38 protein-coding genes (1 of these 38 only partly in view) are annotated in these 57,671 nt (G+C 39.9%); 20 read left to right on the top strand and 18 right to left on the bottom strand.

What is annotated here, in order from left to right; all coding sequences use genetic code 11:
- The 4 genes from ADICYQ_RS04035 to ADICYQ_RS04050 form a co-directional block, all read right to left on the bottom strand.
- Positions 1–914: the start of a histidine kinase dimerization/phospho-acceptor domain-containing protein gene (locus tag ADICYQ_RS04035; protein WP_020890481.1), read on the bottom strand. The gene continues 1,054 nt to the left of window position 1, outside the view; only the first 914 of its 1,968 coding nucleotides appear in the window; its start codon is at positions 912–914; the stop codon falls past the left edge of the window.
- 225 nt (positions 915–1,139) lie between these two features.
- Entirely contained in the window at positions 1,140–2,150 is a 1,011-nt protein-coding gene (locus tag ADICYQ_RS04040; protein WP_020890482.1) for a PDC sensor domain-containing protein, read from the bottom strand.
- Between the two features lie 26 nt (positions 2,151–2,176).
- The gene (locus tag ADICYQ_RS04045) at positions 2,177–2,416 is read right to left on the bottom strand and encodes a hypothetical protein (RefSeq protein ID WP_020890483.1); all 240 of its coding nucleotides are present in this window, start codon (positions 2,414–2,416) and stop codon (positions 2,177–2,179) included.
- Positions 2,413–2,829, bottom strand: a complete 417-nt coding sequence (locus ADICYQ_RS04050; RefSeq protein WP_040414410.1) for an OsmC family protein — start codon at positions 2,827–2,829, stop codon at positions 2,413–2,415. The genes ADICYQ_RS04045 and ADICYQ_RS04050 overlap by 4 nt, the downstream gene beginning before the upstream one ends.
- A gap of 751 nt (positions 2,830–3,580) precedes the next feature.
- Between ADICYQ_RS04050 and ADICYQ_RS04055 the strand changes: the two genes are divergently transcribed.
- On the top strand, positions 3,581–4,882 hold the full coding sequence (locus tag ADICYQ_RS04055; protein WP_020890485.1) for an acetyl-CoA hydrolase/transferase family protein: 1,302 nt from the start codon (positions 3,581–3,583) through the stop codon (positions 4,880–4,882).
- Positions 4,883–5,097: 215 nt separating this feature from the next.
- On the opposite strand, the gene ADICYQ_RS04060 is transcribed toward ADICYQ_RS04055, so the two are convergent.
- From ADICYQ_RS04060 to ADICYQ_RS04090, 6 genes are all read right to left on the bottom strand, one after another.
- On the bottom strand, positions 5,098–6,996 hold the full coding sequence (locus ADICYQ_RS04060; RefSeq protein WP_161625573.1) for a tetratricopeptide repeat-containing sensor histidine kinase: 1,899 nt from the start codon (positions 6,994–6,996) through the stop codon (positions 5,098–5,100).
- A 64-nt stretch (positions 6,997–7,060) separates the two neighbouring features.
- The gene (locus ADICYQ_RS04065) at positions 7,061–8,482 is read right to left on the bottom strand and encodes a phytoene desaturase family protein (RefSeq protein WP_020890488.1); all 1,422 of its coding nucleotides are present in this window, start codon (positions 8,480–8,482) and stop codon (positions 7,061–7,063) included.
- 23 nt (positions 8,483–8,505) lie between these two features.
- Entirely contained in the window at positions 8,506–9,807 is a 1,302-nt protein-coding gene (locus tag ADICYQ_RS04070; protein ID WP_020890489.1) for an aminotransferase class V-fold PLP-dependent enzyme, read from the bottom strand.
- Positions 9,808–10,176: 369 nt separating this feature from the next.
- On the bottom strand, positions 10,177–10,599 hold the full coding sequence (locus tag ADICYQ_RS04080) for an NUDIX domain-containing protein (RefSeq protein ID WP_020890491.1): 423 nt from the start codon (positions 10,597–10,599) through the stop codon (positions 10,177–10,179).
- Positions 10,600–10,601: 2 nt separating this feature from the next.
- A complete protein-coding gene (locus ADICYQ_RS04085; protein ID WP_146948006.1) occupies positions 10,602–11,558 on the bottom strand; it encodes a nitrilase family protein in 957 nt (318 codons plus the stop codon).
- A gap of 247 nt (positions 11,559–11,805) precedes the next feature.
- Positions 11,806–12,621 carry an endonuclease/exonuclease/phosphatase family protein gene (locus tag ADICYQ_RS04090; protein ID WP_020890493.1) on the bottom strand — a complete coding sequence of 272 codons (816 nt, stop codon included), beginning with the start codon at positions 12,619–12,621 and terminating at the stop codon, positions 11,806–11,808.
- Between the two features lie 490 nt (positions 12,622–13,111).
- Here ADICYQ_RS04090 and ADICYQ_RS27580 point away from each other — a divergent pair, with 490 nt between their 5' ends.
- From ADICYQ_RS27580 to ADICYQ_RS04125, 7 genes are all read left to right on the top strand, one after another.
- Positions 13,112–13,597 carry a GAF domain-containing protein gene (locus ADICYQ_RS27580; protein ID WP_020890494.1) on the top strand — a complete coding sequence of 162 codons (486 nt, stop codon included), beginning with the start codon at positions 13,112–13,114 and terminating at the stop codon, positions 13,595–13,597.
- A gap of 71 nt (positions 13,598–13,668) precedes the next feature.
- Complete coding sequence (locus tag ADICYQ_RS04100; protein ID WP_020890495.1) at positions 13,669–14,586, top strand: PAS domain-containing protein; 918 nt, start codon at positions 13,669–13,671, stop codon at positions 14,584–14,586.
- On the top strand, positions 14,577–17,114 hold the full coding sequence (locus ADICYQ_RS04105; RefSeq protein ID WP_020890496.1) for a PAS domain-containing hybrid sensor histidine kinase/response regulator: 2,538 nt from the start codon (positions 14,577–14,579) through the stop codon (positions 17,112–17,114). The genes ADICYQ_RS04100 and ADICYQ_RS04105 overlap by 10 nt, the downstream gene beginning before the upstream one ends.
- 135 nt (positions 17,115–17,249) lie before the next feature.
- Positions 17,250–18,176 carry a ribose-phosphate pyrophosphokinase gene (locus ADICYQ_RS04110; protein ID WP_020890497.1) on the top strand — a complete coding sequence of 309 codons (927 nt, stop codon included), beginning with the start codon at positions 17,250–17,252 and terminating at the stop codon, positions 18,174–18,176.
- Positions 18,177–18,205: 29 nt separating this feature from the next.
- Positions 18,206–18,796: a 50S ribosomal protein L25/general stress protein Ctc gene (locus tag ADICYQ_RS04115; protein ID WP_020890498.1), complete on the top strand. Its 591-nt coding sequence runs from the start codon at positions 18,206–18,208 to the stop codon at positions 18,794–18,796.
- A 295-nt stretch (positions 18,797–19,091) separates the two neighbouring features.
- Entirely contained in the window at positions 19,092–19,652 is a 561-nt protein-coding gene (gene pth, locus ADICYQ_RS04120; RefSeq protein WP_020890499.1) for an aminoacyl-tRNA hydrolase, read from the top strand.
- A 4-nt stretch (positions 19,653–19,656) separates the two neighbouring features.
- Positions 19,657–19,950, top strand: a complete 294-nt coding sequence (locus ADICYQ_RS04125) for a thiamine-binding protein (RefSeq protein ID WP_020890500.1) — start codon at positions 19,657–19,659, stop codon at positions 19,948–19,950.
- Between the two features lie 65 nt (positions 19,951–20,015).
- Here ADICYQ_RS04125 and ADICYQ_RS04130 read toward each other — a convergent pair whose 3' ends face one another.
- Positions 20,016–20,438, bottom strand: coding sequence for a Dabb family protein (locus ADICYQ_RS04130; protein WP_040414459.1), 423 nt, complete (start codon positions 20,436–20,438; stop codon positions 20,016–20,018).
- 470 nt (positions 20,439–20,908) lie between these two features.
- Between ADICYQ_RS04130 and ADICYQ_RS04135 the strand changes: the two genes are divergently transcribed.
- A complete protein-coding gene (locus ADICYQ_RS04135; RefSeq protein ID WP_020890503.1) occupies positions 20,909–21,316 on the top strand; it encodes a response regulator transcription factor in 408 nt (135 codons plus the stop codon).
- Positions 21,317–21,471: 155 nt separating this feature from the next.
- On the opposite strand, the gene ADICYQ_RS04140 is transcribed toward ADICYQ_RS04135, so the two are convergent.
- Both ADICYQ_RS04140 and ADICYQ_RS29530 read right to left on the bottom strand, forming a co-directional pair.
- Entirely contained in the window at positions 21,472–23,868 is a 2,397-nt protein-coding gene (locus ADICYQ_RS04140) for a serine hydrolase domain-containing protein (RefSeq protein WP_020890504.1), read from the bottom strand.
- Positions 23,865–24,560 (bottom strand): glycoside hydrolase family 3 N-terminal domain-containing protein, encoded by a 696-nt coding sequence (locus tag ADICYQ_RS29530; RefSeq protein ID WP_020890505.1) that lies wholly within the window; start codon positions 24,558–24,560, stop codon positions 23,865–23,867. Before ADICYQ_RS29530 ends, ADICYQ_RS04140 begins: the two co-directional genes overlap by 4 nt.
- Positions 24,561–24,622: 62 nt before the next feature.
- Here ADICYQ_RS29530 and ADICYQ_RS04145 point away from each other — a divergent pair, with 62 nt between their 5' ends.
- Positions 24,623–26,071 (top strand): sodium:solute symporter, encoded by a 1,449-nt coding sequence (locus ADICYQ_RS04145; RefSeq protein ID WP_020890506.1) that lies wholly within the window; start codon positions 24,623–24,625, stop codon positions 26,069–26,071.
- A 374-nt stretch (positions 26,072–26,445) separates the two neighbouring features.
- Here the strand turns inward: ADICYQ_RS04145 and ADICYQ_RS04155 are convergent, their stop codons facing one another.
- A complete protein-coding gene (locus ADICYQ_RS04155; protein WP_020890508.1) occupies positions 26,446–27,843 on the bottom strand; it encodes an arylsulfatase in 1,398 nt (465 codons plus the stop codon).
- A gap of 278 nt (positions 27,844–28,121) precedes the next feature.
- Here ADICYQ_RS04155 and ADICYQ_RS04160 point away from each other — a divergent pair, with 278 nt between their 5' ends.
- The 4 genes from ADICYQ_RS04160 (at position 28,122) to ADICYQ_RS04175 (ending at position 32,682) form a co-directional block, all read left to right on the top strand.
- A complete protein-coding gene (locus ADICYQ_RS04160) occupies positions 28,122–28,538 on the top strand; it encodes a hypothetical protein (RefSeq protein ID WP_020890509.1) in 417 nt (138 codons plus the stop codon).
- Between the two features lie 412 nt (positions 28,539–28,950).
- Entirely contained in the window at positions 28,951–29,814 is an 864-nt protein-coding gene (locus ADICYQ_RS04165; protein ID WP_040414415.1) for a DUF3857 domain-containing protein, read from the top strand.
- 134 nt (positions 29,815–29,948) lie between these two features.
- Complete coding sequence (locus tag ADICYQ_RS04170) at positions 29,949–31,469, top strand: DUF2569 domain-containing protein (RefSeq protein ID WP_020890511.1); 1,521 nt, start codon at positions 29,949–29,951, stop codon at positions 31,467–31,469.
- A gap of 340 nt (positions 31,470–31,809) precedes the next feature.
- Positions 31,810–32,682 (top strand): alpha/beta hydrolase, encoded by an 873-nt coding sequence (locus tag ADICYQ_RS04175; protein WP_020890512.1) that lies wholly within the window; start codon positions 31,810–31,812, stop codon positions 32,680–32,682.
- 365 nt (positions 32,683–33,047) lie between these two features.
- Here the strand turns inward: ADICYQ_RS04175 and ADICYQ_RS04180 are convergent, their stop codons facing one another.
- A complete protein-coding gene (locus ADICYQ_RS04180; protein WP_146948000.1) occupies positions 33,048–37,034 on the bottom strand; it encodes a hybrid sensor histidine kinase/response regulator transcription factor in 3,987 nt (1,328 codons plus the stop codon).
- 296 nt (positions 37,035–37,330) lie between these two features.
- Here ADICYQ_RS04180 and ADICYQ_RS04185 point away from each other — a divergent pair, with 296 nt between their 5' ends.
- Positions 37,331–37,966, top strand: a complete 636-nt coding sequence (locus ADICYQ_RS04185; protein WP_020890516.1) for a hypothetical protein — start codon at positions 37,331–37,333, stop codon at positions 37,964–37,966.
- 126 nt (positions 37,967–38,092) lie between these two features.
- Entirely contained in the window at positions 38,093–38,788 is a 696-nt protein-coding gene (locus tag ADICYQ_RS25745) for a hypothetical protein (RefSeq protein ID WP_146947998.1), read from the top strand.
- A 426-nt stretch (positions 38,789–39,214) separates the two neighbouring features.
- Here ADICYQ_RS25745 and ADICYQ_RS27340 read toward each other — a convergent pair whose 3' ends face one another.
- Positions 39,215–39,367 (bottom strand): hypothetical protein, encoded by a 153-nt coding sequence (locus ADICYQ_RS27340; protein ID WP_020890518.1) that lies wholly within the window; start codon positions 39,365–39,367, stop codon positions 39,215–39,217.
- A 91-nt stretch (positions 39,368–39,458) separates the two neighbouring features.
- On the opposite strand from ADICYQ_RS27340, the gene ADICYQ_RS29250 reads away from it, so the two are divergent.
- The 3 genes from ADICYQ_RS29250 to ADICYQ_RS04210 all read left to right on the top strand — a co-directional run bounded on the left by ADICYQ_RS29250 (position 39,459) and on the right by ADICYQ_RS04210 (position 53,437).
- Positions 39,459–48,704 carry a CARDB domain-containing protein gene (locus ADICYQ_RS29250; RefSeq protein ID WP_020890519.1) on the top strand — a complete coding sequence of 3,082 codons (9,246 nt, stop codon included), beginning with the start codon at positions 39,459–39,461 and terminating at the stop codon, positions 48,702–48,704.
- 886 nt (positions 48,705–49,590) lie between these two features.
- The gene (locus ADICYQ_RS28180) at positions 49,591–52,485 is read left to right on the top strand and encodes an InlB B-repeat-containing protein (protein ID WP_438830474.1); all 2,895 of its coding nucleotides are present in this window, start codon (positions 49,591–49,593) and stop codon (positions 52,483–52,485) included.
- Between the two features lie 7 nt (positions 52,486–52,492).
- Complete coding sequence (locus tag ADICYQ_RS04210) at positions 52,493–53,437, top strand: PorP/SprF family type IX secretion system membrane protein (RefSeq protein ID WP_020890521.1); 945 nt, start codon at positions 52,493–52,495, stop codon at positions 53,435–53,437.
- A gap of 177 nt (positions 53,438–53,614) precedes the next feature.
- On the opposite strand, the gene ADICYQ_RS04215 is transcribed toward ADICYQ_RS04210, so the two are convergent.
- Both ADICYQ_RS04215 and ADICYQ_RS04220 read right to left on the bottom strand, forming a co-directional pair.
- Complete coding sequence (locus ADICYQ_RS04215; protein WP_020890522.1) at positions 53,615–55,897, bottom strand: xanthine dehydrogenase family protein molybdopterin-binding subunit; 2,283 nt, start codon at positions 55,895–55,897, stop codon at positions 53,615–53,617.
- 26 nt (positions 55,898–55,923) lie between these two features.
- Positions 55,924–56,376 carry a (2Fe-2S)-binding protein gene (locus tag ADICYQ_RS04220; protein WP_020890523.1) on the bottom strand — a complete coding sequence of 151 codons (453 nt, stop codon included), beginning with the start codon at positions 56,374–56,376 and terminating at the stop codon, positions 55,924–55,926.
- Between the two features lie 392 nt (positions 56,377–56,768).
- Between ADICYQ_RS04220 and ADICYQ_RS04225 the strand changes: the two genes are divergently transcribed.
- Positions 56,769–57,575 (top strand): sulfite exporter TauE/SafE family protein, encoded by an 807-nt coding sequence (locus ADICYQ_RS04225; RefSeq protein ID WP_020890524.1) that lies wholly within the window; start codon positions 56,769–56,771, stop codon positions 57,573–57,575.
- The last annotated feature ends 96 nt before the right edge of the window (positions 57,576–57,671 follow it).

Consider the following 57,671-nt stretch of genomic DNA (forward strand, 5'->3'; position numbering starts at 1 on the left):
TCTTCGGTTCCTCCAATTATAAAATTACCAAGGTTTTGTTTTACCAATTCATTGGGATGAAAGCCCAAAACCTCTTTTACATTTTCGCTCACCTGGTAAATTATATCCTCCTTGTTTTGGTAATATATAAACCCTTTGGACTGTTGTAGCAGTATGGTTTGTTGCTTTAAAAGTTGGTTAAGATGTCGGGATTTCTGCTCCAGAAACCTATTGTTCTCACTTGTGATTTTAAAATATTTATAGATAAAAAAGATGACTATAGCCAATAAGGCAAATAATGCTAAAAATAAGTGAAAGTAATTTTCAAAGATAGCTGAATCAATGGTGGTCTTTTCCTGAGCAAAAGCAAAGGCAAAGTTTTCATTCAGGTGTATCAATTTAAAAGGGTACTGTACGAGAAGGAATTCTTTGGGCTTGGCGTTAAAAGCCCCTGAAATAAAACCTGAATAATCACCTCTGATACCTCCATTAATTTCCTCAATTATTTTCGTCTTGAAAGACTTGTCTTGAAAAAACATCTTGCCTTCCTCATTGATCTTAAAAAAACCATTATTCATGTAGACCAATTTGTAGGTATTTGATCCCAGGTAATAGTTATCTAAAAGCCGATTGAAATATTTATTAAGGTTTAGTTTAACAATAATTGTAACATCTCCTTTATCAGATGTTACTTTGAAATTACCATTTTCATGTTTAGGTTCAATAAAACTCGTTTTCAACGAATTCACATACAGTTGATTTGATTCATTCACACTAAATAGTTGTTCAATATCTCCCTTTCTTACAATGAGAGTATCAATCAAATCCATGTAGTTGTTCAACAATTTTCTTGCCCTTAGTTCATCTAATTCCTTGGAGGGACCAATTTTTTCTCTTTGTTTACTGACTTCCTGGCTATTGGCAAAAAAGATCAAATCTTCATTAAGATTGTTTAGATATCCTTGCGCTTCGTTGGCTGCAAATTCAAGTTGCTTGTTTAAAAAAAATTTCGGTTGTCAAGCTGGTTATTGGATATGGAATTATAAAAAAAGAGCGCTAAGGTAAGGGTTATCAAAATCGCCCCACACCCTAGACCTATCAACCACCAAAGCCTCTTTGGCCTGGCTGGCACTTGTACATCATCATCGTGATTGTAATTTCTATTCGTCATGAATATCTAATAAGTACCAGCCCATAACATCCATTTTCCTACTGTAGGCTTCGAATAATTTGCCCTGTAATTCAAAACTTTGATAATTAACTTTCTCTAACAAAAATTTAGAAGCCATTTTTCGAATCTCTTTACTTTTGCTCTTATACAAGTTAAAGTCTTCTTTTCGGAAACTATCTGAGTTAACTGTTTGAATATAAGTATGGTTCTTTAATGGGGGCATATTTAGGGCTTTAATGGCCTCTTCCCCTCCTGCTACTATGCTACCCTGGCCATCTATTATGATTAATTTTTTATATGAATTGTTTAAGAATCTACGCATAAGATCTGATATCGTTATATCAAAACCCAAAACACCTTTTAGCTCATCCTTGTAATATACAGGTTGAATCAATGAAAGCATCCAGCCTTTCCCCATAGGGTCAACATAAACTTCCTCCACCCAAACTGATTTCCTTGTTGGATTTCTAAGCGCATCCCCAAGGTAAAAGAAGTTAAATGACGTAAGGTCAATATAAGGATCAATAGTATTCAGATCATTGGAAGGAAATAACCTGGTGAACCTATTGGCCGAATTAAAGTAAACCTGACTTACCAAATGGCGATTATCAATAATAACCTTAAATACGCTATCCATCCGTTCTGTCAAATACACATCTTTAATGGATAAATCTTTATTTTCTGAAGAGAGAGAAACAAAAACAGTGCTTTCTTCTCTTTCTGGATTTGGGTTATAGAAAAAACCATTTTGAAGTGTTACATATTTATTTGTATTAAAGTTTTGTACTGATAATGATTTATTATACTCCTGCTCAAATAAAAAAGTTGAGAAGGCAGCTAATTTCGTAATATCATCTTCTAAAGGCATTAAATCAGCTTCAACAATTCGAATTATAGAATCTAATAATAACAAATGACTGTCAATAGGTGCGTTTACATCCGATTGACAAGAAGAAGATAACAAAAATATCAAAATCACTCCAAAAAATAAATATTTCATCTTCAAATAATTAAATTAAGACAAATTTAGAAATTTTTTGTAGCATTTTGAAGTGATTGATGCATTTCATCAAACCTTTTTTTCACTTCTTGGTAAAAATCCCCCTCCATTAAGGTATCTAAATCCTTTTCTTCAAGAACATCCATCGCTGGAACCTTGTAAGTTTGTTCTAAATTACCAGCCTCGAATTTTAGGATAAACTTATTGTTCCACTCAAACAAACTGATTCTTATTCCTTCTTTACTACTTTCTCTAACTACCCTCATAAAACCTTCTTTAACTCAGTAGAATATGAAATGTCTGATTTCAAACTTGAGGCAACTGAACAATACTTTTCTACCGCCAGCTTAACAACCTTATCAAACTCCAATTCTGTCGCATCAGGGGAAGTTAGAATAAAATGCAAGTGGATTGATTTATAGAATGCAGGTGTTCCTTCATTTCTTAATCCTTCAGCCTTTATTTCAAAATTCTTAACCAGCTTTCTTTTCTTTTTCATCATCAGGACCGCATCGACAGCCGAACATCCAGCTAATCCAGAAAGTAGCAACTCCATAGGAGATTGATTTTTCTTTTCTTCTCCATTGTACATGTCCATTTGAACTTTATTTCCTTCAGGGTTTACTGTTTCATACTCCCTGTCAGCAATCATCCGAAGTGTTATCTCTTTCTTATCCATTGTAATTGATTTGGTGATTAATAATTCATTCAATATTTAAACCCGAAATTTGCAATAAACATTCTATCATTCGATAAAATCACTTTACATCATCCTATTTTCATTCCAGCAAAAAGGGACAAAATACAGTCTCCAACAATCCATTTCTTTGGATTGTACCACTTTCCAAGAAAAACTTAAGCCAGGTTATTTGGGGTCCAATTGCAGAATTCGGAGCAAGGCAACAAAATTAAGTAACGATAAACTTATATTAAAGGATTACAACTCCAAGATTAAAAAAATAGATCCTTTAGCAAACGAATGAAATCAGAATTAATAAAAATTAACGTATGGGCACCAAAATTAGCTAAAAATAACCTTTTTTAAATTTGAGTGACTTATTCTTTTACCCATTCCTTGCAATTAAATCTATACTTTCTAAAAGCTGAGTAAAATACTTTTCGAAAAACGACAAGCTTCCTAAAAAGAATTGTAATGCTGTTTGGGTAACAGAAAATCTACTGACAACCCCATCTGTAATCTTATAGGCAAAAATCCCGTTTTTCCTTCACCATATTATTTCAATCAAATATGAAAATTAAGGCCAATTTGAGTAAAATAAGCCAAGGCCAAACATTGGCCAACCTTTTAATAAATTGTAATTTTACGTAATCAAACTAACACTTTAAAAATGATTTTCTTTTTCTAGAAAATTGTATACCTATTTAGGTTTTAAATTCTAGAAATGATTTTTTAAAACGATTTAATACCTATGAAAAACCACATAAACATTGTTAATGCTGATGATGCCGTAAAGTTTGTTAAAAGCAATCAAAGAATCTTTATTCACGGAAGTGCGGCCACCCCTACCGCATTATTGTATGCATTGGCAAAAAGGAAGCATGAGTTGAAAAATGTAGAGGTTGTCTCTATCACTACTCTAGGTGAAATGCCTTTAGCAGATAAATCATGCCATGGCAGCTTTTACCTAAACTCCTTATTCGTTTCTGAAAACATCCGAAGTGCTATCAACAGTGATCAAGGTGGTTATGTGCCTGTTTTTCTTAGTGAAATAGGTAGGCTATTTAGAAAAAACATATTGCCAATAGATGTGGCTTTCGTCCATGTCTCTCCGCCGGACCAACATGGCTATTGCTCCTTGGGTACTTCAGTGGATGTAGCCAGACCTGCAGTGGACACCTCTCGTATGGTAATAGCCCAAATCAACAAACAGATGCCAAGAACTATGGGGGATGGGCAAATCCATGTTAGTAAGATAGATGCTGCAATCCTCGTGGATGAACCACTACCAGAGGTAAACTACTCCTCTAAACTCCATGAGGCGGATTTTATGATCGGGAAATACATTGCAGAAATGATTGATGACCGTTCCACATTGCAATTGGGAATCGGAGGGATTCCAGATGCGGTATTAAAATCACTCACGAATCATAAGGACCTTGGTATCCATACAGAAATGTTCTCTGATGGAGTAATTGACTTATATGAAACCGGGGTAATTACAAATAAATACAAAGTCAAACATCCCGGAAAAATTGTCACCTCTTTTGTAATAGGCACCAAAAAACTCTATGATTGTATACATGACAATCCTGCATTTTCTTTTCACGAAGCAGCTTATGTAAATGATACTGCAGTAATAAGAAGAAACCCGAAAGTTATCTCAATCAATTCCTGCGTAGAAATTGATCTAACGGGACAAGTTTGCGCAGATTCTATCGGGAGTTATCAATATTCTGGCGTTGGTGGACAAATGGATTTCATCAGAGGAGCAGCACTATCTGATGATGGTAAACCTATTATGGCCTTGCGTGCCACTACCAATAAAGGACAATCTAAAATTGTCCCTTTCTTAAAACAAGGTGCAGGTGTGGTCACTACTAGAGCGCATGTTCATTACGTGGTTACAGAATATGGTGTTGCTTACCTTTATGGTAAAAACCTCTGCCAAAGGGCACATGAATTGAAGAAGATTGCTGCTCCCGAGCATCAAGAAGAATTGGATCGAGCTATTTTTGAAAGATTTGGCAATTTTATTTATCCTTTGGGATAAACCAAAGCCATTTGAAAAGAGGATTCAAAACAACCAGAAAACATGGGTATAGTCCCTATTTCTCAAAATAGAATCATTAATGTTTTTCTAATCTTGAAGCAGATTCATAACGGAGAAAAGGGCCAATGGCTTTTTAAGGTCATGAGAATTCTCCTTCAAACCCTTTCAAAAATTTAATTCACTTTAAATCCCCATGTGGCTTGATAACCATTTCACTACCGCTTAAAGTATAAAATAAAGTGAGTCCCAAGTCCGGGCTCACTTTCCATTTTCAACTTCCCACCATTTAGATCAAGAAATTGCTTCACAAGCAGTATACCTAAACCAGTCCCTTTCTCATTGGCTGTACCTGCCATGGACGGGATTCTTGCGTAATCCCCGCTATTGATCAAATCGTGATAGTTCTCATCGACCCCGACACCTGAGTCTTCAATATGGCAAATCACAAATCTCTCATTCGCTTCGTAGTATACTTTTATAGTACCATATTCAGGGGTGAATTTTATGGCATTCCCTATTAAATTTTGAAGAATAATTTTTAACTGAACCCGATCTATTTCTATCTGGAGGCTTTGATTTTCGCTATGTTCCGTATTTATAAACTTTGTTTTAGTTTGAAAATTGTACCCCAACAACACCTCAGTAACCACATCTGAAAGAGCAACTTCAGATGGATTCGATTCCAATCCATCCATCTGCCTGTTTGCCCATTCCAAAAGATCATTTAGCATCGTCTCAGCATTTTGAATCTGTGTTGTCAGGTGGTCATAAGCTTCGTTTTCATCTTCTTTGGTAAAATACCCTTTACCTCTCATTTCTAAAAGTTGCTTTATTGAGGTAATGGGAGATCTCAGATCATGGGATATAACACTTAAAAGCTTCGTCTTTACAGCGTTTATTTCGATTAAATTTTTGTTTTGTTGATCAATGAGGCTTTTTTGTTTCTCAATCGCCCTATTCTTCTTCTTCAAGGAACCATTAAACTGTTCCTTCAATTTTATATTTTTGCGGTAAAAGTAAATGGTAAACCCAAGGAACAATATAAGAAGCGTAAGAAAAATAAAGAGTCTGTTGTTCTGTTTTATTGTTGTTTGGTCCTTATCGCTCTCCGCTCTTAATTTTTCATTTTCTACTTGAGTTAATTTCAACTGGAGCCTTGCAATTTGTCTGCTTTTTTCTTTATCATAAAGACTGTCCCTGTAGGATTGACTTAGTTCCAAATAATAGTGTGCCTTATCGAATAGCTTCTCTTCTTTGTAAATAACACTTAGGAGCTCGGTGATTTTTTGCAAATCCCAATTTGCTCCGTGAAACTTAGCCGTACTATAAGCTTCCTTTCCGAGCGCCAATGCTTCTTCGGTGTGACCTGTTTCAAACTTCAATTGCGCCAAGCCAGTCAGCGCAAAGGTCTTTTCCCAATTGGTAAGTGAGAGACTATCTTGCAAAACGTTATTATACTTGGACAGGGCATTCTCATAATCCCCCAATTCATAATAAACCTTGGCCATTCGATTATTGACCATTAAATTTAAACCCTGCTTTGGGTAATTTGTCAAAAAATTAAGCGCTGTATTTAGCTGTACCATTGATTGATCAAGGTCTCCTTGTTCATTGTGGAGAATGCCCAAATTAAAGTGGTTTTTCGCCAGCTTCACACTGTCGTTTGTTGTGGCATTTATTAGTATACACGCTTCAAATAAATCTTTGGCCACAACAAACTCCCTTTCCACCATCAAAACGAGTGCTCTCCCATTCATCGCATATTCTTTCTCAGGGATGGAGTTAACTTTGATTGCGTATTCATACGCTTCCAAAAAGTCTCTAAGCGCGAGTTCATAATCACCTGATATATAGTGAACAGTCCCTTCCTGGTTATTAATACGAGCCATTAATTTGGGATCATCAAGGTCCTTAGCCAACTCCCTTGCCATTTTAACATGGGCGATTGCAATCTCCTTTTGATCATATTGAACCGACATCGATTCATGCAATAAGGAGTCAATGGTTTTTAAATCTGCCCCCAATAGCTCCTGAACTGGCAAAAGACCAATAGCAAAAAAAAATACTATTTTTAAATAAAGCATGACTTTACAACTGCTTAAGGAACTTTTCACAAAACCTGATTCAAAAATTAAAAAGTTTAATCTCTTAAAGATAAACAAATCGCTAAAAAAACAATTAAAATAAATCCTTAATTGCCTGCTTCCCAGCATAGACTCCACACATCCCATGCACTCCTCCACCAGGTGGTGTTGAAGAAGAACAGATGTAAACACCTTTTGCAGAAGTCCTGTAAGGAGATGCCCTCAACGCAGGACGTGTAAATATTTGAGTAAGGTCCTGAACCCCGGCATTGATATCCCCACCGATATAATTTGGATTATAGGCTTCAAAATCTTGCGCACTCATAGAAGTTGAAGCCAATATCAAATCTTTAAATCCTGGCGCATACTTTTCTATCTGTTCGACGATGGTGGCTGTGATATCGATATTGCTTCCCGCAGGTACATGACAGTATGCCCACAAAGTGTGTTTACCTTCCGGGGCACGAGTTGGATCCACAATGGATTGTTGGGCCACTAATACATAGGGATTATCAGGGTATTCGCCTTTCCAAATGAGACTTTCAGCTTTTTTTATTTCCTCAAAGCTCCCGCCAAGATGAACCGTTCCAGCTTTTCTTGCTTTTCCTGAAAGCCAGGGTACCGGGCCAGAAAGGGCTAAATCAACCTTAAATACACCCACTCCATACTTGTACCTACCCAGTTGCCATTTATACAATTTAGAAAACTTATTACCTGCTATTTTTAGCAAATTCCTGGGGCTGACATCAAACAATATTGCTTTAGCTTGGGGTAACTCATTAATATCGTTAACCATCCAGCCTGATTTAAATGCACCGCCATTGGCCACAAAATACCCAAGAAGTGCATTGGCCAGGGATTGGGAACCACCTTTTGCGACAGGCCAGCCTGCGACATGACCTGAAGCCATTAATACCATCCCAATAGCAGAAGTAGCCCAATTGCTCAAAGGTTGTATGCTATGTGCCGCCATCCCTCCCAACAATGCCTTGCCCTGGGGAGTCTTAAATGATTTGGCCAACCAGCTAGCCGGTTGTAAGGCATTAATACCAAAAGCAGCCAATTTCACTGGACTTTTGGGCATTTTAAGAGGGCCAAGAAAATCATCCGTCAAATCTTCCCAATTGGAAACCAGGGGCCCGATAAGTTTTTTGTAGCGGTTACCATCAACCCCCAACGAATCTGCTGTTTCCTCCAAAGAGGAATAAAGGGCTACTGAATCATTCTCCAAAAGCGGATGAGCGGCCAGCACCTCCGGATGCATATAGGTCAACCCAAAATCAGCAAGAGGAAGTGATTTGAAAAAAGGTGTGGATAAAACCAAAGGGTGAATAGCAGAACAAATATCATGGTGAAACCCTGGCAGCGTTACTTCATTGGTACGCATTCCTCCTCCAACCTGATCCTTGCCTTCTATCAGCAGTACTTTCAACCCTTCATGAAGCAACACAATAGCCGCAGCCAAGCCGTTTGGGCCTGAACCAACGACTATTGCGTCATAAGATTTTTCCACCATTAATTTAAATTATTTTTAGGGCTTTATTTTGATGCCAATTCACCAAGTGCTTTCACTAACCTGTCCAATTCAGCTGGTTTAGTATAGACATGAGGGGAAACACGTACACAATCTATGTTTTCATAACTGACAGGAGAAGTATGAATCTTATACGTTTTTAAAAGGGTACTTTCAAGCACTCTTGGCGTCATTCCGTCTATGGATACCCCTGCTATTACACAACTGAAAGCAGCTTTTAAAGAAGTATGAATGTTTACACCCGGGATTTCATTTGCCTTCTCTGCCCAATAGTTTTTCAAATACCTGGCCCGCTCTTCTTTGCGCTTTCTCCCTATTGCATTGTGAAAATTAACGGCTTCACCAATTCCCTGCTCTATTGGAAAACTCCTGGTACCTAGCGTTTCAAACTTCCTAATGTCCCCTCTTGTTGGATCCTGGTCACAGAATAAAGGCCAAACTTTAGAAATATGTTCTTTTTTCACCCACATCATACCTGTTCCTATAGGTGCCGAAAGGTATTTATGAAGACTAGTACCAAAGTAATCCGCCCCTAAATCTGGAATATCAAAATCCAGCAAGCCAAAAGAATGTGCTCCATCTACGATTACTTCAATCCCTCTTTCATGTGCCATCTGGCAGATTTTTTTAACCGGCATAATTTGTCCAACCCAGTTGATTACATGGGTAACATGAATTATTTTGGTTTTTGGCGAAATCGCTTTCCTGTACATGTCTACAATAAAATCTTCATCCTCTATTGGAAAATCGAAAGACAATTGATTGTACACTATTCCCTCTCTCAAGGCACGCTGTTTCCAGGCATTCATCATGTTTGGATAATCCTGAATACTTCCGATTACTTCATCCCCTTTATTCAGGTCTAAACCATGAATAACCGTATTAAGGGCTTCCGTTGCATTTCTATTAATTGCTATCTCCTCAGGATCGCAGCCACCCAATTGCGCCAGTTTCTCTCTTAAAGGCTCCCTGCCTTGGTCCAAAATTCTCCACATATAATAGGATGGTGCCAAATTGGACATTTTACTGTATCGGTCTACCGCATCGAGCACCAATTGAGGACTAGGGGAAACGCCTCCATTATTAAGGTTCAATAGTGGTGAAGAACTTGCTGGATAAGCCTGTTGGATAAAGGACCAATAATCCTCATTACTTGCAATTTCAGTAGGGCTTAAATCTTTATAAATATTGGCTTTTTCTTCAAAGTCTTTAGCATGAAGTTCGTTAAACAAACTTCCTGATGAAAATGCGCCGGCAAGTACAATCGATTTTTTGAAAAAATTTCTTCTGTTGGGACTATTTCTCATGTTTTTCTTTTTAATACCGGAAAGAGTTATCCTCCGGGGCATACTGAATAAAGTAAATAGGCTTCTGGGCAATTCAGGAGTGCAAAATACTATAATTAATCCAAAAATGAAGGGATTTGCTCAAACCAGGTTAATCCTATATCCTGAAATAAGATTGACCTTAGCTTTACCTTCCATTTCCTGAAAAATGATATAATCAAAAGAAAATCAGAGCAATTAGAACTTTAAACAGTGTATAAAGCCTCCCTTAGGTAAAAATAGATACTGCCTACAAAGTGGTTTCAGCAGGAATTAAATCGACTTATGTGTTTTTCTATTTATATCGCAAATGTCAATAAACATGAAATAATCCATCATTTGGAAGTCAGATCAATTGATTAATGGTTCTTTTTGAAACAATTCAGCAAAAGCGAATACATTTGGGTAAACGCTCTTTTCTGCAAATACTTCATCAGGTGAAAAAAACCGAATTTCTTTACATTCGTTTGTAGGAACAAAATCAAAATGCGCTAAACGGGTTTCATACATCGCATTTGCGATAAAAACATTATTGTGGTTTTTCACCGTAAAAAAATAAGCGGGTTGAGTGGAAATATAGCTGGTTTTCAATTTCATTTCCTCCCAAATCTCTCTCTTCAGGCCCTCCAAAGGAAACTCCCCGAAATCCAACCCTCCTCCTGGTAACTCCCAAAAACCATTGTCTTCCCTAACCAATAAAAAACGGTTTTCTTCATTGCGAATTAACGCTTTTACACTCACTCTATAAAAACATTCCGGAACCTGGTTTTCCATATTTATTTGTCTTGATTGTCCAGCCAGGCCACCTTTTGGGTGCCATCATGTTCCTGCCCTAGAATATCCCTATAAATGGCTGGTCTTCTTGCATTCCTATAGCGGTAGCCCCCAGCCAGTTTAAGCTTCTCTCTTGACAAATCAGCAATAGCTAAATCGTTGTCGAGTTTCCTACATTCAGCAATGATGTCTCCGAAAGGGTCTATGATCATTGAACAGCCATTTTTCAACTGGTCATCGTCCATTCCAATCGGGTTGGAGAAAACCACATAAATACCATTGTCATAAGCTCGAGCAGGAAGCCATTTCATAAGCCATTGCCTTCCTTTTAACCCATCAAATTCCAACCTTAATGAAGTTGGGTCTTTCTTTCTGTTGAGCCAAAGCTCAGGAGCTACAAACCCAGCACCAGGCCTTGTGGAAGGTGTGCACATGGTAACATGAGGCATAAAAATTATTTCAGCTCCCAAAAGACATGTTGCCCTTACATTCTCTACAATATTATTGTCATAACAAATCAAAATCCCACATTTCCAGCCTTTGTAGTCAAAAACACAATAGCCTGAACCTGGTTTGATATTTGGATTTATAAATGGATGCAATTTATGGTAATTGGCCTGAAGCCCATCTGCATCTACACAGACGTAAGATTTAAAAATCTGGTCTTCTTTATCCTTCTCAAACAGTCCTGCCAGTATTGTAATATTGTTCTTTTTAGCTATCTGAATGAGTCGTTGAACGCTTGGCCCTTCAGGAACCAATTCGGACAATGCCAACATTTGCTCCTTATCCAGGTTGCGCGCAAAGGAATAGCCCGTAATGGAGCACTCATGAAAAGCGATAATATCCGCACCATCTTCTGCTGCTTTTTTGCTTAATTCATCTATCATGCTAAGGTTAAAAACCTTGTCTCCACTTTTATTTTCAAATTGAGCTGAAGCTATTTTCAAATCCATAATAAACTCACATTTTTATTAATTTCATTTTTTCGGTTGAACAGATCGCCTACAATCACTTTACACATTAGAGATGGCCCTAATTACAGGATAAAATAAAGTACTTAATAGTCAATAGACCTAAAATAAGAACCACCGTAAAGGACCTATACTACCTTTCCAAACTACCCTATTCTATTCCAGAGTAAAGTAATACTATTATACCATTTTGGCCTATGCCAATGGAATTATCTTCCTAAATAACGGCTATCTAATACGTTAATATAGCAAAAACAGGTAAATGATCTGAGGCATATGTTTCTGAGATCACTTCATGATGCTTTACTTTAAACGGTTGTTTTGATTTGAAATAAATAAAATCTATCGCTCTTTTAGGGTTGATTACTGGAATGGTTGGAGGACAGCTTCCAGTGCAGGTACGTTCAAAGCCACTGTCCATTGTCTTTATAGCATCCGAGTCGGCTATAGCATTGAAGTCCCCAGCTATAATTACAGGCAATTTTTCCTTTTTGTAATATTCAATCACATCTTTAGCCTGTTGAGTGGTATTTGAACTTACACTAAAATCAAGGTGAGTAGAAGCAAACTTCACCTTTCTCTTGCCAGGTAAGGTAACTTGAATGGTCAAAACAGCTCTGGGCTCTGTCCCTTCTTCTGCTGATAAAGGATAAAAAGCCTTTTTTTCAATGGGGAATTTAGAAAGTATAGCATTGCCGTAACCACCCCCCTGATAGGGTATGGAGGGCTCAAAATAATAATTCATTCCCGTAAGCATCGCCAACTCCTTTGCCTGATTGAGATCAACTCCTGAACGTTTGGTATTCACGTCCACCTCCTGCAAGGCGACCAGGTCTGGATCAGCGTCCAGTATTACCTTAGCAATTGCCTCAATATCAATAAAATCAGGTTTTGATGGGGGATTGGCATGATGAATATTGTAGGCCATAACCTTTAAACTTCTAGCTTTTTGTGCCTGCGCCTGAACAGCAAAAAACAAAGCAAAGAAAATCGCAACTAGAAAAAGTGGGGAAATAGGCGGAAATGATCTTTTAAGGAATATTTTCATGAAATTGTGCTAAATTGGATAAAGTATATGGTTTCCCAAAGATATCATTTATTAACATTTTAAGTACTTATAAAAATCCAATATTTACCATTGACAATGTTAAATAGTCAAGTAAGCTTATGTTTTCAAATTAATCCCACACCCTTGGTTTTTAATACTTAAAATCTTTAAAACTGTAAAAAAAGTGGTAGGTAAATTTTTATTCACGATCTAAATAAAGTATTACTTTAGTGTTACTTTTCATTTTGTTAGTGTGAATAACAACATATAATCAACGAGGGTAATTTCTCTCTCGATATCAACGATTTCTTTTATTTTCAAAATTCTAGCTTTTACATAATCAAAAATGTCATATGAATGATTAATTTTGATTATCGAATAATATGATGGATTTTTCCACGCCAACACCCTGAAAATTAGAGCGTATTTCTTAGGAAATACTTGTAATTTTCTTTAAAATCACCCTTTAATTGATGGTAATTACCCCGTAATGAGCACTTCTATTTACAAAGATCCAGAAAAGGACCCTAATTGGTCGAGAGCAATAAATGCTGTTCAATTATTGAACGTCTTATCTGATATATCTTTTGACGATTTAGCAGAATTAGTTGCTGAGACTTGTCAAACACCAATAGCATTGCTAACCATACTAGATCAGGACAGGGTTTGGTTCAAATCTAAAGTAGGTTTGACAATAAGCGAAGTGACTAGAAAACAATCTGAAAACTTCCATTTCATAACCAGAGCAGGTGTTTTAGAAATACCTGATATCTCTAATGATTCCAGCAATTTAAACAGTCCGATTGAGTTAGAGGGTAAGCCTATTGCATTCTACGCAGGTTTTCCGATTCTTTCCAATGATGGCATTCCGCTTGGCGCTTTGTGTGTCATGGATTATAAGCCTCATAAACTGGAGGCTATTCAAAGAAAAGTATTAAAAGTTTTATCAGTTGAGGTAAAAAACAAATTGATTTAGGCTTAAAACACCACAAGCTTGATTCTTTTAATCAAAAAATAGGTGATGTCCTTAAAAACATAGGAGACGTTGTGTTTCTAATTGACAAAGATTTGGTTTTTAGGGATTATTTTACTGCCAACGAAGACCGTCTGAAATTCCCTCCTCATGTATTTCTTAACAAGAAAATAAGTGAGGTAGGCTTCCGTCCTGATCTGGTTGAATTGTTCGAGAAATTATTTAGAAATGCTGTAGAGACCCAACAAAAGCAGCAGAAAGAATACAACCTTGAAATTGATGGTAAGATAGAATGGTATCAGGTTAGCTTTGAGAAAATGCATTTAACGGACAATGAAGTCCTTTGCATAGTGAACAATATCAGCCTACAGAAAAACGATGAAATAAAAGCACTAGACAGGGTAAAAGAATACAAGGATTTCTTCGATAATACGCAGGGTTTAATGGTGAAACATGACCTTAAAGGAAAAATATTACACATTAATCCCTCTGGTACCAAGATTTTAGAATACACTACCGAAGAGTTATTTGACATGAATATGTCTGACTTAGCGGCAAATAAGGAGCGATATATTAATTACGAGAAAAAAATCAAATCCGATAAAGCATTCAATGGGATTACCAGGCTTACCTCTAAGTCAGGAAAGGTGATTACGTTTCAAATAAACAATGTATTATTTGAACCTTTATATGGGCAGCCTTTCGTACTATGTAATGGAATAGATATCTCTGAATCCCTAAAAGCCCATGAAGAACTTGAAGCCGCTTCAATCTCAATAAATGAAGAGCGATCGCTCCTTAGGACAATTATCGACAATATCCCGATAAACATTTATACAAAAAACACCAAGTTTGAAAAGACGCTTATCAATCAAAAGGAACTAGAATACATAGGGCTGGCGGATGAAAATGAAGTTTTAGGAAAAAAGACGAGGAATTATTTAACAAGAAAACGGCTCAAGAATCCAAAATCGAGGATGAATTGGTTATAAAAGATGGTAAATCTATCATCAATAAAGAAGTCGTTCTTGAACAACGGAATGGAATCAAGAAATTCTGCCTAATTTCTAAATTGCCTTTAAAAACAGAAACCGGCGAAGTCATAGGCATGGTTGGTATCACCAATGATATAAGTGAAAGAAAAAGAGCAGAACTGGCGTTATTAGAAAATGGTAAAAGACTTAATGCCATCATCACAAGTACCAATACGGGGACTTGGGAATGGAATATGGAAACGGACCAGATTTTAGTTAATCAAAGGTTTTGGGAAATTATTGGTTATGAAAAAGATGATGAAACCATCCTTTTTCAAAAAGATTGGAATGGATTATGCCATCCTGATGACGTAATCAAAAAAGAAAAAGCATTAGAAAATCACTTCGATAAGAAAACCGATGTTTACCAATGTGAACTCCGAGTAAAACACAAGACGGGTCATTGGGTTTGGGTATTTGAGGTCGGCAGGGTTTTTTCTTGGGATGCCAATGGCAAACCCATACTAATGTATGGCACCTATCAGGACATAAGTGCCAGAAAGGAATTTGACTCTCAGCTCAATGAAGCCAAGGAAAGTGCAGAAAATGCCAATAAAGCTAAGTCAGATTTTCTAGCCAATATGAGTCATGAAATCAGAACCCCTCTAAACGGTGTTATAGGGTTTTCTGATTTATTAATGAAAACGCCGATGTCTGAAACGCAGCTTCAATACATGAAGACGGTTTACCATTCGGCTCATTCATTGTTAGATTTGATAAATGACATTCTGGACTTCTCCAAAATTGAGGCTGGAAAAATGGAATTGTCCATTGATAAAGTTGATATTTTTGAATTAGGCACCCAGGTTGCCGACATCACCAATTACCAGGCCCACTCCAAGGGCTTGGAACTAATATTGAATCTTTCCCCTCGTTTGCCTCGATTTGTAATTGGGGACGATGTCAGATTAAGGCAGATTCTAGTGAATTTATTAACAAATGCCATAAAGTTCACTCCTAAAGGAGAAGTGGAGTTGAAAGTTGAAGTTTTGGATAAAGGAATTCGAAATAATCGACCAATGAAATTCCGTTTTTCAGTCAAGGATACGGGAATAGGCATCTCACAAGAAAATCAGCTTAAGATTTTTGATGCATTTTCTCAGGAGGATGCAAGTACTACAAGGCAATTTGGTGGTACAGGACTTGGACTCACCATTTCCAACAAGTTGCTGGGTTTGATGGGAACCAAGCTGGAGTTAAAAAGCGAACAAAATAAAGGAAGTCTATTTTACTTTGACATTGACCTTTTGTGTGAGAAAGGTGAAATGGAAAACGCTACCAATAACTATGGGCTCAAAAAAGTTTTGGTAGTTGACGACAATCAGACGAACAGGTATTTGGTTAGAGAGATCCTGGAAATCAGAAACATCACATGCCTGGAAGCGAGCAATGGATTAGAAGGGCTTAAGGTTTTAGAAAATGAATGGCCAGTAGATTTAATACTAATGGATCTTCGTATGCCTTTTTTAACCGGGGTCGAAACAATTGAGAAAATACGTTCCTTAAAAAACGAATCCATTGCAGAAGTACCAATCGTTTTACTTTCTAGCTCAAATGACAATGACTTGGAAAAGGACAAGCTTTCTGCACTTAATGTCCACCATAGATTAATTAAGCCCATTAAAAATCATCAGATGGCTCAGTTATTCAGTAGGCTCAAAAATTCAGAATTCAACGAAACTTTCAACATTCAGGATAAATCTGAAAAGAATTTAGATTTTCTCACCACCCGGAATTTCAATATCCTTATAGCTGAGGACAATCCGGTAAACATGAAGCTTTCCAAAATAATTTTATCGAAAATAAGTCCAACGATAAACATTATTGAGGCAGAAAATGGGCTTATGGCCTATGAGCATGTTATAAGGAATCAGCCAGACCTTATTCTTATGGACATTCAAATGCCCATAATGAACGGATATGAAACCGCTAAAGCAATTAGAACAATCGATCATGGTAGGGATATACCTATTATTGCTTTAACTGCCGGTACTGTTAAAGGCGAAAAAGAAAGATGTCTAGAGTCTGGAATGAACGATTACATTAGTAAACCTCTGGTTCAGGGCAAATTAACTGAAAGAATCATAAAGCTCTTAATGCCAAATGAATCCGAATCCAATGGGCAAACACCTAAAGCAACAAAAACTAATTTCATTACGAAACATTTTGATAAAATCCACCTATTAAATTTATTCGACGGAGACAAGGAAATAGGGATTGAGCTTTTGAAAATTGCCCATATAAATTTATTGGAGAATAAAGCCAAATTAGATGATGCCATCACAAATAAGAATATACCATTACTATTAGAAGTCAGTAAAAAACTTAAAAGTTCAGCTGGTACAACAGGCTTTTTTGTGCTATTGCAGCTTACGGATCAAATAGAAAAACAGGAAGACCAAGAGGAATTCTTATTTAAAACTGGCCACAAGATTCAGGATGAAATGGATTATTTAATAGAAAACGTTGATTCAATAATGCTCTAGAATGCTACTATAACTCTCTATGTGGACTAGAAAAGGAAAAATACCTTTGTTTATTTTTGACTAGAAAAGGTAACCGTCAATTTTTTATTACATTTGTTATTCCTTTGAACAAAAACCACCTAAAAAAATAATATCATGCCCGAGACCAAAATTTTCTCAGGTTCTAATACTCCACTATTGGCGCAAAGTATTGCCAAATCTTATGGTCAGGCACTTGGAGACTTAACCTTAGCTAAATTTAGTGATGGCGAAATGTCTCCCAGTTACAATGAATCAATTAGAGGTTGCAATGTCTTTTTGGTTCAATCTACCAATCCTTCAGCGGATAACTTATTAGAGTTATGTTTGATGATCGATGCTGCCAAAAGAGCGAGTGCTTATAAGGTTTGTGCTGTTATTCCGTATTTTGGATATGCGCGGCAGGATCGTAAAGACAGGCCTAGGGTTAGCATTGCTGCCAAACTTATCGCTAATATGATAACCTCAGCTGGAGCAGACCGAATAATGACATGTGACCTCCACGCTGGCCAAATACAGGGATTCTTCGATATTCCTTTGGATCATTTGAATGGATCTGCTATCTTTGTGCCCTATTTGAAAAGCTTGGATTTAGGAAATCTAATTTTCGCCTCACCGGATGTAGGTGGCGTTGGAAGAACGAGATCATATGCCAAGCATTTTGAAGTAGAAATGGTAGTCTGTGACAAGCACAGAAAACGAGCCAACGAGGTAGCATCCATGCAGTTGATTGGAGATGTGGAAGGAAAAGATGTAGTCATGATTGATGATCTTGTAGATACTGCAGGCACAATGTGCAAGGCAGCGCAAATCATCATGGACAAAGGAGCATCGTCCGTTAGGGCAATCGCTACGCATGGGGTATTGTCTGGCAAGGCTTATGATAATATTGAGAATTCTGTTCTTTCTGAATTGGTCATCACCGATACCATTCCAACAATGCAGACGTCCTCTAAAATTAAAGTGCTAACCGTAGCAGATTTATTTGCCAAGGCAATACATGCTGTCACGGGAAATACGTCTATTAGTTCCCTTTTTATATAAGAATTTAATATTTTAACTTAACATAAATTATGAAATCAATTGAGATTATAGGGTTTAAAAGAGCAAATCTCGACAGAAGATCTCTTGACGCAATCCGTAACGAAGGAAGTGTACCTTGTGTAGTTTACGGACCAGGCATTAAAGAACAAATTCATTTCACATCTCCTGCTATTTTGTTCAGGGATTTGATCTACACACCAGAAGTTCACATGGTGGATCTGAATATCGAAGGTACAATTATTAAAACCATCCTAAGAGAAGCGCAATTTCACCCAGTAAGTGAAGTATTGCTTCATGCTGATTTCTTGGCATTTAGTGATGATAAAGCCATTAAAATGGAAATACCAGTAAGACCATTCGGTTCTTCTCCAGGTATTATCAAAGGTGGTAAATTAGAAATCAAAGCCAGAACTCTTTTGGTAAAAGGTCTTGCAAATGACCTTCCAGACGAAATTCCTTTTGATATTTCCAATCTTGAATTGGGTAAATCAATAAAAGTAGGTGATTTGAGTGTTGAGAAATTTGAATTACTTAACAGTCCTAATGTAACTATCGCTACTGTTGGTATTCCAAGAGCATTGAGAGGTAAAAAAGGTGAAGATGAAGAAGGAGAAATTTAATCTCTAACTTTATTGAATTAAAATTTTAATCCTGTTCTGTTTTTCACGGAACAGGATTTTTTTATCTTCGTCTGAAAATAAGTTGATTCTAAAATTAGATTTTGCATTCCTTATACCAAGTTTCAATCTTTCGCAAGAAGTTTAGAAAACAGAAGATTAAACCGGAACCAACTTTGGTTGAATTCGGATAGAAATATTTTGATCATCATGATTGGATATCCATTGTGGAAGAAGTGTAAATGCATCCTTCTAATTAAGAACAGTATATCGACTTAAAAAAAGTCAAACTAAGCACATGAAATACCTTGTTGTAGGGTTAGGAAATATTGGCCCTGAATACGAATTGACCAGACACAATGTAGGCTTCCTAATCCTAGACAGACTGGCTGATGAAAATAAACTAAGCTGGGAAAGCGATCGACTAGCCTTCACCTCGCTGCTCAAACACAAAGGGCGTCAGATTCATTTGATAAAGCCGACAACTTACATGAACCTAAGTGGAAAAGCTGTCAACTATTGGATGAAAGTATTAAAAATCCCAAAAGAAAATGTTTTAGTGGTAGTGGATGATATTGCACTTCCATTCGGGAAATTAAGACTGAAAGCCAAAGGCTCAAGTGCTGGCCACAATGGATTGAAAAACATTGAAGAACTGACAGGTGGACAAGATTATGCCAGACTCAAATTTGGTATTGGTGATGACTATCCAAAAGGAAGACAAATAGATTATGTTTTGGGAAGGTGGTCTAGAGAAGAAATAGATACCCTACCAATTTATATGGACAAGGCCATTGAGATGATCACGGCCTTTAGCACCATAGGCCTAGAAAAAACGATGAATTTTTACAATAAATAATAAAATGACAAACATTAATCTTGGTATTCAGATTGTACCAAAAAGCAAAACCCTGGACAGCTACCAATTGGTAGACAAGGCCATTGCGGTCATTGCTGCTTCAGGTGTGAAATACGAGGTCACGCCATTCGAGACCGTTATGGAAGGACCCGAAGAAAAATTGATGGCTATAGCCAAAGAAGCGCAAGAAGCTGTATTGAATGCTGGAGCTGACGAAATATTGGTTTATTACCGGATGCAGGTCCGAAAAGGGACTGATGTAAGCATGGAAGAGAAAACACTCCCTCACAAACATTAAACCCAGGATTAAACCTTACCCTTGATAATAAAAAAGCCTTTCTCAACGAAAGGCTTTTTTTATGTTTATTTGGTCCAATAATCTACTACCGTTACATCCTTAAGATGTGGCCCCAATACACCGCCAAATTCTTTATGAGCTGGATGAGGCAAATAAATATCCCTATCGGCTTCACTTTCAAAAGTAAGGAAAAAGCAATGGGTCAAACCTTTGTTTAGCCCTTCAGGACTATTGTTGGTTCCCCATTCAAAATCTATTATTTGAGGTATTTTAGCCTGAAGGCCAATAAATGCTTCTTCTACTTTCGCAATGTCTGATGCACTTGATTCTTCTTTAAAGGAAAATAAGACAACATGTCTCAACAAAGGCTTGTCAGCGCTTACAGTTTCTTTCATTTCTTTCGGTTTTTCATTCGTCTCTTTATTCTCTCCCGGCTGGCAGGCAGCAGCCAAAATTAATATTACTGCAATTGAAAATAATCGTTTCATGGCGAGCATAAGATTTAAGTTTTAATGTCTTTTGAATTGTAAAGTAAAAGAAAAATAACAAAAATGGATGCTTGGCATCAAAATATGTTGGCATATGGACTAAATTAAAACAACATTTATTTTACTTATTGCCTACTAAAGCAAAGTAAAATTCCCGCAAGGACCAAGATTTAATGGTGCCCTTTATAAAAAACCTACACTATTAAGGCATAAATTGAATTAAATAATTTACATTTAACATGAATTATGTCGTAGAATTAATGAAAAGTGTTCTCATTAATGTGGAATTGGAGGGGTTGGACTGGGAGACAATGCAGCATTTTCGTAGCGTCGTAAATAGCTATGAGTCCGTTGATTTTGAGATGATTGCAACATCTTTCAAAATTCCTTTTTAACATATGAATTTAACAAAAGGCTTGTTGAATTAATAACCTGAATCTTTAACGGATATACCTAAAAAAATCTTTTTTATGAGTGAAATAGGGCTAACCTATATAGTGGACGATGATCCGCTATATAATTTTGGTACAAAAAAAATCATGGAAATAACTTCCTTTACTAAGCAAGCTCTATTTTTCTTAAACGGTGAAGAAGCGTGGGAAGATTTTCAGCAAAGAATTGAGAACAACGACCAAATGCCAGATGTTATTCTTACAGATATCAATATGCCTTTAATGAATGGCTGGCAACTTTTGGATAAAATTGGAAGTGTTTCCTATGACCACCCCATAAAAATCTTCGTGATTTCTTCGTCCATAAATCAGGAAGAAATGGACAAAGCCAAAAAATACGATTATGTAAGTGATTACATTGTAAAACCCCTTACTTTGGACAAAGTAAAAACACTTAAAGTAAAAATACTCGAAGGCCAATATTGATTGTCATTCTTTCTTAAGGCAGTTACTTCATAACAGGTCTATTTTTCTGCTTTGCCAGATGAATAGACCTGTTTTATTTTACAGCAACAACTTCCTCAAAATTCAATTAAATCATTTCACCTTCTAAGTGGGTAATTAAAAAGCAACACCGGCCTTTAGTGTTGTTCTCTAAGTTTTGCTTTTTCCATGGCCTTGTAAACTTCCTCCATAATATTGGTGCGAACATTTAATTTATAGATATTCCTATTTTCCCTGGTAGGATTAACCCTGTTTGAGAGAAATACATAAACGATTTCATTTTCAGGATCAATCCAGGTATAGGTACCTGTAAATCCTGAATGACCAAAACTTTTCTCAGAAGCACTAGGTGCTGCATTGCCGTTTGGATCTCCTGGTTTATTGGCCCTGTCAAACCCCATTCCTCTATAATTCCCTTCTTCGCAGAATACACACTTGGAATATTCGTGAACCACTCCAGAAGCTATCAATTGTTCTTCAGCATATAATCCATCATAAAGATAAAGATGCATCAGCTTGGCTAAGTCATTGGACGTCCCAAACAAGCCCGCATGCCCACTTACTCCTCCTAGCATGGCTGCGCCTTCATCATGGACGGTACCATGCAGGAGTTGCTTCCTAAAGGCCGAATCATACTCTGTTGGCACAATTCGATCCATTTCAAAATTTAAATAAGGGTTATACGTGAGCGTTCCAGCCCCCAAGGGCTTGTAAAGATTTTCTTCCAGGTAGGAATAAAAATCTTTCCCTGTGATCTCCTCCACCACCTTGGGCGCAAGGATAAATGACAAGTCGCTATAAACATACCCCGGCTCAGCATTTAAAGGAGAAGAAAAGATTTCCTTATAAATTTTACGGTCATACTTGCGATGAATGTATAGCTTATCTGCCACTTTGATAGGAAAGCGTCTGGAGGAATCCATCTTCATGGTATACCACTTAAAACTTCCATTCTTCCTAACGGTGGACATCCAAAAAGGAATCCAAGAACGCAATCTTGCTTGATGGGTTAAAATATCTTTGTAGACTAAATTCTCTTTGTTTGTGCCTCTGGCGGCTTTAAGGTAATGTCCCAAAGTCTGGTTTTCATCAAATTCACCTCTGCCTTTTAAATGCATAAAAGCAGCCAGAGAGGTACTGATTTTGGTAATGGATGCCAGGTCATACAAATCGTCTACCCTTACTTCTTGCAAGGAATCATAAGTATGGTATCCAAAGGCTTTGTGGTAAAAAACCTTGCCTTCTTTAGACATTAGCACTTGTCCACCAGGTATGGCCTTAATTTTGATCGCCATCTGCATCATGGAATCTATGCCATCCAAGTCTCTTGAAGCCAATCCTACACCTTCAGGTGAGGTATAGGCCATTCTAATCCCTCCCTCAAGCGTCAAACCATCTCCTCTGGAGAAAACGTTGTTTATCGTAACGGGCAATTTACCACTGACACCAATGCCTCCAAAAATCATTTGGGCCGTAAGGTCCTGTGTCAGGGAAGTCTCCTGATAGGCAGCAATGACTCCAGCAGCATTCTCCAATCCTTGAATTTTCCCCAAACTATAAACATTACCAAATACGCTGACGATAACGGTATGGCTTTCAATAAGTGACCTTAACAAGGTTTCCATCTCAGGGCTTATTCCAAAATTATTGTTCCCCTCTCGAATCCCCAACCCATGGATACCCACCAGAACCAGTTGATGGCCTGAAAGACGCTCTTTCAGAGCGTTAATGTCATCTACACTTCCCTCTTTAGGGAATATAAAATGATCCATAGGACTGTACCTATCAAGGTAATGCTGAAATTCAGTCCTTTGATTTGTCCCTATGGATAGACTTGCAATTTTTGTATTGGCAAGCCCCTTTATAGGTAGAACTTGTTCCTCATTCCTAAGAAGAGTAAGCGAAGCCTTTGTTAACTTCTCAGCTAAAAAATTAGCTTCTGAATTATTTAAATCAGCTATTAAATGATCTGTTTCAACTGGTTGCCATTTATCAAGCCCTAACCAGGCTTTGGCTTTTAGCACCTTGATCACTCTTTTGTCGATTTCCTCCTGGCTAATTTCTCCTCGCCCAAGTGCCGCTTTTATTTCTGTAATCGCTGCCGAAACATTCATGGTGTTTAACAGCATATCATTCCCTGCGACGAGTGCTTTGGCATCCACTTTACCTGGAGGATAGTATTTAGCTACGGCTTGCATGTTTAAGGCATCCGTAAAGATAAGTCCCTCATAGCCCATTTCATTTTTTAACAAATCGGTAACAATGGGTTTGGACAAACTGGAAGGGCTGTTTTCTGCACTATCCAGAACGGGTATCTCCATGTGGGCGACCATTATGCTTCCCAATCCCTGGTCCATCAATTTTTGAAAAGGATACAATTCTAAATCTTTTAGGCGCCTTTTAGAAAAGTTTAGCACAGGAAGCCCATAATGTGAATCTACCTCCGTATCGCCGTGCCCAGGAAAATGCTTGGCTGAAGCCAATAAGCCATTGTCCTGCATGCCTTTCATATAAGCCAGGGATTTGCTGGTCACATTTTCTTTTCTTCACCAAAAGAGCGAAAACCAATCACTGGATTGTTCGCATTATTATTGACATCCACCACTGGTGCAAAATTCACGGTAATCCCTGCCCTTTTGGCTTGTCGAGCTACTTCTGCTCCCATATCATAAATTAGGCTTTCATCATTCAATCCTCCTAAAGCCATTTGGTAGGGATACCTTACCGTACTGTCGAGGCGCATCTTTAAACCCCACTCCCCATCCAGGCTCACCATCAATGGCACCTTTGACAATTGCTGAAATTGATTGATCATATGGGCTTGACGCACCGGCCCTCCTTGAAAAAAGATAATTCCTCCCACTCCGTATTTCTCCACCAAGCCAGCAATGGAATCCACATGCACCTTGTCTTTGTTTGAATAGGCAGGGATCATGATCAACTGCGCAATGCGTTGCTCTGGAGTTAAGGTAGACAATACTGAATCTGCCCAATGGTCATATTTTTCAGCTAAAAAAGGTGGCCGCTGATGCTGGGCATATAGCGCAACCATGTTCATGGAAAGCAAAATTAGAATGAGCAAACCTTTTTTTGCTACTGCAAGTAAAGATTGCTTTTTAGGAGGGTTTCCTCCACCAAAAGAACTTCCGGTACTTTTTCTATTATTGGTCATACTTTCAAATGCTATCAATTTCAGTTGAAAGATACCAATTTTGTCGCTTCTCATTAAAATGATTTAAAGAAAATGCCTATCATTGGGTATAAAAATTCTATTTTAAAAAGAGAACTATGAGTCCATTGCTCGTTTTTGGTGTAATAGCAGGTTATTTTGCACTTTTATTATTAATAAGTTACCTAACTTCCTTAAAGTCTGACAGCCTGACATTTTATACCGGAAACAGGGAATCTCCCTGGTTTTTAGTGGCATTTGGAATGGTGGGTGCCTCATTGTCAGGGGTCACGTTCATTTCAGTTCCCGGAGAGGTTGGCAATACACAGTGGGCCTATTTACAATTTGTAATGGGGAATATGGTGGGCTATGCTGTTATTGGATTGGTCCTGATTCCACTTTTTTACAAACTCAACCTGATTTCTATTTATGAATACCTAAAAACCAGGTTTGGGCAGAAAGCGTATCTTTCCGGTGCTACCATTTTTCTTATTTCCCAAACCATCGGCGCTTCTTTCAGGCTTTTCCTGGCTGCCACTGTTCTACAGCTGGCCTTTTTTGATGCCTTTGGGATACCCTTCTATGCTTCGGTATTGACTACAATGGTGCTGATTTGGTTGTACACTTACAAGAGCGGGATCAAAACCATTGTATGGACCGACACCCTTCAAACGGTATTTTTGCTTTTGGCGGTCGTTATTACCATCATCGTCATAGGCCAGCACCTTGGGATAGATAGTGGTGCTTTGCTTACCATCGTCAAAGACAGCGAACTTTCTTCCATATTTGTATGGGAGGGAAATACCAGTCAGAATTTCTTTAAAATGTTTGCAGGGGGTATTTTTATTACCATTGCCATGAATGGTCTTGACCAAAATGTCATGCAAAAAAACCTGACCTGCCGCAACCAGCGGGAGGCGCAAAAAAACATCTTTTGGTTCTCTATTACCTTTTTCCTTTCCAACCTTTTATTTCTAGGTTTAGGTGTACTCCTTTATCACTATGCGGATGCAAATGGCATTGATTTACCCAAAGCCACTGATGAGTTATTCCCCTTTTTAGCGCTGAATCATTTTGGCACACTGGCAGGCGTGGTTTTCTTACTGGGAATCACTGCAGCGGCTTTCTCAAGCGCTGATTCTGCCTTGACGGCATTGACCACCTCATTCTGTATAGACATTGTCGATTTACCCGGTCGCAAAAACATCGATCAGGACAAAACCCGACGATGGATCCACATTGGTTTTACCTTCCTGGTATTTTTAACCATTGTGGCATTTAATGAGGTAAACGATAGAAGTGTGGTGAGTGCGGTATTTAAAGCTGCAGGATTCACCTATGGCCCATTGCTTGGTCTATTTGCCTTTGGGCTGACCAATAAAATGGCCGTCCGGGACAAGTTGGTGCCTTATATTTGTCTTTTAAGCCCTTTCCTCTCTTTTATACTTGACTGGAATGCTGCCACTTGGTTCAACGGCTTTCAATTTGGCTTTGAAATATTACTGGTAAATGCGGCTATCACCTACATTGGTTTACTCCTTTCAAGCAAAGGAGCTACATCAGCGTAAAAGTGTAAAGGGCAACATAAATAAGGCAAATATCATAGATAGTGTAAGTGTAACTCCAAAACCAAGCAAACGAAAAGGCAATAATATCAACCAAATAAGCGGGTACAACAATAAAACAATTAAGGCCAGGGGCCAGCATAGCACCAACAAGATGGCCCAAAGTATCATTCCGGTAAATATTCTCATGGATAAAATTGAATTTTTGAGAAGAATAAAGACCAATTAAGTGCCAAAGAACAAATATGGCCTTGAATAACTATTCAAGGCCATAAAGACAATTGTAATGCTTTTCCTGCTACGGTTCCGAACAGATTTGTGTCCGATTATGTACGAAGAATGACTTTATATTTCACTTGAAATATAAAGTCATTCTATTACCAGTCTTTTTTCCAGATTGGCCCACCTTTGTATACTTGTCCCACAGGATACCTGGGGGAAGGAATCACCATCATTTGCATTAGTTTGTCGATTTTATTCACCAGTTCAGGATGAGCATTGGCCAGGTTATGCTGTTCGGAAACATCCCCTGCAAGGTCATATATTTCTATTGGTTGGCCCTGTCCTCTTCTGATTCCTTTCCAATCTCCAATCCTAACGGCCTGGTCATACCTCTGGCGGGTATGACCAAAATCCCAATAGAGCACACGGTTATTTTCTGGAAGGGCATTCCCTTTTAAAGCCTCTACTACAGAAACACCATCGATATTTTCAGGTATAGAGGCATTGGACAAACCTGCAAAGGTAGGCATCATGTCCTGAAAGCCAATCACCTCATCTGATTGTTGACCAGCTGGAATGACCCCGGGCCAGGAGGCAATAAAAGGCACCCTAATTCCCCCCTCATACAGGTCCCGCTTGTACCCTTTCAGTTTCCCGTTGGTCTTGAATCCTTTCCAGGCATTGCTATGTCCTCCATTGTCGGAGGTAAAAATAATTAAGGTGTTTTCTCTAATCCCCAACTCATTTATGAGTTTTACGATTTTGCCCACATCCTTGTCAAGACGGTAAATCATGGCTGCGTATTTTTTGGCAGCTTCAGGCCAGTCTTTGTCCGTATAAGGATAGGTGGAAGGTACAGTTAAACCATGTTCATCTTCTTCAGGGGCTGAAAAATGGGGGACAGTATAGGCTGAATAGAAAAAGAAGGGTTTCTTACTATTCTCACGGATAAAGTTTAAAGTGGCATTCGTAAGAATATCATGGCTGTAATTGTTTCTTAAGATGGGGTTATCTGATAATAGGATTTTTCTATCGTCATGATCCAGGTAACTGGGGTAATAATAATGGGCATGGTCCTGATTTAAATATCCTGTCCAGGTATCGAATCCCATATTGGTGGCCCGGCCTTCCATTTGGGCATCCCCCAAAGACCACTTTCCTACTCCTCCTGTACTATATCCTGCATTCTTTAACACCTGGGCCAAGGTCACATCTCCTTCCTGTAAGTAACTTGGATAATGCGGCACATTGTCCCTGGCCACTGTATGCCCGTTGTGCAAGCCTGTCATAAGCACAGATCTGGAGGAGGTACAAACTGGCCCACCGGCATAAGCTTGACTAAACTTCATGCCCGCATTGGCCAAGGCATCTATATTTGGGGTTTGGATCAATTCCTGCCCATAGGCACCTAAATCTCCATATCCCAAATCATCTGCCATGATAAAAATAATATTTGGCCTATCCCCATCATTGATTTGCTGTGCGGTGACAGTTTGGAACCCTATCGATAAAATCAATAATACCAGCCCCATGGTTTTATTTAGTAAATACATCAGTTATAATTTTTTACATGGATTGTTTTATTTCCACTCCAAATACCTCATCAGGTTTCACTACTAGTTTAATGACAATATACCAATTCAGGATGGATCTTAGGGAGTAAGCTTGTCAAATTCACTCTGTCCATTTTAGAAGCATACTTTAATACCCAAAAATCCAAAATATTCCCCCTCTACAAGCATTAAATATCAAAATTAATAAAGGGTTTTTTATTCAATCTCAACAAAACCATTTATCTCTACGTCTTGGATAAAACGAAAATAAAACAGCCATGAAAAACCCATTTACGCTCTTACTTATAGCCATATTATTAATTGTTTCCTGCGTAGAAGACCCACAACTTTCTGCCTCCGATACTGGCCCTATCCCCATAGGCTCTTGGAGCAATATTTCTTACAATGAAAATGGATTGACACTGGAAAAAGTGAATGAATTGCAGGAAAACACTTATGGCTATCGTTTTCTTAGTAATGGTACTTTTATTCACCGGACCAACAGTGGCTGGTGCGGCACCCCTCCTATTGTCACAAGTGATTTTGAAGGCAGTTGGACCAAAAATGGTAATGTCATCAGCATTCAAGGTACTTTTTGGGGTGGCGAAACAGTAGCCGAATGGGAAATAACCTCCTCCGACAACAATGTTCTGACAATCGAGGTGCTGAAAAGCGAATATGAAATGGAGGAGTAAATCCCCGATAGGTTACACTTACCATCGATGACCATCACATTTCCCAAAAAATGAGCAATGATGCATGGCCTACACCGAAATGTAGGGATAGAATAATTACCCTTGATAGTAAAATCAGGCTATTTGGAGACTGAGTCATAGCATTGCTATGGAGATACGAAAATAGCAACGATTAACTGATTTGGAAGTGATTTTATCAGTTATTAGAAGGTCTATTGCCTATTTCGGGTTTAATCATGCATGGTAAATAAAACGACTTTGATCTTTGTAGAAAAATCAGCAGAAGTAAAGGTTAGAGAATGCTACTCCTACCCACCAAAATCAACCGGTTAATCAAAAAAATTGTAGTGAAGGCTTGGTTTTTATTTTGAACTATACTTATATTTCCAATATTTTTTATAAGTCATTGAAAATGAAACAGGTTTATATTATTTTTTTTGTGGGGTTCATTGTCTTTCAATCTCAGGCATTTCAGTCAGGCGTTACCAAGTCTCCTGCTCCTGAATGGACTGATTCAATCTCATTGTCCAAGCCTGGTATAGAAGAAAACTGGCCTTATTATTATTTAGACTTTGAAAGGCAGATCCATTTAACTAAACAAACTGTCTTCCATCATTATCGATACCAAGTGCTTACTGCTGATGGAATACAGGAAATGTCTGATATATCCATCGAATTTGACCCAAGCTTTCAGAAATTGGTTTTCCATAAAATCGGGATTGAACGGAACAATAAATTTTTAAATCAATTGGATTTAAATAAAATCACCTTGGCCAGCACCGAATCTGGTAAAGAAAGGCATTTGTATGATGGAAGCATGACTGCCTTATATCATTTGGATGGGGTACAAAAAGGTGATGTCATTGCCATAAGTTATTCCATTGAAGGCTTTAATCCCGTACACCTTGGCCACTTCTCATCAAATTTACACCATGGATTTACCATCCCTGTAAACCATATCAATTACCGGGTTTTTGCAAAAAACAATCAGGTAGTCTACTACAAAAATATCAACCATGAGCTGGACCCGACCATTCGGCAAGAAGAGAGTGGTAAAGTTTATAGTTGGACCAGCAGGCCTGAAAAACCGGTGGAATTGGATAATAACCTTCCTATTTGGACCCTGGATTTGCCAATGACTTCTATATCCACCCAGAAAAACTGGGCAGATGTAGTTCAATGGGCCCTGCCCCTTTTCAGGACAAGGGATACTAATTTCCGGTTGCCGGATCCCATAAAGGAATCCCTGGGGGAAAGGAAAAAACGCTGGCTCTGATTCGCTGGGTACAGGATGAAATTCGTTATCTGGGGTTAGAATCTGGCATTGGGGCCTATAAACCGCACTCGCCTGAGATAGTATATCGTCAGAAGTTTGGTGACTGCAAGGATAAATCCCTTTTACTGGTTGCCTTGTTACAAAAAGAAGGTATCACTGCTTTTCCTTTATTGGTCAATACATCCTTAAAGCACAACCTTGATAAACTCCATCCTTCCAATAGTGCTTTTGACCATTGTGTGGTTGCCATCACTATAGAGGATAAAGATTATTTTGTTGACCCTACCATTTCCAGTCAGGGAGGGGATCTGGATCATAATTATTTCCCGGATTATGGGCTTGGATTACTGATAAAGGAAAACGTTTCAGAATTGATCCCCCTTCCAAAACCGAAAAAATCTGAGATTGATATTAAGGAAAGAATTTATGTTGATAGCATTGGTGGGCAGGCCATGTTGGAAGTCAAAACGATTTACCGGGGTGGAAAAGCAGATAATATAAGGGCTGAATTTGAAAACAATCCCCTTTCATCCATACAAAAGGAATACCTTAATTTTTACACCAATCTATATCCAGGGATAGTTGAAACCGAAGACATACGGTTTTACGATGAGAATCGTTTCAACGACAATGAAGTGCTGGTGGTTGAAAATTATAAAATAGAACAATTTTGGCTACAAGATGAGGGTGAAACGTTCATTTATACCAGAATCTATCCCCTGGTCTTGGAGTCAATGATTAATTACCCTAGTTCTATAGCCCGAAATAGTCTTTATAACTTAGGGAATCCCTTCACTTTTGTACAAGAAACGCAAATAATGCTTCCTGAGCTTTGGAATGTAAATGATGATGAAAGGCAAATTGAAGGTTCCTCTTATTTATACACCAATGAAATCAAAGGCTATGGAGAGCGAATAGCAGTTAAATACACCTATGATTTAAATGAAAGCTTTATTGATGGAGAAAAGGTATCTGAATTTCTTTCCGAACATGAAAAAATAAAAAATGACCTGATGTTTAGCCTTACCTACAATCCCATGGTTACAACAGGTGAAAAGAGTAGTTTGGCAATATTTGTAGTCCTGGTATTATTGGTTTTCGGAATCTATTTTAGCATTAAAATTTATAAAGATTTTGACCCTCAACCTTGGGTATATGCAGAAAACAAAAACATTGGTGGATGGCTTGTATTGCCGGCCATCGGCATAATAATAACACCCTTTTGGATTATTATTAATTTTTTCTCGGTGGGATATTTAGACAAATCCCTTTGGTTAAATGCTTCTAATATGGGACTAACTGAAGCCGTTGCCTTTGAATTGACTAACAATGTATTACTTGTGGTATTTTCCTTATTGCTCATCCTCCTGTTTTTCACCAGAAGGACGAATACACCTATGCTAATGACCATTTTCTATGTGATCAATTTGCTGGCAATCCTGGTAGATACCATTCTTACCGAAGACACATTTAAGCTGGAAAACAGGCCGCTTATACAGGCTGTCGTGGCTGCAGTGATCTGGATACCCTATTTCAATCTATCTGAAAGGGTAAAATCAACTTTCTGTAAGACAAGAAGAAATATTGAACCGAAGTCCAATAAAAACCCAGTACCAATCACCCAAACAATCCCGCAAAAAGGAGATGTTTTATAGCCTTATTTCTACCAAATTTCATAATTTAATTGTAACCGGGAGGTTTAGGGTGGATTTTGCGCAGAGAAAGGCTTGATACAAAACGATGCATAAGTTTTAGGAATAAAGCGCATTTATATTCCCCTTTATTAATTTCCTGAATCAGGATTTAAGAATAATGATCATTGCTTTTTTAGTGAACCGGATTCCACCATTGCTATGATTTGCTATTGGTAGAATATTTTTTTTAAGGTATATTCAAGCCTCGTTATCTTCCTTGTCATTACTTAAGTAGGGTATCTGCAAACGAAACCATTTTTAAAATTGAATAGATCTTAAAAGTCAAAAATAGAAGCCTCCCATGAAAATACAACTCCAGCCAAAAAAAGTATTGTTAACACTTTGCTCCTTGTTTTTTTCTCTTGTTTTCGTAGCACAAGCACAAAATGAAGGGCTCATTCACATTTGGCCTGGCAAAGTACCGGGAGAAACAGCCCCAAAACACCCCGCAGTCATCACAGACAACCATAGTGGAGAAGTAACCAGGTTGACAGATGTCACCGATCCTACTTTAAAAGTATTCTTGCCGGATGCGAGTGTAAATAATGGAGCTGCAGTTATCGTCTGTCCAGGAGGTGGTTATAAGATTTTAGCCATCGATAAAGAAGGGCATGAGGTGGCCGAATGGTTAACCACCCTGGGCTACACAGCCTTCGTACTGGAATACCGGGTACCGGAAAAACAGGATGGCGCCTTGAATGACATACAGCGAGCCATCAGAATCGTTAGAAGTGAGGCAAATGACTGGAAATTAGACCCTGATAAAATTGGCGTAATTGGTTTTTCTGCGGGAGGAAGTTTGGCCGCTCGAGCTGGAACAATGTACAATGAAGACTCTTATGCTCCTCAAGATGCCAAGGACAAAGTGTCCTCAAAGCCTAATTTTGCCATGTTGATCTACCCTGCCTACCTGGACAAAGGAGAAAACAGAAGCCTTACCCCAGAATTGAAAGTAGACGAAAACACACCCCCTATGTTCCTTTTCGCTACGGCTGACGACTCGCATGCCAACAGTGCGCTAGTAATGGCCACCGCCTTGCGGGACAATAAAGTACCTGTTTCCTTGCACCTGCTACCAAAAGGAGGACATGGCTATGGCCTAAGGGCAGGCAACCCTGCAGGAGAATCCTGGCCAGCATTGGCCGAATCCTGGCTTAAAGGGATAGTGAAATAAGCTGCGAGAGGTCTGCTAAATCTAAAAAATATGATGGTTTTGCTGATAAAATTTATCATAAGAAGGCCATTGCAAATGGCCGGTACATGATGGTTTTTTAAAGGATGTTTTTAATTGATACCTAGGTGGGGCCGAGGCTTGTTCGGTGGCTGAGCGGAGCCGAAGCCTGTTTGGTGGCTGAGCGGAGCCGAAGCCTGTTTGGTGGCTGAGCGGAGCCGAAGCCTGTTTGGTGGCTGAGCGGAGCCGAAGCCTCGTGATATAGACAGCTTTCCCATGTAGCGTTCAATAAGAATAGGCACTTACGAATTACAACTTCTAGCGGATAGATAGGCGTAGTAGAAAACACCTAAATAAACGTTTTTATTCTATTTTTCCTTTTCTAAAAAATCCTTTGGCGTAACGCCATAAGTTTCTTTAAAGCATTTGATAAAATAGGATGGGGAACTGAAACCCACTGCATAGGCTATTTCAGAAATGGACTCACCCGATTTTCCAAGCCTTTGGATAGCCATTCGAAGCCTTTGGTCACGGATAAAAGCAGACGTAGAAAGCCCTGTTAGTGCTCTTAGTTTCCTGTGCAACTGCATCCTGCTCATCCCCAGTTTCTTGCAGAATTCATCAACTGTAAAATTGGAATCCCCAAGCTCCTCATCTACAATATGTTGAATTTTCTCAAGAAATTTCTCATCCATGGACGTAATGGTAATTTCATTCGGGGAGACACTTGTTTTCCCTGAATACCTGATCCTTAAATTCCTTCGCAATTCGATCAGTTTTTCTACCCTTAACAACAGCTGTTTGACTCCAAAAGGTTTGAGCATATAGTCGTCGGCCCCTACTTCAAGACCTTTGAGTAGGTTATCTTCTTCGGATTTAGCGGTCAACAGAATAATGGGGATGTGAGAGGTCTTTTCGTCATTTTTCAATGTTCGACAAAGTTCTATTCCATCGAGTTCAGGCATCATAACGTCTGAAATGATTAGGTCAGGGATTTTCTTTAACGCTAAAAAAAGACCCTCTTTACCATTATCAGCTTCAAGAACATTATAATATGGCCTAAGTTCTCCGATTATAAAGGAGCGGACCTTGGAATTATCTTCTACAATCAAAACAAGCGGGGCATCATCTCCTGCCATCGTTTCATTGGCTTTATCTGCCTTGTCCTCCTTATCCAATTCCTCTTCCACTACCTGTTCGGGTCGAAATGAATTCCTTTCGAGAGGTATTGTTATCTCGACTCTAAAGCAATCTTTATCCTCCAAATGAAGGTTAAATTGACCATTATTAAGTGCTACCAAGTCTTTGACCAAAGGAAGGCCAATGCCAAACCCCTCTGTATTGGTATCAGGTTTATAGAATTTATCAAAGAAATGAGAAACCTCTACTTGCGTGTACCTGATAGAACTATGATTGGATACGGAGAGTAGTAGCTTATTGTCTTTTCTTAAAGATAGGAACAATACTTCTGTCCCTGGTTTACCGTATTTGATTGCATTCTGCAAAAGGTTCCCGACAATTTTTTCAATTTTGTCAGGATCAAACCAAACTTCGGTGATCAAAGCTATATCGGAATTAATTCTGATATCTTTTTCAGCCGCAAAATAAAAGAAATTTGACACGATAGACTGTAGCAATAATCCCAAATTGCCTTTTTGGATTTTTAACTCAAGCTTTCCTGATTTTATTTTGGAAACTTCCAGCAGTTGATCCACAAGATTTAATAAACGCTGTGAATTTTGTTTTATCAGGTTAAGTTGTGATTTGAAAACAGGGTTTTCTGACTGGCTTAAAAGCCTTTCTACCGGACCTACAATCAAAGTTAACGGGGTCCTGAATTCATGCGAAATATTAGTAAATAAATTGGCTTTAAATCTATCAATTTCCAAAAGACGGCTCGCTTCTTCCTCTTTCATTCGGATATGAAATTTTATATGCCAGTGCCATTTGAGGTATTGATAGACCCCAATTAAAGACAAGGCGAAAAATACCAAATAACCGAGTTTTGCCCAAAAGGTCTGATACCATGGTGGAAGTATGGTAAATTGAAGTGACGTAGGGTCTTCAGACCAAATACCATCATAGTTGCTGGATTTAGCTAAAAAGTTATACGTGCCAGGAGCCAAATTGGTATATCTTGCCTGGTGGTTGTTTCCTGAATGAATCCAGTTATTGTCATGGTTTTCGAGTTTGTATTGAAATTCATTTTTGTATGGTGAAGAAAACACCAAACTTGCCATGTTTATCGTCAGCGTGTTTTCATTGTGCGCCAAGCTGATTTCATGATTGAAACTCACTGGCTTGTCAAAAACATACAATTCCGTTATGGCTGTTTTTGGAGGAATCTTATTGAAAGCTATATCCTCAGAATTAAACCAATAAAAACCCTCTAAACTCCCAAAATACAAAGATCCATTGGTGTTTCTAAAATAAGCTCCTGTATTAAATTCGGTAGCTAGTCCATCATAATTAGTGTAATTGGTAATGTTATAATTAGGAGTTTGGGAAGGTAGAACCGCAATTTTTGTGATCCCCTTATTTGAACTCAGCCATAAGTTACCGGAGTCATCGGGCAAAATCCCATAGACCACGTCATTCGCCAAGCCTTCTTTTGTTGAAATACCAGTCACTTCTCCAGTATTGATATCTAATGCATTTATCCCAGCACCATTTGTGCCTACCCAAAGCGTGTTCTTTCCATCAAAAAATAAAGATTTAATATTGTTGGAGGAAATGGATTTAGGATTACCTTCCTCATAAGACAATGAATGGAACCTACCAGATTTTAATTCAAACCGTGCTATTCCATGGTTTTCGGTACCTATCCAAAAGTCACCATCCCTACCCTCTATCAATGTCCTGATGTTATTTCCCGGGATACTAAATGAGTCATTGGGATCATGCATATATTGTTGTAACACCCCTTTTTCCGGGTCAAATTGAATCAATCCATCATTTCTTGTAGCCAACCAAAACCTTTCGTTGCTGTCTTTAAAAATCTTCCATACTGTATTCGCCGGCAACGCCACCCTACTATTACTGTTGAAATGCTGAAATTTCCCCGATTTAAGGTCCAAAATACTAAGGCCCTCTTCCTGATACCCGATCCAAAGTTTTCCTTTCCCATCACCTAAAAGGCTCATTACCCGGTTACTGCTGACACTATTCGGACTCCTTTCTGCGCGGGTATAGGTTTTCCAAGAACGCAATTTTGGAATGTAAGAAGTTAGTCCTTTACCTGAAGTGCCTATCCAAATTGTTTCATTTTCATCCACATATAAAGCCCTGACGACATCTATATTGATGTCTTCAGGAACCTGTTGGTTATGAAAAAAGTTGAATTTTTCCAGAAAAGCGTCATAAAAGCTCAATCCTCCCCCATCTGTCCCTAACCACAAGGTTCCTGTATAGTCTTCGAAAATACTGAGTACATCATTGTAATGAAGTGATCGGGGGTTTTGCTTACTATACGTATAATTGAGGGCCGATCTTTCTTTTAAGTTAAACTTGGTCACCCCTCCTCCATAGGTTGCTGCCCAACTATTTCCCTTTGAATCTTCTCTAATATCCAACACCATATTTGAAGAAACATCTGCTTCATGATCTTCAAAAAATGCCTGAATGGGCCTCGCAGTATAGCTCCCATTCTCCACCAGCCAAATGCCCGCATTTAAGGTCCCAATCCAAATATTACCTGCTGAATCCAGGCTACTACATGAATAATTCAAATTGGTTTCCGGCAAAACCAAAAAAGTGGTGGATTGCGTAGGTATATGCCAAACAGCCACCGCATCTTTAAATGTTAAAATCAAATTATTAACATCAAAAACATCAATGTCAATAATTTCCCTGGAAGGGTCCGTCCAATTTAATTCAAAAGATTGGATGGCTTCATTCCACTTGAAAAGTTGTCCTGAAAAACTGCCAATCCAAATGTTTCCATCGCTGTCTTCTTTGATGCAGCTTGCGGCATTTACCCCTGCAATTGGTAGAAATTCATCTCTTGAGTGATTTAATTTTTCAGGTACTGAAGTATCTGGAATTATCCATATCCTATTTTTACTATCGGCGAATACTTTGCCCAACTGAAAATGCGATAACTGGGTGATGTCCGTAAACTTTTTATCAAATACCTTAAACGCTTTCCCATCATAGCGATTTAATCCCTCTTGAGTTGCAATCCACAAAAAGCCATCTTGATCTTGTGTAACTGAAACTGCTGAATTTTGAGAAAGCCCCTCATTTACTGAAAGTTGCCTAAAGGACAGGTCTATTTGTGAGAACGTACTATTCCATGATCCTAGAAAGAACAAAAATGCAAGGAGAAAATACTTTCTTAAGTGGGGAAATTTCAATTGATAATCTCTTTTTTTCAGTCTTTCAATATACTGATTTGATTGTCATAAATATAAAATCTTTACCCCATTAAATCAGTAATTATTATTTAAAAAAATTACTTCAAACATTTCTTGTAACTACATCTTAAAATCTCATGTTCATTCTTTTAGAGAATGAATTTAAATTTACTACAGATGTTACATGGCTTACATTTTTTGATACAATTGTTACAGCTTCAAAATTTACCATTGATTAATTTTGACTATCAAATGAAGGCTATTGATAGTTTTTATTCAATCAATCTTAAACCTGAATGTCTAACTTCCAAAAGTGGTTTTTGAATACAGGTACAAGGCGCGTATTTCTAATCGCTAGCTTTATAATCTTGGGAATTTCCTGTCAAAAAAAGAATACCAAACCTATTCCTTCAGTGAATCCCCCATCCTCACCCAACATCCAAAACACTAAAAAGCACCCCGATCTACCTCCTGTTTTAGCGCTCAAAAGTCTTATACCCACTTCTAAAAGTACATTGATAAAATTACTGCCTGATAAAGTAGGGGAATATTTGAAAATACAAACCCTAACCGGCCATAAAGAACCGGTAAATATCAGTGCCATTCAGGCTACCTATCAGCACTGGTCTGAAAGCTCAAAGACAATTATTATTGATATTATGGATGGGGCAGGACCAGTTGCCTCTGTTCTTTTGTTGGGAAATATTCAAAAACTGAACCTGGATTTTGAGGAGGTTAAGCCATATGGATTTTCAAGAATTCTTGAAAGGAAATGTCAGCGAGTATGGGAAGCTGAAAACAGAATGGATGAGGTAGCGGAACTTGAATTTATTCACGCAGGTAGATTTCTGATATCAATTAAAGGCGAGCAGTTACGGCACGCGGACTTGTGGGATTTTGCAGATAAGCTAGATTTAAATGGCCTTAAATAACGTTTTCCCTCAAAATGTTACATGCTTGCTATTCTTTGATACAAGCTTTTCATCCATTTGTCAACCTATGGAATATATTTGTATCTGTCAGAAGATTTATAAACACACCATAAAAATTTAGCCAAAATGAAGTCAACTTTAACCCTATTCCTGATGTGTTCATTCTTTTGGGCAAATGCGCAAGAAATCACAGGGGTGATCAAAAATCATGAAAAAACCGAGATGGACATGGTTCTTATGCTATTTGGAATGGATAATCCGATTTCTATAGGTACTGCTGATGCAAAGGGGCATTTTACTGCAAGCCTTGAAAATGTCAGCTTAGATAATATTCCAGAAGAGAATTTGTCCATCTACATGAGCGAACTGTATTCCAATTTCTTCTTCAACTGTTCAGATATTGAGGCTTTTGGAGTGAATTCTGACAATCCGGCCGCAAGGCAAGATTATGTAAGGTTGACCAACAATGGGGAATGGACCGGTACCGCCTATTTGGTTTCCGATGAAAACCTCATACCCTGGCTGGAAGACTCCGGCTATAACGATGCCATAAAGGGATCTTTTTATGAAATAATATATGTAACACAAGATATGGAGGTAAATACGACCTGCAACAGCAGTGTCTATGCGACCGATGATGAACAAGTTGAAACAGAATACACGTTTAACCTTCAATTGAAAAAAGGCTTCAATTGGGTGGAATATACCATAGAGGAAGTATATGAAACAGACCCAGCTATCAGAGCTTCATTTCCGTCCAAAGTCACTATAGGCAACTTAGAAGACTCCTCCAAAATGCTGTGGATAGGTCGCTATTATTAATTCGGAAGAGCCCATTTCTCTAATATCAAAAGACCTTTCCCCATCACTGGTGAAAGGTCTTTTAGACTTGGCGCATTTATTATCACATAAAGCGAAGGCGTATTTTCTGTGATAAGGGGTAAATGATTTTTTAAGGCAACTATTTAACTAAACCTTAGCTACTGCTTTTCCTGGCTTTTCCGTATTGCCGGGCAGGCTTTTTTCCGGATTTCACATCTAAGGATTACAACTACCTGCTTACTATTTTTTTGTTTTATTAGAGCTAAACTACTAGATCAATACTTATCCATCCCCTAACATTTTCCATAGTAAGACTTGAAATGGTTTAACTTTTATTTATTCTAAGATAGCAGGTTTAACTTTATCCATTGATTTTGTTATCGGTGTTAAACCCAGATTTGGGTTCATATACAAAATAAGCAAAATTCAGATCCCTTTTAACTGGACTTGGCCGTCCGGATCCTGCCCATAAAATGGATTGTAGGTGGCACTATTTTCATTAAAAGTCCATTTAATGCTGTTTTCTGCCCTATTGTTACAGCAGTGATATACATTGTTACATGCTTTATACTTAGTCATTTTTTGAAATATCATTTTTGCACGGGGTCCGTTCATTTCCATTTGGAGAACCTACTAATTGATATGATCATTCATTTACTACGTAGTATTTATGAGCACTAATTACCTAAGCTTCACCCAAGCAATAAAACGCCTGTTTTTCACAATCGTTTTCATTGCTGTGAGTTTTTCATCTTTTGGGCAAGCACCTTCTGCTCCCTCCACAAACCTCACTATTTCCAATATTGATGGGGACCGATTCTATGTAAGTTTCACAAAAGGAAATGGCGCTAGAAGGATTATTGTGGCGAGTACAAGTCCGGTAACAGCTGTCCCTACAGATGGGGCTGATTATCTGACTGGGGATTTTGGCCTTGGAAATGAGATTTCACCGGGTCAATTCGTAGTTTACAATGGAACTAGCAACCAAGGCTGGGTCTATGGTCTAAATCATTCCATCACCTATCATTTAAAAATATTCGAATACAATGGATCGAATTTCACAACAGAATACCTCAAAGACCAATTTTTAGAAGGAAGTGCTTCTACTTTGACAGCTCCTACCGTTCAGGCTAGCGCTCTTGTTTTTGGTAATGTGACAGGCTCAGGAATGTCGATCGCTTGGGACAATGGCAATGGATACGGAAGGGTAATCATAGGAAAAGCTGATGGTCCTGTGGATGTCGAACCTCAGGATTTGATAAATTATAGTGGCGGTTCTGGTTCTTTCACGAATGGGACCAATTTAGGTAATGGGAATTTTGTTCAATATTCCGGTTCAGGTTCCAGTACTTCTATAAATGGCCTTGACCCGAGCAGTACATATCATTTTGCAATTTTTGAATATAAGGGCAGCAGTGGAAAGGTATACCTTAAACCCGGTTCAACAGGTTCCCAAATAACTTCCTCTTTCCCTTCTGTTGCTGCTTCAAACTTCTCAGTAAACAACGCCAATGTAGATGGGGACAAGTTTTATTATTCCTTCACAAATGGAAATGGTGCAAGAAGAATAGTGGTCGCAAAAAAAGGCAGCCCTGTAACTTCCAAGCCGGTGGATGGAGAATCCTATACCTCCAACACTGATTTTGGTTCCGGCTCGGAGATAACGCCGGGGGAATTTGTGATTTACAGCGGTACTTCCAATGGCAGCTGGGTTTACAACCTTGAGCCATCTACTAACTACCATTTGGCTATTTTTGAATTCAATGGCACAGGTACTGAGACTTATTATTTGAGAGATCCTTTTTTAACGGGACAGTGGGCTACACTTTCCCCTCCAAATTCCCAGGCAAAAAACCTGACTTTTAGCAATATTACCGGTAATTCTATGACTGTAAGCTGGACCAATGGAAATGGTTCAGGCCGTATTTTGATTGGTAAAGAAGGTGAAGCTGTAAATGCATCCCCTGCTGATTTTGTCAATTATTCGGGTGGAAGCGGTTCGTTCACAAATGGGAGCAATCTGGGAAATGGCAACTATGTACAATATTCTGGTGCTGGTAATTCTACTACGCTTACCGGATTAAGCCCTGATAAAACCTATCATTTTGAGATTTTTGAATTTACTGGAAGCGGTACGGGAAGACAATACCTTAAACCCGGAACTATTGCTTCAGAAAAGACGGTTTCTGCTCCTACTCTTCCTGCCTCTACTTTTTCGGTTAACAATGCAAATGTGGATGGGGACCGATTCTATTACTCATTTAGCAATGGAAACGGTGCCAGACGGGTCATCTTTGCCAAAAAGGGAAGTCCGGTGACTTTTAAACCTGTAGACGGAAAAACGTACACCCCTTCAACCGACTTTGGACAAGGGGAGGAAGTAACTGAAAATGAATTTGTAGTTTATAACGGCACTTCTAATGGTAGTTGGCTTTATGGTTTGGATCCCTCCAGTACCTATCATTTGGCTGTTTATGAATACAATGGAACAGGTGAAGAAACCTTTTACCTGAAGGCCCCTTATTTGTCCGGAGAATGGACCACGCTCTCCCCTCCTTCCTTACAGGCAAGTGATTTAACCTTCAGCAATATTACCGGGAATTCCATGACCGTAAGTTGGACCAATGGAAATGGTTCAGGAAGAATCTTGGTAGGGAAAACCAATGCCGCTGTGGATGAGTCCCCATCTGATTTAAAAAATTATAGCGGAGGATCAGGCTCTTTTACAAATGGCAGTAACTTAGGGAACGGCAATTTTGTGCAATATTCAGGTGGCGGAACCTCCACAACCCTCACCGGTCTGAGTCCGAATAATACTTATCATTTTGAGATCTTTGAATATACTGGAAGCAGTACGGGTAGACAATATTTAAAACCGGGTACAAAATCCTCCCAGACCACCGGTGCTGCACCAACCATTCCCTCCTCTAATTTTTCAGTAAACAATGCCAACCTGGATGGGGATCGTTTTTACTACTCCTTCACGAAAGGAAATGGCGCAAGAAGAGTTGTCATTGCAAAGAAAGGTAGTCCTGTTACCTTTTTACCTGAAGATAAACAGGTCTATACCGGATCCACGACTTTTGGTTCAGGTACAGAGGTGTCTCCCGGAGAATTTGTGATCTATGAAGGAACATCCAATGGCTCCTGGCTATATGGATTGGAACCGTCAACTGAATATCATATTGCTGTTTTTGAATACAACGGCACCGGGGAAGAGACCTATTATTTAAAGGATCCATATATGGCGGCGAATAAGGAGACCTTAAGTGCTCCTTCTGTTCAATCCAATAATGCATTTACCAGTAGCCGAAGCAATACCTCCATCAATATATCCTGGACAAGAGGTGATGGCGCCAACCGTATCCTGATAGGTAGAAAAGAAGGACCCGTCAATACAACACCCATTGATCTCACAACTTACCAAAGTTCATCCTCTTTTGGTTCCAGGCAAATCGGAACTGGTAATTATGTGCTTTATTCCGGTTCAGGAAACAACGTGAATGTGACCAATCTTGAACCAAGCACCAATTACTATTTTTCCCTATATGAATTCAATGGAAGTTCGGCAAAGTTATACTTAAATCCAGGCTATCAATTTGCATTGGAAACTTTTGGAGAAAGACCGACAATTCAGGCTTCCAACGCCTCCTACGCTAACATTAATTTTAACTCTTTTGAAGTTGATTTTGATAAAGGAAATGGAACCCGCCGGCTGGCACTCGCCAGAGCGGGGGGGGCTGTCAATGCCGGACCAGCGGATTTTACCACCTATGGAGCAAACAGTATCTTTGGTCAAGGGGACCAAATCGGATCCGGCAATTTTGTAGTCTTCAATGATTTTGGGGAAAACTTCATCTTAGAAGGGCTGGAAGCAGGAATAACCTACCACCTTGCTTTTTATGAATATGCCTTCACGGAACAGGGTGAGCTCTATTTGTCTCCTTCCTATACCTCATCCCAATCCTCCAAAACCACCGCAGACATTGGGGTCTCCCAAATCATTTCCCCCGTTTCCAGTTGTGATTTTGGTGATCAGGAAACCATTGTTGTAGAAATCACAAATTACAGTTCCTCTCCCGTAGGTGCATTTCAGCTTGCCTATACTATAAATGGGGGCGATCCAGTCATCGAAAATAATCCGGGTAATAATACCATTGCAGGAAATGGAAAATTGACCTACAGTTTCCAGACCAAAGCGGATTTGTCTGTAGGGGAAAATCATGAAATACAAGCCTATATTATTTTAGAAGGGGATGTTAACAACAATAACGACAGCCAAACCATCACCGTCAACAAGGCTCCTGAAACCAATGTCACCCTATCTCCTGATGCCAACATCTGTAAGGGAGCGTCTGTTTTATTACAGGCTGCAGGAGGGATTTCTTACCTGTGGAATACAGGCGCTACCACCAATCTGATTGATGTGGCTCCAGTTTCAAGTACCGAATATACCGTAATGATCACCACAGAAAAGGGCTGTAAAGTTGAAAAAAAGGTTTGGGTTATTGTCGAGGATAAAAGTGAATTGCCCATAATCTCCTCAGATCCTGATCCTGACTCTTGTGAAGGAGGGGTTGTATTGAAAACCCAACTTGAAACCCCTGTCAGGTGGATATTGGATGTGGACGCTGAAATTTATGATCTGGGGGAATCTACTACATTGAAGGTCAATCAATCCGGATTATATACCTCTCTTTATCTAAATGAGAATGGATGTGAAATCAGATCTGAAACCTTTGACTTCGAATTGGGCGTTCTTCCGAGTTTAGAAGTTTCAGGCTTAAGCACCATTTGTACAGGTGAGACATTGACCTTATCCGTCCAAGGTTTAAGAGAAATTGTTTGGTCTTCAGGCCAGTCCGGTGGAAGCATTAACATCAACCCGACCACAGATACCAAATACTGGGTAAGTGGTAAATATGGAGCTGATTGTGTCTTTTCAGACACATTGGAAGTTAAGGTAATTCCTGCAAGCGCTCCCCAACCCGTAACCCAGATGTTGCCTGCCAATGGTTCTCTGAATCTTCCACAGCCAATTTCCCTTTCATGGACGCCAGGGGAATATTCTACCGTATTTGATGTATTCGTTTGGGAAGAGGGTACCGAAAAACCTACTCAAGCTTTGGCAAAGGATATTCAGAAAATCAACTATGCTGTTCCCAATCTTGACAAGGGGAAATCCTATTTGTGGCAAGTTCATGCTAAAAACAATTGCTTTGTAACCGAAGGACCCGTACAAAGTTTCTTTGCTGCAGGACTACCTGACCTTACCATACAATCCTATACTGCTCCGGAAACAGTTGTTGCTGGAAATAGTATAACAGTTACCTGGGAAGTAAAAAACATTGGCTTAGGAAACACCAATAATATTCGCTGGAAAGATCATATTTGGTTGTCTGCGGATCTTGATCTTCGAAAAGCCGATGACATCCTTCTTGGAGATTTTGACAACCCCTCCTCTTTGATGCAAGGAGAATCTTACACAATGACCCAAGAAGTCAGGGTTCCCGTTAACTTGAAGGGCGTTTATTATCTGTTTATTACCACAGATAACGAGGATGGATATTGTAGGATAGAAAACGGTGTTTGTTCCAATGACCGAAAACCACATTCCCAGACTGTTACAGAAAGTGACGAACAGAATAACCTGGTGTTCCCGACTATATCCATAGGAATTCCACCCTTGTCTGACTTGGCAGTCAATACAATTGGTGTGACCACTGATGCATTTTCAGGAGATTCCATCAGCGTGATTTACGAAGTGGAGAATATTGGTGAAAGAGATGCCAAAGGACTGTTTTGGAGATTTAAGCGAGACAGTGGACTATTTAGTTATTCTTCAGGAAATGCAGGTGGAACATCAGGAGGAGCAGCTAGCGTGGCTTTAGCCCCGACAAATATTACCCTTGCAGAGTCCTGCAGGATTGAATATTATTGGAGAGATGCTATCTATCTTTCCAAAGAGCCTGAATTCAATGTCAGTAAAGCCACCAAACTTCAGGAATATTCGGTGTTTTTAGCCGAAGAAAACAATGGATTCGGCTGTATTGCTGGGGGTAACCTTCCGGTCAACTCAAAATACACCCAACAGCAGGAGCTGAAACTGCCGGACAATGTTTTTGGGACGTACTACCTTTACATTGTTTCTAATTTTTCTGGAATGTTTGAAAACGATTACGTCAACAATATCCGTAGAAGTGATCCGATCAATGTCATTCTTACCCCGCCGAGTGATTTGGCTTTCACCGAGCTTGAGGTGCCTGCCCAACATGTTTCAGGTACTTCAATGAACCTTTCCTGGACCGTACAAAACCTGGGAGCCAATCCACCCAATGTCAACTCCTGGGTGGATGAGGTATTTGTTTCCGAAGAACCAGAATTCGATAAAAACACATCAGTTTCGCTATTCAAAAAAACATTTAAAACGCCATTTAGTAGCAATGGGTTAGGTAATAACCTGCTGCTGCCACTTGAAAATGGCGACAGTTATTCGGTAGAAGCGGAGGTTTTGATTCCCGAACGCCTGGCCGGAAATTATTACGTTTTCATTGTCATAGACTCAGAGGAAAAAGTTTTTGAATTCCAATCAAAACAGAATAATATAAGAAGAAGTGAAAATCCTGTAAACCTGATTACAGGAAAAAGGGCTGAATTGTCCCCTGTCTCCATCACCCTTCCTGATACAGTTTACAGGGGTATTTCCTTTCCTATAAAGTGGCGAATAGTCAATAATGGAAATAAGGCAGCAGCCGGATTTACAGACAGAATCTATTGGTCAACCAGTCCTGATCCCGCACAGAGTCCCTACAGAAATCTGAGTAACGTGTTGCAAAGAGACAGCCTTCCAGCCGGACAGGCGACAGAAATAACTTCTCTTGTATCTTTACCTAACAACACTCCTGATACCATTTATTTCCATGTTTTCACAGATGTATTGGACAAGGTTTTTGAAATTGATGAAACCAATAACAGGGTAAGTAGTCAAACATTAGGCGTCAAATCCCCTGTTATTTTAACCCAGGAATTAGAAAATAAAGTCAAGGTAGTTGATCTTTCCATTCAGGAATTTATATTGAATTCCAACAATGTTGGTTCAGGAGACTTGCTAAACCTCAGCTTTAAGGTGCAAAATATAGGTCCGGATGAAATTAAAACCTCATTTTCCAGCAGGGTATATTTGACAAAAGACTCCATCCTTACTTCTGATGATATATACCTAAGCAATTTTTTCAGGTCTAAATTAGGAGCTGGTGAAAACTATGAAACTGGTAGGTCAGTCAAAATTCCAGAGGAGATTTCAGGAGAATATTTTGTTTACTTATGGGTGGACTATAGTGAAAAAATTGCCGAAGACGCTAACAAGGCCAATAATATTGCCTTAAAGAAGATAAACATTACGGTAACCCCTGCCCCTGATCTAATTATAACAGAATTGCAGGCGCCTGCTACGGTCATTTCCGGAGAGCGTTTTTATATCAAATACGCCATTCAAAATAACGGTGATGGTCCAACCAGGTTTGAGTGGAATGATGGATTCTTTTTAAGTACTTCCCCTGTCTTGGAAAAAGGTGCTCAGAATATTGGATATAAAAACGTTTCAAAAGTGCTGGGAGTTGGGGAGACCTATAGAGACAGTACCTTAGTAATGGTACCAAACAATTTTTCCGGAAATTATTACCTGATAACCAAAGCCGATTATCAGAATAAAATATTTGAAGGATTTAATGGAGGAGAAGCCAACAATGAGGGCAGCCAACTAATCCTGATCAATCTTTCGGACCCTACAGACTTGACGGTCAGTGCTATTTCTATTCAGGAATCTGCATTCCTCGGTGAGGAAACTTCCGCTGAGATTGAAGTGACGAATATCGGAGATAAACCCGCATTGGGTAGTCTTTACAATGGTTACTATGTATCCGTTGATCAACAGTTTAACGGAGCAATGGATCCTTTGATAGGCAATCAGGAATCAGATGTAACCCTCTTGCCTGGACAAAGCCGAACATTTGATATCAAAGGCTCAATTCTCAATCTTAATCCAGGTAATTATTTTGGAATAGGCAGGACCAATGTTTTGACCTCCATAAATGAAGTAGATTTCGAAAATAACTTACTGGTTTCGGAAAAACAGCTGAACCTGGATGTCAGAACACTTCCACTTGAGGAAGCCACTTCCAATACTTTGATTTCAGGGTCCTGGTTGTATTATAAGGTAAATGTAGCGGCAAACCTGGACCTGGTAATAGACCTAAGTTCAAGCAGGACTGTCGGTTCAAATGATGTTTTTGTTTCCTTCGGAAAGGTACCTACACCCAATGAATTTGAATACAATGGGATCAATAAAAACTTAACGAAACAGCGGGTGCTTATTCCTGAGACCCAAGCAGGCACCTATTATATACTGGTCAAGACTGATATTCCACTTACCCAAAACATCCAATTGCTTGCTCGTGCTTTGCCGTTCAGTATTTTATCTTCTAGTCCCGAAAAAGTTGGTAATGGAACGGTTACGACTGCCATCACAGGCGCAGGATTTAAATCCGGAATGGAGGTTTCACTGCTAAAAGGTGGAAATAAAATCATCAGTGCAACAAATGTGGACCTCAGCAATAGCATGAGTGGCAAGTTGGGATGGAAATTGTCAGACGTGGACTTTGGCACCTACGATGTACAAGTCGAAAACCCAGATGGATCCATTGTTATTTTGGAAAAGGGTCTTGAAGTCGAACCTAGTACTGGATATTCAGGATTGAGCTATACTATTTTGGCCCCTGATGTGGTCCGAAGGGGGAAAACAGCATTTTACAATGTCGTCTTCAAAAATGAAGGGAATGTAGATGTTCCCATTTTGAATGCCCAGGTTACCATGCAGGAAGACATTGTTATTTACGAGTTGAAAACCCAAGGTGGCCTTAGGACCAATTCAACCCTGGATCCATTGGGTCGTTTAGCCGATAATGCTGATTACGGTATAATTAACGGGATGCTGGCTGTTCCATTATTTGGAAGGGATATAAAACCTGGGGAGGAATTATCAGCAAGTTTCTTGTTGGGAAATTTCACAGGCGATACCTTCCCAATGAAAGTTCAAACCATGGGGATCTCACCTGCTGCAATGATATTCACCCTCATGGATAAAATAGAGACTACCAGGCAACTGGCCCTAAGTACTCCTGAAATGTTTTATGAGGACAGGGCCTTAGTTGCCGACAAAATAGGATTTAGGCATGCAATGATCCAGAACTATATAGAATTTGGCGTTTTATCGGCTAAAGATACGGTAGGGTTTGATCTGGGCTGTATAAATTGTACCCTAATCCCTCAAGATGAAAATTTTAACCCAGAGGAGGATGTAGTTGGTAGTTTATTTTTGGATCAGGCTACTTTTGGATCAGGAGGCACATATGATTGGCAGGTCAATAAATACGCAGGCAGTGCCGGAGATGACCCTGGTTGGGATTTAGTTAAAGTCGCCAAAACCTTAACTATCACAGCGACAAAAGAAGCACCATTTACCATAAAAGTAAACAGTACGGATTACAACAATTACCCAGGTTATCTGGCAGGTTGGTATCCGGCAGTGGACAAGTGTTGGACCATCGTAGTAGCAAGCAATGGGATTACAGGCTTTGATCCGGATAAATTTGATATTGATCTGAGTGGATTTTTAGCCTATAATTTTATTTATAATGGAACTTTCAGCGTCCAGCAATTGGATGCGTTTACCATCTCTTTATGTTTTAAAGCTTATGTCCCAGGACCTGGTGAACAGGGTGTTCCTGGCGCTCCTGGTGGTTGGGGAGAAGATGGTTCTCCGGGAGGACAAGGAGGCCCCGGCGCTCCTGGGTATTTCACCTGGTGCAGGAGGAAAAGGAGGCGTTGGAGGCCCTGGAGGCGGAGGAAGAGGCGCTGATAGTCCTTCAGGCAATTGTCCCGTTGGGGAAGACTGTACTCCGGATGATCCAGGAAACCCTGATGATCCTCCGGGAAAATGTCCCTACCCAGAAGGTTGTGGCGATGATGGAGATGGAGATGGCGACGGTGGCAATGGCGGTGCAGGTAGTGCTGGTAATTGTGAAAATGGAGTTTCCGGCACTCCAAAAGGTACTCCTTGTCATACTGACCCTGATAATCCTCCCCCTCCAGGGGGAGCACCAGGCGGCAGTGGCAGCGGTGGATCCGGTGGTAGCGGAGGCGGTGGAAGTGGTGCCCCATCACCTAGTGGCTGTTCTGCTGGAGGTGGCTCCGGCGGTGCGTCAAGTGATTTCTTTAGTTCACCCTCTTGTGGTCACTTATTTACAGGAATAGGATGTGGAGCGGCAGCTGTAGGCTGTGGTGTTGGAGCAGTAGCTTGTGCCACTGTAGTTGGGTGTGGATTTGGAGCAATTACTTGTACCATTGGATTAACATCCTGCGCTTTCTCGGTGTATGATGCCCTCGTACCAAATGCTCCCCCAACAAAAGAGGGAGATAAAGCAGCATTGTGCATTGGTAGTATTGGTGCCAACCTCGCAGGTGGATCCCCAATTGGAGCTGGAATTGATGCAGGTTTATGTCTTGGGGAAAAATTACTTTGCAAGCCTGTAGTTTCCTCCTGTGACCCTAATGAAATATTAGGACCTGTAGGATCTGGAGATGAACGCTTTGTTGCTAAAGAAGAAGAACTGCCGTTTACGATATTCTTCGAAAATGATCCGGTTTTCGCCACAGCACCTGCGCAGCGTGTAGTGGTGAGGCAAAAATTGGATCCGAATTTTGATCCTGCAAGTTTCCGACTGAACGCTTTTGGATTCCATAACATGACCTTCGAGGTTCCTGCTGGATTGACAAATTATACCGCCAAGCTAAATACAGCGGCTGAAATCGGCGTGGATATCAATGTAACTTTCGGTCTTGATCCTGTGAACAATGAATTGTTCTGGGCTTTACAGTCTGTAGATTCGAAAACAGGACTCCCTCCTTTCGACGCCTTGGCAGGATTCCTCCCAGTAAATGATTCCACGGCAATAGGCGAAGGTTTTGTTTCTTATTCCATCAAAGCAGGTAGGGAAACGGTAACCGGTGATAGCATTAAAGCAATAGCCAATATCTTTTTTGACAACAATGCTCCTATTTTCACCAATGAAGTCTTCAATACTGTGGATGCAGTAGCACCTACTTTATTGGAAGTAAAAGATGTTCTGGTTGAATTTGATTCGTTGATGAGCTTTACGGTGGAAGCGGTAGATGATCTCGGAGGCAGTGGAGTCAAAGGTTTTGATGTTTTTGTTTCCGAAGATGGAGGGCCATATATTTTGCAAAGCCTGGACAATGCCGTGGGTGAAAAATTTGTTTTCCGCGGTTCCCCGGGCAAAAATTACTGCCTTGCTGCCGTGGTCAAAGACAATGTCAATAACAGTATTCGAGTTAGCGAGGAAGATGTTATCTGCTTCACGACGCCAGAAGAGGTTAGCAATATTTCAAAAATATTCACCCTTCAGCAAGCTGTTTCGGGACAAGGTCAAATCCATGTCCTGCAAGGTGGTACGGTTTTCAACGAATCTGAGGAAATACAAATAGAAGCAATTCCAGCAGAAGGGTGGACCTTTTTAAGGTGGGAAGGCGATATCAGCAGTACCGAAGCAGGCCTCAACCTGCTGATGAACAGCAACAAGTCCATCAAAGCGGTATTCATCGAGGGTGATTTGCCAGTATTTGCACTTAACATTACAACAGACGGGAACGGAACAATATCCATGGAGCCTGAAGGCAATCAATTTGAATCAGGTGAAAAAGTTACCTTAACAGCAATTGCGGCAGAAGGATGGGATTTTGTGGCTTGGGAAGGTGATTCTGAATCCACAGAGGCCTCCATCATCCTGACCATAGATGAAGCAAAAAATCTGAAAGCTACCTTTGTGGAGATGTTGCAAGTCGGGCTGGAAGGAACATCACTTAGTTGTCAGGATGCGGCCGATGGCACCCTCCAGGCCAAGGTGACTGGAGGAATCGCACCCTATGAATATTCCTGGCTTAAAGATGGGGCACCAATTGCCTCTGATTCTGAAACGCTCGCTGCATTGGAAGCAGGAAACTATCAGGTAACTGTCAAAGACAAAAGAGGTAAAACGGCTGTGCAGACCCTCTCTATCCTTGTAGAGGATAAGGAAGCACCCCTGGTCAAAGTCAAAGCAAATATTGTAGTCAACCTTGGTGCCGATGGAAATGGAAATTTATCTGAGGAAATGGTTGATGATGGTTCCACCGACAATTGTGGGATAGAAAGCATTGTCCTGAATAAGACCAAATTTACTTGTTCCGATCTCGGTGAGCAGCAAATAATGCTGACAGCTAAAGATGCAACTGGAAATGAAACAGCCCAACAGTTTACCATAACGGTTAAAGACAATGTTCCTCCGGAAGCAATAGCCAAAAGTGCTACGCTATTCCTTGATGCCAACGGCCTTGTGACCCTTAATGCTACTCTGGTTGATGGGGGATCAACTGACAATTGCAGCATTGCCTCCATTTCAGTAAACAAAACCTCATTTGACTGTACTGACTTAGGAGAAAATGAAGTATTTCTCACGGTCAGGGATGGTGCAGGAAATGAAACTGTTGTGCCAGCCACTGTCAAAGTTATGGATGAGATCCCTCCAGTTATTTTGAATGTTCCTGAAAGTCAAATGGTCTATGCGGGAGCCTCTTCAGGCTATGTGTTACCTGATTTTATCAGTGCCTCTATCACAGAAGACAATTGTGAGACAGTTTCGTTTACACAAAGTCCGGTAGCCGGTAGCACCCTGGTTTCTGATCAAAGCCATACCATAACCCTTACGGCAGAGGATCTAAGTGGAAACATCACCACAGCTGACTTTACCATCACTGTGGAAGCCTTGCGGATTGCTACTGTAGCTTCACTTGATTTGATCGAGGTCACCTGGAATACAGCTTTTGATGCACTTCCACTTCCAAACGATGTGCAAGTGACCCTGAATAATGGGGAGATGATACGTTTGAATGTGGACTGGCAGGAATCGAGTTATGAGCCAATTGTAGCGGGAGTTTACAGCCTTACCGGAACACTAACCTTAACGGATGACATCACTAACCCTGAACAGGTTGAGGCCAGCCTGATGGTTTTAATTGGTGACAAACCACAACCTCAGGATATCTTATTGAACATCACCAATCGGGACAGGGATCCGAACATTCCCATTGGAGATTTGTCCACTATTGATTCTGCTGATGATATCCATCAGTACGAAATTACAAATAATGGACCTGACAACGGTTTATTCCTAATCTCTGGAAATGAACTACGTTGGGACAGTAGCAAAAAGATCCCGGGGCAAAAAGATTTCACCATTGAAGTGAGCAGTACGGATAGGGCAGGAAATATCTTAATCAAAACGTTCACAATGAGCTTACTCTTACCCAAACTAGACGATATAGAGGTTTTCAACACCTTCTCGCCAAATGGTGATGGGGCGAATGATACCTGGGGGATACCAGACCTCTTCGAATTTGATGAGGTAACCATTAACGTGGTAGATCGGGCAGGCCGAATAGTCTTTATGACCACAGACCCGAAGGCTAGATGGGATGGAACCTTTGAGGGCAACAATTTACCTGCAGGAACATACATCTACGTTATTGCGACCAAAGACCCCAAAGAAATGAGGTCAGGCACCATCAATCTAATCATAAGATAACTTGGATATGAAAAATAGATGCATTGTAATAGGGATATTGCTCAGCTGCTGCTTACTAACAGAGACTTTTGGGCAAAGCAGGAAATACATCTCTCAATTTACCCAGTTTCAGAGTTATTATAACCCTGGCCTAACAGGATATGAAGGGAGTGCGGTTAGGGGTTTTGTAAGGAATCAATGGAGTGGTGTGGAAGGAGCCCCTAAAACCAAATTCCTCAGTCTGGAACTCGACTTTGGGGAATTAGGTGGATTGGAAGACCCGGCCCTGATGGGTAAAAATGCAATGAGCCTTAATATGCTACAGGATACCTATGGGGCTTTTCAGGAAACGGAACTGATTGTTGCTTATGCAAGCCGAGTAAGAATATCTGACCGGCACAACTTAAGGCTTGGGGCGGGATTCAATTACCTCGCTGTAAGGTTAGATGGCAATGCACTCACAACAGAACAGTCTCAGGACCTGGCAATTGGTCAATATCTAGGAAGTTATGGCAATATGCAACTCCTTGATTTTAACCTAGGGCTTGCGCTTACCCATGAAAACTATTACCTCTCCTATGGCATGCACAATGTCAACGGTGGAAGATTGACCAAAGGCGATCAATTCATGGATGGCAATCCGGTATCTATGATGGTACAGGCGGGATACAGGTATTCGTTTGGCGAAAGCATTACAGGCATTGGAAATTTTTTCTACCGGAAGCAGGAAGGTTTTGCTGACAACACAGAATTAAACCTGAAAGCTTTGATGCTAGATACCTTTTGGATAGGTGCAGGACACCGGTTCAATTATGCCAATTCACTTCATGTAGGTTATCTCGGTGGAATTATCCGCTTGGGATATGTCTATGAATACCCCACCAATTCGAGTCGTCAATTTTTAGGCAATACCCATGAATTTATGGTGATGGTAAAGTTATTTGGTCAAAGTACAAACAACAAAATTTGGTAGTAAGCATTTAAAAAGCGCATTTTGTTCAATAGTATAAATTGCAATTAAACGAAGGTGAATTGGTATAAAGAGCCTTCCAGGCAAAGTTTCAACTTTATCTGGAAGGCCTGTACTATTTGATTTTATCGTATTTTTAAGTAGGCAATTTCTTCTCCTTTATCGTGCTTCCAAGCTTCATTATTCTAAGGAAAATGGCAAAGCGTAGACCCGTTTACCACTTAGCTTATAATAAGCATTGGCCAATGCCGGAGCCAAAGGTGGTACTGGGGGTTCCCCTATTCCTGTTGGTTTTATGCTGCTTTCGATAATGTGAACATTGATCTTTTTGGGAGATTGGGGCATGCGTACCAGTTGGTAGCTGTCAAAGTTGTTTTGCTCTACCATCCCATCTTTCAGGGTAATGGCGGAGGTATTTGCGATACTTGTGCCAAAAATAGCCCCTCCTTCAAACTGCGAACGTATCCGATCTGTATTCACCGCAATGCCGCAATCCACAGCATAATGGACCAGTGGAATGGTGATTTTCCCTGCATCATCCCGTTCCAATTCAACCACGCAGGCCACGTAAGTCAAAAAGCTTTTGTGCACCGCAAACCCCATGACCCTTCCTTCCGGTAAAGGCTTGCCCCATCCGGACTCCTGGGCTACTTTTTTAATGACATGCTTTAATCGGGCTGTTTCCCAGGGAAAATCCTCCAGGCTTTCACCATAATTGCCAAAGTCCCCTTTGATCTCTCCCGCAAAATCCAGGTGCTTATCATCTGCCAACATGTCGAGGGAAAATTGTACCGGATCCTTGCCTATGGTCTCCGCAATCTCGTCCATCATAGCACAAGTAGCGAAGGCATGGTGTATATTACTTACCGAACGCATCCACCCGATCCGGGTATGCGCTTTGGATGGATGGGTTTCAATACGGATATTCGGAACTTCGTAAGGGTAATCAATACAACCAAGGCCAAGTTCACCATCTGAAGGATGGAGTTCGTTGGCATCAGAAGTGGCCCCTATTGCCGGAAAGACGGTATGGTGATTCCAGCCTGTTAATTTTTTGCTTGCATCGAGGGTAGCACGTATGCGCTGTACACTGTGGGAATGGAAATAATCATGGTGCAAATCGTCTTCACGAGTCCATTGAACCCTGATAGGTATGCCTGTCTCCAGTGCAAGGAGGGCTGCTTCCACCACATAATCGGGCTTCGACTTCCGCCCAAATCCACCACCGAGCAAAGTAACATTGACCCGGACATTTTCAACTGATAGTCCGCAGACCTCAGCCACGGTATCTCTGGCCCACTGAGGATGTTGCGTAGGCGCCCAAACTTCCATTTTCCCATCGGTAAACCGGGCAATGGCAGCGGGAGGTTCTATGGTGCCATGGGCATAAAATGGCGCTTCATAGGTGCGTTCAATCACCTGGGATGCACCTTGTTTCGCTTGGTTAAAATCACCCTTTTCCCTACGTACCATTCCCTCCTCAAGGGTACTTTGCTTCATGCTTTCCAATTGGACCTTGGAATCGTAGGCCGCGTTATCCCCCAGGTCCCAGGTGATGTCCAATGCTTCTCGGCCCTTAATCGCTGCCCAGGTATGGTCCGCAATGACAGCCAGACCCTCCAAAGGTTTTGTCAGCCCGGGAGGATTGCCGGATCCGTTTATCTTCACCACTTGCTGTACCCCTGGCACGGCCAAAGCCGCTTCCGCTTTGTAGGAAGTAAGGGTAGCTCCTACCACAGGAGTACGTTGGATGACGGCTATTTTCATGCCTGGCAAGTTAACGTCGGCACCAAAAACAGCTTTGCCTGTCACAAAATCCTTCAAATCAATAATGGGCGTGTCTTTACCTACTAGCTTATAGGCGGAAAAATCTTTTAATTCGAGACTGTCTTGGTCTGGCAATGGAAGCTGCTGTGCAGCATGAGCCAACTCTCCGAAGCTTAGCGTTTTACCGCTTTCGGCATGAGAAACATTCCCATTCTCCGCCGTACAGGTGGATGCTTCCACTCCCCATTCCTGGGAGGCCGCCTTGATCAACAAATGTCTGGCAGTAGCTCCAGCCTTTCTCATCGGTTCATAAAACATACGTACCGAAAAGGAGCCATCTGTATTTTGATTCCCATATTTAGCCTCATCTCCTTCAGCCTGAACGATCTTGACCTGTGTCCAATCGGCTCCCATTTCGTCGGCCACTATCATGGGCAGGGAAGTTCGGATGCCCTGACCCATTTCAGAACGATGCGCGATGATCGTCACGGTATTCTCTGGACTTATGCTCAGGTATACGTTTGGTGCAAAGTTTTCTTCCTGACCCTTAGAGCTGGTACATTGGAAACTTACCCCAAGCAGTAGCCCTCCTCCTGCGAGCGAGCCCATCTTGAGGAACCCTCTTCTGGAAGGAAGGAAAACCTTGCTGGTATTTTTAACGGATTTTTTCTTCAGAAATGGAAATGAAGGAATCATAGCGGAAAGGGATTAATGCGGAAAGATTAGGTAGATGCGGTAAGGATGGCTTCTTTGATGCGGTTATAAGTGCCACATCGACAAAGGTTACCCGCCATGGCATTTTCAATTTCATCCTCAGAAGGGCTGGGATTCCTTTTCAGTAATCCTGCTGCATTCATGATCTGCCCGGCCTGACAATAGCCACACTGGGGAACAATATGCGCCGTCCAGGCCTTTTGAAGGGGATGATCTCCATTTTGAGACAAGCCTTCGATGGTAGTGATCCCTTGTTCACCTACCTCTGAAACGCGCAAGCTACAGGACCTTAAAGCCGTATCGCCAAGCAATACCGTACAGGCACCGCATAGCCCTTGCCCACAGCCAAACTTCGTTCCTTTCATGTCCAGGAGGTCCCGGATCACCCAAAGGAGCGGCATGTCTTCCGAGGCTTCTACCTGGTGTTGGCTCCCGTTAATTGTAAGTGTATAATTTGCCATAATCGAACTGGTGCATGTGATTAAAATATAATATATGGATTATATCAGAATTTTATAGCATATAATATGTTTTTTATACTTAAATACGATAAGTTATTGAATTAAAACTGTTTAACGAGTTGCTCGCCTGTTAGGCTAACCATTTATCGCTAGCGATTAAGCCAATTTATATACAAAGAGGGCATTACGGACTTTTCACTTCACTCTTTTTCCCCAGGAACCTCCGTGTAAATAAGCGGATTTGCCTTTTATATATTGACTTTATACCAGATCCAAAACTCTTTTAAGAATAACATTTTTTGGTACTAAGAATCTCTTATTGTAACAATTGTCACCCCTTTAAAGGATTAGCCAATCTACTTTTGTAAATACAAATTTTAAAAATATTAAAAATGGATTATATCGTTCTGATAGGTTTTGCGTCTGCAGTTATAATAGGCGTAAGTCTTGGTCTTGTAGGTGGTGGAGGTTCTATCCTCACCGTTCCTGTGCTGGTTTATATTCTTGGGGTTGAGCCAGTTTTGGCTACAGCTTATTCCTTGTTTGTGGTGGGAAGCACGTCTTTGGTTGGCTCCTTTGCATTTATGAAAAAGCATTTGGTAGATTATAAGACTGCTTTAGTTTTTGCAATACCATCATTTATTACCGTATTCTTGACCAGGAAATTTCTCGTTCCTGCGTTACCTGACCCCCTATTTGAAATGGGAGACTGGCTGGTTTCCAAAAATATTGGCATCATGATTTTCTTTGCTTTAATCATGCTTGCAGCCTCCTATTCCATGATAAAAGGTAATGGAAAAAAAGAGGCAGAAGAGAATTCTAAGGTTAAATTCAACATCCCACTAATTGCTTTGGAAGGATTAGTGGTAGGTTTAATAACCGGTATTGTAGGTGCTGGTGGTGGCTTTCTAATTATTCCAGCCCTGGTTCTTTTGGCGAGACTTCCCATGAAAATGGCTGTTGGAACTTCGTTATTGATTATTGCTGCAAAATCTCTGATTGGTTTCTTAGGTGATTTAAGTAGTCAAGCTATTGACTGGCAAATGCTTCTAATTTTTACAGGATTATCTACAGTAGGGATCTTTATTGGAAGTTCACTATCGAATCGGATCAATGAAAAAACCTTGAAAGTAGGCTTTGGATGGTTTGTACTTATAATCGGAATTTATATTATAGGTAAAGAGCTATCTTCACTCTAATCCGGATTATGTATGTCCGGTTTGCTACAAGTAAAAGACAAGTATAATGTTAAATTATGCGCATGTAAGTTAAAATGGCAGCTTGTCTACCAATGA

It is taken from the genome of Cyclobacterium qasimii M12-11B (assembly GCF_000427295.1).
Classification (GTDB): Bacteria; Bacteroidota; Bacteroidia; order Cytophagales; family Cyclobacteriaceae; genus Cyclobacterium; species Cyclobacterium qasimii.

Coding starts and splice junctions, on each gene's coding strand:
- ADICYQ_RS04040 (WP_020890482.1), bottom strand. CDS start 2,150: ATGAAATATTTATTTTTTGGAGTGATTTTGATATTTTTGTTATCTTCT.
- ADICYQ_RS04045 (WP_020890483.1), bottom strand. CDS start 2,416: ATGAGGGTAGTTAGAGAAAGTAGTAAAGAAGGAATAAGAATCAGTTTG.
- ADICYQ_RS04050 (WP_040414410.1), bottom strand. CDS start 2,829: ATGGATAAGAAAGAGATAACACTTCGGATGATTGCTGACAGGGAGTAT.
- ADICYQ_RS04055 (WP_020890485.1), top strand. CDS start 3,581: ATGAAAAACCACATAAACATTGTTAATGCTGATGATGCCGTAAAGTTT.
- ADICYQ_RS04065 (WP_020890488.1), bottom strand. CDS start 8,482: ATGGTGGAAAAATCTTATGACGCAATAGTCGTTGGTTCAGGCCCAAAC.
- ADICYQ_RS04070 (WP_020890489.1), bottom strand. CDS start 9,807: ATGAGAAATAGTCCCAACAGAAGAAATTTTTTCAAAAAATCGATTGTA.
- ADICYQ_RS04080 (WP_020890491.1), bottom strand. CDS start 10,599: ATGGAAAACCAGGTTCCGGAATGTTTTTATAGAGTGAGTGTAAAAGCG.
- ADICYQ_RS04090 (WP_020890493.1), bottom strand. CDS start 12,621: ATGAAAATATTCCTTAAAAGATCATTTCCGCCTATTTCCCCACTTTTT.
- ADICYQ_RS27580 (WP_020890494.1), top strand. CDS start 13,112: ATGAGCACTTCTATTTACAAAGATCCAGAAAAGGACCCTAATTGGTCG.
- ADICYQ_RS04110 (WP_020890497.1), top strand. CDS start 17,250: ATGCCCGAGACCAAAATTTTCTCAGGTTCTAATACTCCACTATTGGCG.
- ADICYQ_RS04115 (WP_020890498.1), top strand. CDS start 18,206: ATGAAATCAATTGAGATTATAGGGTTTAAAAGAGCAAATCTCGACAGA.
- pth (WP_020890499.1), top strand. CDS start 19,092: ATGAAATACCTTGTTGTAGGGTTAGGAAATATTGGCCCTGAATACGAA.
- ADICYQ_RS04125 (WP_020890500.1), top strand. CDS start 19,657: ATGACAAACATTAATCTTGGTATTCAGATTGTACCAAAAAGCAAAACC.
- ADICYQ_RS04130 (WP_040414459.1), bottom strand. CDS start 20,438: ATGAAACGATTATTTTCAATTGCAGTAATATTAATTTTGGCTGCTGCC.
- ADICYQ_RS04135 (WP_020890503.1), top strand. CDS start 20,909: ATGAGTGAAATAGGGCTAACCTATATAGTGGACGATGATCCGCTATAT.
- ADICYQ_RS29530 (WP_020890505.1), bottom strand. CDS start 24,560: ATGAGAAGCGACAAAATTGGTATCTTTCAACTGAAATTGATAGCATTT.
- ADICYQ_RS04145 (WP_020890506.1), top strand. CDS start 24,623: ATGAGTCCATTGCTCGTTTTTGGTGTAATAGCAGGTTATTTTGCACTT.
- ADICYQ_RS04155 (WP_020890508.1), bottom strand. CDS start 27,843: ATGTATTTACTAAATAAAACCATGGGGCTGGTATTATTGATTTTATCG.
- ADICYQ_RS04160 (WP_020890509.1), top strand. CDS start 28,122: ATGAAAAACCCATTTACGCTCTTACTTATAGCCATATTATTAATTGTT.
- ADICYQ_RS04165 (WP_040414415.1), top strand. CDS start 28,951: ATGAAACAGGTTTATATTATTTTTTTTGTGGGGTTCATTGTCTTTCAA.
- ADICYQ_RS04175 (WP_020890512.1), top strand. CDS start 31,810: ATGAAAATACAACTCCAGCCAAAAAAAGTATTGTTAACACTTTGCTCC.
- ADICYQ_RS04185 (WP_020890516.1), top strand. CDS start 37,331: ATGTCTAACTTCCAAAAGTGGTTTTTGAATACAGGTACAAGGCGCGTA.
- ADICYQ_RS25745 (WP_146947998.1), top strand. CDS start 38,093: ATGAAGTCAACTTTAACCCTATTCCTGATGTGTTCATTCTTTTGGGCA.
- ADICYQ_RS27340 (WP_020890518.1), bottom strand. CDS start 39,367: ATGACTAAGTATAAAGCATGTAACAATGTATATCACTGCTGTAACAAT.
- ADICYQ_RS29250 (WP_020890519.1), top strand. CDS start 39,459: ATGAGCACTAATTACCTAAGCTTCACCCAAGCAATAAAACGCCTGTTT.
- ADICYQ_RS28180 (WP_438830474.1), top strand. CDS start 49,591: ATGACCTTCGAGGTTCCTGCTGGATTGACAAATTATACCGCCAAGCTA.
- ADICYQ_RS04210 (WP_020890521.1), top strand. CDS start 52,493: ATGAAAAATAGATGCATTGTAATAGGGATATTGCTCAGCTGCTGCTTA.
- ADICYQ_RS04215 (WP_020890522.1), bottom strand. CDS start 55,897: ATGATTCCTTCATTTCCATTTCTGAAGAAAAAATCCGTTAAAAATACC.
- ADICYQ_RS04220 (WP_020890523.1), bottom strand. CDS start 56,376: ATGGCAAATTATACACTTACAATTAACGGGAGCCAACACCAGGTAGAA.
- ADICYQ_RS04225 (WP_020890524.1), top strand. CDS start 56,769: ATGGATTATATCGTTCTGATAGGTTTTGCGTCTGCAGTTATAATAGGC.